41 protein-coding genes, 4 tRNA genes and 1 pseudogene are annotated in these 44,644 nt (G+C 67.9%); 24 read left to right on the forward strand and 22 right to left on the reverse strand.

From position 1 onward, the window contains the following. Positions 1-217 (reverse strand): annotated as a pseudogene (locus NN4_RS45865) (LCP family protein); the annotation flags it as partial. Between the two features lie 191 nt (positions 218-408). Continuing rightward, positions 409-1,551: a tRNA dihydrouridine synthase DusB gene (dusB, locus tag NN4_RS35385; protein ID WP_147140376.1), complete on the reverse strand. Its 1,143-nt coding sequence runs from the start codon at positions 1,549-1,551 to the stop codon at positions 409-411. Between the two features lie 97 nt (positions 1,552-1,648). On the opposite strand from dusB, the gene NN4_RS45380 reads away from it, so the two are divergent. Together NN4_RS45380 and NN4_RS35395 are read left to right on the forward strand one after the other, a co-directional pair. Continuing rightward, on the forward strand, positions 1,649-1,873 hold the full coding sequence (locus tag NN4_RS45380; protein ID WP_186818781.1) for a toxin-antitoxin system HicB family antitoxin: 225 nt from the start codon (positions 1,649-1,651) through the stop codon (positions 1,871-1,873). After that, on the forward strand, positions 1,870-2,238 hold the full coding sequence (locus NN4_RS35395; RefSeq protein WP_147140380.1) for a type II toxin-antitoxin system death-on-curing family toxin: 369 nt from the start codon (positions 1,870-1,872) through the stop codon (positions 2,236-2,238). The genes NN4_RS45380 and NN4_RS35395 overlap by 4 nt, the downstream gene beginning before the upstream one ends. A 10-nt stretch (positions 2,239-2,248) precedes the next feature. On the opposite strand, the gene NN4_RS35400 is transcribed toward NN4_RS35395, so the two are convergent. The 4 genes from NN4_RS35400 to NN4_RS35415 are packed head-to-tail and all read right to left on the reverse strand — an operon-like array spanning position 2,249 to position 5,819. Beyond that, the gene (locus tag NN4_RS35400; protein WP_147140382.1) at positions 2,249-3,127 is read right to left on the reverse strand and encodes an SDR family oxidoreductase; all 879 of its coding nucleotides are present in this window, start codon (positions 3,125-3,127) and stop codon (positions 2,249-2,251) included. 29 nt (positions 3,128-3,156) lie between these two features. After that, positions 3,157-3,591, reverse strand: coding sequence for a type II toxin-antitoxin system Rv0910 family toxin (locus tag NN4_RS35405; RefSeq protein ID WP_147140384.1), 435 nt, complete (start codon positions 3,589-3,591; stop codon positions 3,157-3,159). A 45-nt stretch (positions 3,592-3,636) separates the two neighbouring features. Further along, the gene (locus tag NN4_RS35410; protein ID WP_147140386.1) at positions 3,637-4,836 is read right to left on the reverse strand and encodes a lipid-transfer protein; all 1,200 of its coding nucleotides are present in this window, start codon (positions 4,834-4,836) and stop codon (positions 3,637-3,639) included. After that, complete coding sequence (locus NN4_RS35415) at positions 4,833-5,819, reverse strand: MaoC/PaaZ C-terminal domain-containing protein (protein ID WP_246181260.1); 987 nt, start codon at positions 5,817-5,819, stop codon at positions 4,833-4,835. The genes NN4_RS35410 and NN4_RS35415 overlap by 4 nt, the downstream gene beginning before the upstream one ends. Positions 5,820-5,941: 122 nt before the next feature. On the opposite strand from NN4_RS35415, the gene NN4_RS35420 reads away from it, so the two are divergent. Continuing rightward, on the forward strand, positions 5,942-6,985 hold the full coding sequence (locus NN4_RS35420; protein ID WP_186818782.1) for an AraC family transcriptional regulator: 1,044 nt from the start codon (positions 5,942-5,944) through the stop codon (positions 6,983-6,985). Between the two features lie 127 nt (positions 6,986-7,112). Here NN4_RS35420 and NN4_RS35425 read toward each other — a convergent pair whose 3' ends face one another. From NN4_RS35425 to NN4_RS35445, 5 genes are all read right to left on the reverse strand, one after another. Next, positions 7,113-7,979 (reverse strand): SDR family oxidoreductase, encoded by an 867-nt coding sequence (locus NN4_RS35425; RefSeq protein WP_147140390.1) that lies wholly within the window; start codon positions 7,977-7,979, stop codon positions 7,113-7,115. 150 nt (positions 7,980-8,129) lie between these two features. Continuing rightward, positions 8,130-9,275, reverse strand: coding sequence for an acyl-CoA dehydrogenase family protein (locus NN4_RS35430; RefSeq protein ID WP_147140392.1), 1,146 nt, complete (start codon positions 9,273-9,275; stop codon positions 8,130-8,132). A gap of 454 nt (positions 9,276-9,729) precedes the next feature. Continuing rightward, positions 9,730-10,701 (reverse strand): acyl-ACP desaturase, encoded by a 972-nt coding sequence (locus NN4_RS35435; protein ID WP_107654014.1) that lies wholly within the window; start codon positions 10,699-10,701, stop codon positions 9,730-9,732. A gap of 284 nt (positions 10,702-10,985) precedes the next feature. Next, entirely contained in the window at positions 10,986-11,579 is a 594-nt protein-coding gene (locus tag NN4_RS35440; RefSeq protein ID WP_147140394.1) for a DUF937 domain-containing protein, read from the reverse strand. Positions 11,580-11,741: 162 nt separating this feature from the next. Continuing rightward, a tRNA-Lys gene (locus tag NN4_RS35445) sits at positions 11,742-11,814 on the reverse strand. Between the two features lie 862 nt (positions 11,815-12,676). Here NN4_RS35445 and NN4_RS35450 point away from each other — a divergent pair. From NN4_RS35450 to NN4_RS35475, 7 genes are all read left to right on the forward strand, one after another. Continuing rightward, positions 12,677-13,342, forward strand: coding sequence for a TetR family transcriptional regulator (locus tag NN4_RS35450; RefSeq protein WP_147140395.1), 666 nt, complete (start codon positions 12,677-12,679; stop codon positions 13,340-13,342). A gap of 95 nt (positions 13,343-13,437) precedes the next feature. Next, positions 13,438-13,510: transfer RNA gene (locus NN4_RS35455), tRNA-Glu, on the forward strand. A gap of 28 nt (positions 13,511-13,538) precedes the next feature. Further along, positions 13,539-13,612, forward strand: a tRNA-Asp gene (locus NN4_RS35460). Positions 13,613-13,671: 59 nt separating this feature from the next. Continuing rightward, positions 13,672-13,745, forward strand: a tRNA-Phe gene (locus NN4_RS35465). Between the two features lie 678 nt (positions 13,746-14,423). Further along, on the forward strand, positions 14,424-15,104 hold the full coding sequence (locus tag NN4_RS35470; protein ID WP_147140398.1) for a GAP family protein: 681 nt from the start codon (positions 14,424-14,426) through the stop codon (positions 15,102-15,104). A 113-nt stretch (positions 15,105-15,217) separates the two neighbouring features. Next, positions 15,218-15,385, forward strand: coding sequence for a hypothetical protein (locus NN4_RS45385; protein WP_167768922.1), 168 nt, complete (start codon positions 15,218-15,220; stop codon positions 15,383-15,385). Between the two features lie 277 nt (positions 15,386-15,662). Then, entirely contained in the window at positions 15,663-16,364 is a 702-nt protein-coding gene (locus tag NN4_RS35475) for a polyprenol monophosphomannose synthase (RefSeq protein WP_107654018.1), read from the forward strand. A 72-nt stretch (positions 16,365-16,436) separates the two neighbouring features. Here NN4_RS35475 and NN4_RS35480 read toward each other — a convergent pair whose 3' ends face one another. The 3 genes from NN4_RS35480 to NN4_RS35490 all read right to left on the reverse strand — a co-directional run bounded on the left by NN4_RS35480 (position 16,437) and on the right by NN4_RS35490 (position 20,906). Beyond that, positions 16,437-16,871 (reverse strand): DUF6069 family protein, encoded by a 435-nt coding sequence (locus NN4_RS35480; RefSeq protein ID WP_147140400.1) that lies wholly within the window; start codon positions 16,869-16,871, stop codon positions 16,437-16,439. Between the two features lie 160 nt (positions 16,872-17,031). Continuing rightward, positions 17,032-18,447 carry an HAD-IB family hydrolase gene (locus NN4_RS35485; protein ID WP_186818783.1) on the reverse strand — a complete coding sequence of 472 codons (1,416 nt, stop codon included), beginning with the start codon at positions 18,445-18,447 and terminating at the stop codon, positions 17,032-17,034. Further along, positions 18,444-20,906, reverse strand: a complete 2,463-nt coding sequence (locus NN4_RS35490) for a glycerol-3-phosphate 1-O-acyltransferase (protein ID WP_147140402.1) — start codon at positions 20,904-20,906, stop codon at positions 18,444-18,446. Before NN4_RS35490 ends, NN4_RS35485 begins: the two co-directional genes overlap by 4 nt. Positions 20,907-21,218: 312 nt before the next feature. Between NN4_RS35490 and NN4_RS35495 the strand changes: the two genes are divergently transcribed. Then, a complete protein-coding gene (locus NN4_RS35495) occupies positions 21,219-21,986 on the forward strand; it encodes a DUF2127 domain-containing protein (protein WP_186818784.1) in 768 nt (255 codons plus the stop codon). Between the two features lie 103 nt (positions 21,987-22,089). Next, the gene (locus NN4_RS35500; RefSeq protein ID WP_147140406.1) at positions 22,090-23,406 is read left to right on the forward strand and encodes a salicylate synthase; all 1,317 of its coding nucleotides are present in this window, start codon (positions 22,090-22,092) and stop codon (positions 23,404-23,406) included. 110 nt (positions 23,407-23,516) lie between these two features. Here the strand turns inward: NN4_RS35500 and NN4_RS35505 are convergent, their stop codons facing one another. Beyond that, complete coding sequence (locus NN4_RS35505; protein WP_147140408.1) at positions 23,517-25,130, reverse strand: (2,3-dihydroxybenzoyl)adenylate synthase; 1,614 nt, start codon at positions 25,128-25,130, stop codon at positions 23,517-23,519. Positions 25,131-25,261: 131 nt separating this feature from the next. On the opposite strand from NN4_RS35505, the gene NN4_RS35510 reads away from it, so the two are divergent. After that, positions 25,262-28,783, forward strand: coding sequence for a non-ribosomal peptide synthetase (locus NN4_RS35510; protein WP_147140410.1), 3,522 nt, complete (start codon positions 25,262-25,264; stop codon positions 28,781-28,783). Positions 28,784-28,810: 27 nt separating this feature from the next. Continuing rightward, positions 28,811-29,689: an oxidoreductase gene (locus NN4_RS35515; protein ID WP_147140412.1), complete on the forward strand. Its 879-nt coding sequence runs from the start codon at positions 28,811-28,813 to the stop codon at positions 29,687-29,689. Between the two features lie 12 nt (positions 29,690-29,701). On the opposite strand, the gene NN4_RS35520 is transcribed toward NN4_RS35515, so the two are convergent. Both NN4_RS35520 and NN4_RS45390 read right to left on the reverse strand, forming a co-directional pair. After that, positions 29,702-30,331, reverse strand: a complete 630-nt coding sequence (locus tag NN4_RS35520) for a disulfide bond formation protein B (protein WP_147140414.1) — start codon at positions 30,329-30,331, stop codon at positions 29,702-29,704. Then, a complete protein-coding gene (locus tag NN4_RS45390) occupies positions 30,331-30,495 on the reverse strand; it encodes a DUF5993 family protein (protein ID WP_167768923.1) in 165 nt (54 codons plus the stop codon). The genes NN4_RS35520 and NN4_RS45390 overlap by 1 nt, the downstream gene beginning before the upstream one ends. Before the next feature lie 174 nt (positions 30,496-30,669). On the opposite strand from NN4_RS45390, the gene NN4_RS35525 reads away from it, so the two are divergent. From NN4_RS35525 to NN4_RS35540, 4 genes are all read left to right on the forward strand, one after another. Then, positions 30,670-31,140 (forward strand): carboxymuconolactone decarboxylase family protein, encoded by a 471-nt coding sequence (locus NN4_RS35525; RefSeq protein WP_147140416.1) that lies wholly within the window; start codon positions 30,670-30,672, stop codon positions 31,138-31,140. Between the two features lie 305 nt (positions 31,141-31,445). Next, a complete protein-coding gene (locus NN4_RS35530) occupies positions 31,446-32,537 on the forward strand; it encodes a 3-deoxy-7-phosphoheptulonate synthase (protein WP_147140418.1) in 1,092 nt (363 codons plus the stop codon). Positions 32,538-32,672: 135 nt separating this feature from the next. Beyond that, positions 32,673-33,317, forward strand: coding sequence for a LysE family translocator (locus NN4_RS35535; protein WP_147140420.1), 645 nt, complete (start codon positions 32,673-32,675; stop codon positions 33,315-33,317). Between the two features lie 68 nt (positions 33,318-33,385). Beyond that, positions 33,386-34,093 (forward strand): trimeric intracellular cation channel family protein, encoded by a 708-nt coding sequence (locus NN4_RS35540; protein ID WP_147140422.1) that lies wholly within the window; start codon positions 33,386-33,388, stop codon positions 34,091-34,093. 30 nt (positions 34,094-34,123) lie between these two features. Here NN4_RS35540 and NN4_RS35545 read toward each other — a convergent pair whose 3' ends face one another. From NN4_RS35545 to NN4_RS35555, 3 genes are all read right to left on the reverse strand, one after another. Continuing rightward, positions 34,124-34,672 (reverse strand): dihydrofolate reductase family protein, encoded by a 549-nt coding sequence (locus NN4_RS35545; RefSeq protein ID WP_147140424.1) that lies wholly within the window; start codon positions 34,670-34,672, stop codon positions 34,124-34,126. Positions 34,673-34,739: 67 nt separating this feature from the next. After that, positions 34,740-35,909, reverse strand: a complete 1,170-nt coding sequence (locus NN4_RS35550; RefSeq protein WP_147140426.1) for a pyridoxal phosphate-dependent aminotransferase — start codon at positions 35,907-35,909, stop codon at positions 34,740-34,742. A gap of 235 nt (positions 35,910-36,144) precedes the next feature. Continuing rightward, positions 36,145-37,050 (reverse strand): sigma-70 family RNA polymerase sigma factor, encoded by a 906-nt coding sequence (locus tag NN4_RS35555; protein ID WP_147140428.1) that lies wholly within the window; start codon positions 37,048-37,050, stop codon positions 36,145-36,147. A gap of 107 nt (positions 37,051-37,157) precedes the next feature. Here NN4_RS35555 and NN4_RS35560 point away from each other — a divergent pair, with 107 nt between their 5' ends. From NN4_RS35560 to NN4_RS35580, 5 genes are all read left to right on the forward strand, one after another. Beyond that, positions 37,158-37,760, forward strand: a complete 603-nt coding sequence (locus NN4_RS35560) for a GNAT family N-acetyltransferase (RefSeq protein ID WP_147140430.1) — start codon at positions 37,158-37,160, stop codon at positions 37,758-37,760. A 104-nt stretch (positions 37,761-37,864) separates the two neighbouring features. Further along, a complete protein-coding gene (locus NN4_RS35565; RefSeq protein ID WP_147140431.1) occupies positions 37,865-39,523 on the forward strand; it encodes a DNA repair helicase XPB in 1,659 nt (552 codons plus the stop codon). Between the two features lie 41 nt (positions 39,524-39,564). Continuing rightward, positions 39,565-40,233, forward strand: coding sequence for a DUF3239 domain-containing protein (locus NN4_RS35570; RefSeq protein ID WP_147140433.1), 669 nt, complete (start codon positions 39,565-39,567; stop codon positions 40,231-40,233). A gap of 52 nt (positions 40,234-40,285) precedes the next feature. Beyond that, positions 40,286-40,924 carry a LysE family translocator gene (locus NN4_RS35575; protein ID WP_107654033.1) on the forward strand — a complete coding sequence of 213 codons (639 nt, stop codon included), beginning with the start codon at positions 40,286-40,288 and terminating at the stop codon, positions 40,922-40,924. A gap of 70 nt (positions 40,925-40,994) precedes the next feature. Next, a complete protein-coding gene (locus tag NN4_RS35580; RefSeq protein WP_147140435.1) occupies positions 40,995-42,398 on the forward strand; it encodes a M1 family metallopeptidase in 1,404 nt (467 codons plus the stop codon). Positions 42,399-42,439: 41 nt separating this feature from the next. Here the strand turns inward: NN4_RS35580 and NN4_RS35585 are convergent, their stop codons facing one another. Continuing rightward, positions 42,440-43,261 (reverse strand): hypothetical protein, encoded by an 822-nt coding sequence (locus NN4_RS35585; RefSeq protein ID WP_147140437.1) that lies wholly within the window; start codon positions 43,259-43,261, stop codon positions 42,440-42,442. Positions 43,262-43,562: 301 nt separating this feature from the next. Between NN4_RS35585 and NN4_RS35590 the strand changes: the two genes are divergently transcribed. Next, complete coding sequence (locus NN4_RS35590) at positions 43,563-44,093, forward strand: LppU/SCO3897 family protein (protein WP_167768924.1); 531 nt, start codon at positions 43,563-43,565, stop codon at positions 44,091-44,093. On the opposite strand, the gene NN4_RS35595 is transcribed toward NN4_RS35590, so the two are convergent. Further along, on the reverse strand, positions 44,094-44,644 hold a 551-nt coding region (locus NN4_RS35595; RefSeq protein WP_443093894.1), incomplete at its 5' end, for a WYL domain-containing protein.

The raw sequence follows: 44,644 nt of genomic DNA on the forward strand, positions 1-44,644 counted from the left end.
CTCGGCGGCCACGGCGGCCGGACCGCTCGTTGTCCACCTTCTGCACCAGATCCTGCACGGTCAGCGGGGCGGCGCCCGGGTCTGCCGTTGCGTCGGTATGACGGGATCGCCGGGACGACCGGCCACCGTCTCGCTCGGTGTTGTCCTCCGTGGGATAGCGCTCCCACGGGGCGCGATCTCCGGGCCGTGGCGAACGCCCGTGCCGATCGTCACCCACCAACGAACCTCGCTTTTCGTCTACGTCGCCGCCTCGGGCCGTACTCGACCGGCATGACCGATTCCGCAATGATAACGATTCCGCCACGGCGGGCCACTCGAGTACGAAATCGAATTGGCCACAGTGTCGTTTGGATACCCGATTCGCCGTCGCTTCGCCTGGGTGTCAGCCCTGCCGATGTCGCTCGGTTCTCAGCCGCCGCTGTGCATTACGTCGGCGCCGTGCGGGACCGCCGGGTCCTGTGGGTCGTCGAGCCAACCGTGCGGCAGCGCGACTTTGCCTGGGGAGCCTTGTCTTCCGCGCGGACCCTCAGCGTCCCTGGGGAACGGAGCCGTCGGATCGAGCTGTCCGACAAGGTCTTCCAGCTCTACGAGGCTGGATACCGTCGCGAACGAGCGGCGCAGCTCGGCGCCGACCGGGAAGCCCATCAGATACCAGGCCATGTGCTTGCGCAGGTCGCGCATGGCCTTGTCCTCGCCGACGTGCTCGGACAGCAGGGCGCCGTGCCGGTACAGCACCTCACCGACCCGGCCGAGGTTCGGGGGTTCGGGCAGCTCCTCGCCGCGCAGTGCGGCCTGGAGCTCGGCGAACAGCCACGGGCGGCCGAGGCAGCCACGACCGACCACGACACCGTCGCAGCCGGTTTCGGCCATCATCCGGACCGCGTCGGCGGCGGAGAAGATATCGCCGTTGCCGAGCACCGGAATGGTGGTGACGGCCTCCTTGAGCCGGGCGATGGCGGTCCAGTCGGCCTGCCCGGAGTAACGCTGGGCGGCCGTCCTGGCGTGCAGCGCAACCGCTTGCGCGCCTTCGGCTTCCGCGATGCGTCCCGCGTCGAGGTAGGTCAGGTGTTCGTCGTCGATGCCGATCCGGAACTTCACCGTCACCGGGACGCCCGCCGGTTCGGCGGCCGCCACCATGGCGTGCACGATCCGGCTGAACAGCGCCCGCTTGTACGGCAGCGCGGCGCCGCCGCCGAGCCGGGTGACCTTGGGCACCGGGCAGCCGAAGTTCATGTCGATGTGATCGGCCCAGCCCTCACCGACGATGATCCGCACCGCCTCGGCGAGCGTGGCCGGGTCGACGCCGTAGAGCTGCATCGACCGCGGCGACTCGTCGGCGTCGAACGACATCATCTCCAGGGTCTTCTCATTGCGCTCGACCACCGCCCGCGCCGTGATCATCTCGCAGACATAGATCGAGCTCGGGCTACCGAATTCGCGGCACAGCTTGCGAAACGCCAGATTCGTGATGCCCGCCATCGGCGCGAGCACCACCGCCGGATCGACCGGATACGGCCCGATCCGCAGCGCGCTCGGCACTCCGGTAGTCATCGTCACGCCGTCCAGTCTCTCATTGACCGCGTCGGAGCTGCCGCTTCCCCTCGCCGGAGTGGTGTCAAATTGCAACCATTGCCGGTATGGTGGAGGCATGACCACCAAGCCGACCACACCTGTGACCCTTCGCCTGCCGAATGACGTGCACGCGCGCGTGGCCGCGTTGGCGGAGGCTGCTCACATCAGCCTGAACGCGGCGCTGGTTCAGGCCGCAGAGCTGTGGGCCACCGAGCGTGCGCACGGGCAGATTGTCGCGTACGCGGTGGATGACGTGATGACCCGGCGTAGTGAGCTGCTGGCGCGGTTGCGGGACGCATGATCTACCTGACCACCGAAGATGTGATCAGAATCAACGGACTGCAGCTGGGCGGGAGTCCTGCTGTGCGCGATGTCGGCCTGGTCGCCTCTGCGGTGGCGCGCCCCGCGACGGTCGCATTCGGTGTCGAGGCGTATCCGGCAGTCGATCACAAGGCGGCAGCGCTGTTGCACTCGATCGTATGCAACCACCCGTTTGTGGATGGCAACAAGCGAACTGGCTGGGTGGCGTGCGAAGCATTTCTCCTCGCGAACGGATACCGCACTTCGCTGTCCGACGATGATGCTTTCGACCTGGTGATCAGAACTGCTACGACATGCTCGGACATCGAAGTCGGTGACATCGCAGCAGCTCTGCATGTGCGCTGAGGCCAGTCGATCAACCCAGTGCAGGTAGGCGCGCGGCCAGATCCGCGAGCTGCCACGGTCCGTCGGTTTCGATGGTTCCGGTGGCGGTCCAGCCGGTGAGGGCGGAGATGGCGCCGCCCTGGACGGCGAAGACCTGGCCGGTGATGGGGCATTTCTCCTGGGCGAGGTAGGCGACGACGGGGGCGATGTTCTCGGGGGCGAAGGCATCGAATTCGCCGGCGGGGACCTCTGCGGCGAACATAGCGCCCATGCCGGGGGTGGCGAGGGTGAGGCGGGTGCGGGCGACGGGGGCGATGGCGTTGACGCGCACGCCGTATCGCTCCAGTTCCAGCGCGGCGACCTGGGTGAGTGCGGCGATGCCCGCCTTGGCGGCACCGTAGTTGGCTTGCCCGGGGTTCGGCAGGAAGGTGCCCGAGGCGGAGGCGGTGTTGATCACCGATGCGGCGACCGGCTGTCCCGCTTTCGACTGCGCTTTCCAGTACGCGGCGGCATGGTGCAGTACCGCGAAGTGGCCCTTGAGGTGTACCGCGATCACCGCATCCCACTGCGCCTCGTCCATCGCGGCGATGAACGCGTCGCGCAGGATGCCCGCGTTGTTCACCAGGATGTCCAGTCCACCGAAGGCGGTGATCGACTGCTCGACAAGGGCTTTCGCGCCCGCCCAGTCGGCGATGTTCGCGGTGTCGGCGATCGCGCGCCCGCCCGCCGCGGTGATCTCGTCGACCACCTGCTGAGCCGGTCCGGCGTCGGCGCCGACGCCTTCGTTGTTCCCGCCGAGGTCGTTGACCACGACGGCCGCTCCTTCGGCGGCCAGCAGCAGCGCGTGTGCGCGGCCGATGCCGCGGCCTGCGCCGGTGACAATCGCGACGCGTCCGTCCAGCGAACCCATGTCGTTCCTTTCGAGGTGCGTGAGCGCGGTCAGGCCAGCAGACCGGCGAGGTTGGTGAGGGAGGCGTCGAGTTCCTTGGTGCTGGCGCGTTCGATCGCGCCGCCGATGGCGCCGACCATCATCTGGCTGACGAACTCCGCGTCGATGCCGACCTCGGAAGCGTTGTCGCCCTTGGCCGCAACGGTGAGCGTGAAGGTGATCCGCGCGCCCGCCAGTCCGGTACCGGAGAACTTCGTCGAGTTCGGCGCGTCGTAGTCGTCCACGGTGAAGGTGATGGTGTTCGCCATCCCCATGATGGTGAGCACCTCGGTCATGGTGGCCCCGGTGGACAGCTGGGCGGGCGGCGGCTCCTTCCACTTGGTGTGCACCGTCAGCCATTCCGCGAAGCGGTTCGGGTCGGACAGCACTGCCCACACCTTCTCCTGGGCGGCCGGTAACTCCTTGGAAACCTTGGCTTGCGCCATGGGTGTTCTCCTCACTTCGGTAAAGCGATTGGCGTAGTGCCGAATTCAGCGATCGGCCGGCCGGTACGCGGTGACGATCGCCGCGCCGCCCAGCCCGATGTTGTGGGCCAGCGCGACTTTCGCGTCGCCGACCTGGCGGGCCTGGGCCTCGCCGCGCAATTGCCAAGTCAGCTCGGCACACTGGGCCAGACCGGTGGCGCCGAGCGGATGCCCCTTGGAGATCAGGCCGCCGGACGGGTTGACCACCCACCGCCCGCCGTAGGTGGTGTCCCCGGCGTCGATCAGCTGGTGTCCCTCGCCGGTACCGCACAGGCCGAGCGCCTCGTAGGTGAGCAGTTCGTTGGGGGAGAAGCAGTCGTGCAGCTCGATCACATCGAGGTCGGCGGGGCCGATGCCGGCCTGCTCGTACACCTTTCGCGCGGCCGCGGCGCTCATGTCGACACCGACGAGCGAGCGCGCCGTCTTGGTGGCGAAGGTGGATTCTAGGTCGGTCACCATGGCTTGGCCGACGATCTCCACGGCTCGGTCACCGAGACCGTGCTCGTCCACGAAGCGTTCGCCGGCCAGCACCGCCGCGCCGGAACCGTCGGAGGTCGGCGAGCATTGCAACCGGGTCAGGCCGAGCGGCTCGTAAACCATTTTGGCACTGGTGATCTCGTCGAGTAAGTACACGTCCTGGAACTGCGCGTACGGATTGTCGGCCGAATGCCGGTGGTTCTTCTCCGCGATCTTGGCGAAATGCGCTGGGGTGGAGCCGTATTGCTCCATGTGCTCGACGCCTGCCGCGCCGAACATCCAGGGCGCCACCGGCATCGCGAAGTCCCGCAGCTGGGCCAAGGCCTCGATATGGCGCAGCAGCGGCTGCTCGCGATCGGTGTACCCGGCCTCCAGCGAACCCGATTGCATCTTCTCGAAGCCGAGCGCCAAAGCGCAGTCGGCGAGCCCGCCGCGAATCGCCCTGGCGGCCAGGTACAGCGCCGACGACCCGGTGGAGCAGTTGTTGTTCACGTTGACCACCGGCAGACCGGTCAGCCCGAGCTCGTAGACGGCGCGCTGGCCGCTGGTCGAATCGCCGTACACATAGCCGACATACGCCTCCTGCACCTGCTCGTAGCGGATGCCCGCGTCCGCGAGTGCCTTGCCGCCGGATTCCTTCGCCATGGCCGGGTAGTCCCAGCCTTCGCGGCGGCCCGGCTTCTCGAACTTCGTCATGCCGACACCGATCACGAAAACTCTGTTGGTCATGTTGTTTCCTTGTCGATTGCGGGCTCGAACTCCGCGAGCCCGTCCTGGATGACGAATCGGTCGCTGTCCGATGAGGTTTCGAAGGCGTAGCGGTCCCGCCCGTCCCGGTGGCCGGCCGCCCACGTCGCGGTGGTGATGGTCTGTCCCGGGAATGCGGGGGAACTCAGCCGCACGGCAAGCCTTTTCAGCCGGGTCGGGTCGTCCGGGCTGATCCGGGTGATCAGCGCGTGCGAGACGAACGCGATCGTGCACAGGCCGTGGATGATGATCCCGGGCAGCCCCATCGCCTTGGCGAACTCGTCGACGAGGTGGATCGGCATCGGATCGCCTGCGGCCCGGGCGTATCGGAAGGTCTGATCCGCGTCGAAGGTCTGGTCGGTGACGAAATCCGGCTCGCGGTCCCGCAGGTTCTCCTCGAAGGAGTGCGCCGGGCTCGGCTCGCCGCGGGCGCCGTCGAATCGGCCACCGCGGAAGAATCCGACGAAGTACTGCTCGTTGACGAGGTCGCCGCCGCGCACGCTGTAGGTCTCGATGTGTGAGGTGACGACCACGCCCGAGGATTTGCCCTCGATCCCGACCGGCCGCGCGCGCACCTCCAGCAGCTCGCCGGGCTCGATCGGCCGGTGGAACCGGAAGTCGTGCTTGCCGTGCAGGATCCGCAGCATCAGATCGTCGGGCACCACCGACATCGCCGCGTCGGCCATCATCACGGTGATCGGCACCACGGCGAAAACCGGTGGCGCGTATACCCCGTCGAGATGTTGCCGGATCGGATCGTTGGTCGCTGCGGCGTAGGCGATCGTGCGCGCCCGATCCACCTCGAACCGGTCCCGCGCACCCCAGCTGCCCAGCCGGTCCAGGTTGAAGGTCGTCCCGTCCGGCACCGCCGCCGGTGTGCCGCGCGAGTTCCCGCGCTCCGGCATGCAGACGAGCGCCGCGCCCTGTGTCTCGTCCGGCCGCTCGGCCGTCGCGTCGTTGCCCATAACTCAACGCTAGGAATCGGCTTCGCCGCTCGGGATGACCGCGCGGCGCACGTTCGGTGACCGCCGCGCTCACCGCATCCGGCCTGGTAGGTTCGCCTCGACCAGGGACGCAGGAGGTAGTGGTGACGGCGAGGACGGTGCCGATCGACTTCGTGCGCTCCGCCGTCGCCACCGCCGAGCGCGAAGGTGTCGACATCGGCCAGCTGCTCGGCAGCGTCGGGGTCGCCCCCGAGCTGCTCGCCCAGGATCGCGCGCGGGTGACGGTCGAGCAGATGGCCGCGACCATGCGTCAACTGTGGCGGATCACCGACGACGAACTGTTCGGCCTCGGTCCGGCGCCGGTACCGCGCGGGTCGACCCGGCTGGTCGGCTTCGGCCTGGTCGGCTGCCCCGATCTCGGTGCGGCGATCGCGCGGTTCGGCGAATACCAGCGACTGCTGCCCGGATTGCCGCCGATGGTGGTGACCACGGCCGGCGGGCGCACCCGGTGCACGCTCGATACCAGCGTGCTCGCCGCGGCCGAAGAGCTGCTCACCGTGTTCCTGCTCGCGGCGATCCACCGGATGATCTCCTGGGGCATCGGCCGCCGGGTTCCCTTGCGCCAGGTCGAGTTTCCTTATCCGCGGCCACGCAATGTCGCCGACTACGACCTCGTCTTCGGCGCGCCGCTCGTCTTCGAGGCCGCCACCGCGGCGATCACCTTCGACAGCGAACTACTCGCCGCCCCGCTCACCAAGACTGAGGAAGACCTCATCGACTGGGCCCGCAACGCCCCGATAGACGTGCTGTCCCGGCGCGACTACGGGACCTCGCTCGCCGAGCAGGTGCGCAAGATCCTCGCGCGCGGCCTGCACGGCGGTCGGGCAACGGCAGCCGGCCGGGCGGGTGAACACTGGCCTACCGCGGACGAGGTGGCCAAGCGGCTCGCCATGAGCCCACAGACGGTGCGCCGCAAGCTCGGCGAGGAGGGCACCTCGATCACCCAGATCCGCGAGGACATCCTGCGGGACGCCGCGGTGGCCAGCCTGGTGCGCGGCGACGAGACGGTGGAGGCGCTGTCGGCCCGGCTCGGCTTCTCCGAACCCAGCGCGTTCCGGCGCGCGTTCCGGCGCTGGACCGGGAGCCCGCCCGGTTCCTACCGAGGTGCAGCGTCGGCGGAGAGCTGAATCCAGCCGCGGGAGGCATTGCCGTGCGAGCGATCGGGTGCCACGGCGGGCGAAGTGGAGGTCGGCGGGTCACGGTGAGCGAACTCCTTCGGCCCGGACGCCGAATTCGGCTCGGGGCAGCAACTTCTCACTCTCCGCGCAAACGACGGTGATACTTCTCCCTGATCTCCGGATCGGGCTGGGCGTAAGCCGTTGTCGCCCCGGTGATTCGCGCGACGACGAGCTGCGCCCGATACGGCAGCAACTGCGCGGACTTGATGATCGCGGCCAGCCTGCGCGGCACCGTGACCAACGGCTTGCCCTCGAGCACCGTCCGCACGATCGCCTGCGCGACATCCTCGGGATCCACGGTCGTCATCGGCTCGATCCACCCCGGCATGTTCGCACCGGCGGACAGCTCGGTGCGCACGATGCCCGGCAGCACCGCCGAGACCTGCACGCCGTGCTCCTTCAGTTCCAGATGCAGCGCGGAAGTGAAGCCGACCACCGCGTGCTTGGTCGCACAGTAGGTGGCCAGCCCCGGAAAGCCTTGCGTCCCAGCCAGTGACGCGATGTTGATGAGGTGCCCGCTGCCGCGCGCCAGGAACCGCTGGGTGGCCAGCCGCGACCCGTGGATCACCGCGCGCAGGTTGATGTCGACGATCCGGTCGGTCATCGCCTCGTCCTCGTCCGCGAACAGTCCGGTCGGCATGATGCCCGCGTTGTTGACCAGTACGTCCAGCGGACCGAGCTCCTTTTCGAGGGTGTCCAGGAACGCGGCGAACGATGCGCGGTCGGTCACGTTCAGCGGCAGGCCGATGATCCTGGCCGCCGGGTCGGCGCCGAGCTCCACCGCGGTCTTGTCGACCAGCTCCACATCGATGTCGCCGATCGCGACCGCGGCGCCCGCCCCGAGAAACGCCTCGGCGGTGGCTCGGCCGATCCCGCGCGCTCCGCCGGTGATCGCGACGACCTTGCCGCTGAGCGGAGCGTCGCCATTCGGTGCACTGGTCATGTTCTCGGCCTCCCTGTGGCCCGTGGGGTTCGGCAGGGGCGGCCTGGCCCGTCGATCCCAGCCACCTCGGCGCTGTATCCAGTGTCGACGCTCGGCGAAGGATAGATTGCGGATTCGGCAATCACGATGCGGCGGAGAAATATCGGCCGCTCAGAGCCCGCGCGCGATGATCTCCTTCATGATCTCGTTGGTGCCGCCGTAGATCTTCTGGATCCGCGAATCGGTGAAGATCCGCGCGATCGGATACTCGGCCATGTAGCCGTAGCCGCCGAACAGCTGCAGACAGCGGTCGGCCAGGATGTTCTGCTGCTCGGACAGCCACAGCTTGGCCTTGGCCGCGGTCGGGATGTCCAAATCGCCGGCGACGTGCTTCTCGATGCAGTCGTCGAGGAAGCTCCAGCCGACGGTGACCGCCGTATCGCATTCGGCCAGCGTGAATTTGGTGTTCTGGAACGCGAAGATCGGCTTGCCGAAGGCGCTGCGTTCCTTGGTGTACTCCAGGGTCAGCTCGACCGTCTTCTCCATCGTCGCCATCGCGGTGACGGCGATGATCAGCCGCTCCTGCGCGAGTTGCTGCATCAGCTGGATGAAGCCCATGTTCTCGGCCTCGCCGATGAGGTTCGCGCGCGGCACCCGTACCTCGTCGAAGAACAGCTCGCAGGTGTCCTGCCCGTGCTGGCCGATCTTGTGCAGATTGCGCCCGCGTCGGAAACCTTCCCGGCTCGTCTCCACTGCGATCAGCGACAGACCGCCCGCGCCGCCCGCCTCGTTGGTCTTGGCGACCACCAGCACCAGGTCGGCCAGGAAACCGTTGGAGATGAACGTCTTCGCGCCGTTGACGACGTACTCCTCGCCCTGCACGGTCGCGGTGGTGCGGATCGCCTGCAGGTCCGATCCGGTGCCGGGCTCGGTCATCGCGATCGCCGCGACGATCTCCCCGGAGGCCAGCTTCGGCAGCCAGGTCTTCTTCTGCTCGTCGGTGCCGTAGCCGGCGATGTAGTGCGCGATGATCGTGCTGTGCACCGGTCCGCCGAAGCTGGGGGCCAGCGCGCGCACCTGCTCGATGGCGATGACCGCGTCGTAGCGGAAGTCGCCGCCCCCGCCGCCGTACTCCTCCGGGATGCTGGGGCACAGCAGGCCGAGCTCGCCCGCGCGCAACCACACCTCGCGATCGATGTGTTGCTGCTGGGCCCACCGCTCCTCGTGCGGCGCGCACTCCTTGCCGAAGAAATCGCGCGACAGTTCGGCCAGCGCGTCCATCTCCGCATCCATCCACCGTGAGCGGTGCCTTGCCATGTTCGCCCGTCCCTTCGCGCATCCGACGCCGTCGTCGTGTCCTCACGGTAGAAACCGCCGGAGCGCACGGGTAGGACCGAACCGCCCGAATCCGATGACCGCAGCGCTCTCGTACGGGCGACGGGATAATCACCGATTCGGCGCTTCGACTAGCGGCCCATCAATGGCGTGACGAATGGGTTCGAGTCGAATACAACCTGCGGTCGGCGAACGACGCGACCGAGTTCGAAAATTTCTGGTTCCACCTGGAAGATGGCCGATTCCGGTGGAATCGACGCCGCGCCCTGCGCGGTAAACAGCGACGGCGGCGATGTTTGAAGGTTTATTGCGTCGAAGCGATCTTCGACGCAATAAACCTCAAAACTCGGTAATTGCTGAGGGCGAGGTAGCCGAACATACGCGAGCCGCCGCCCGGACAGTCCGGGCGGCGGCTCGAGGTCTATCGGAAGCGAGCTCAGCTCGCGGTGCTGCTCGCCATCTGGCGTTCGGCCTTGGCGGCCTCGCGGGCGAGCATGCGGTCGCGCTGCTCCTCGAACTTCACCACGTCCTTGCCGAGCTTGTCGAGGTACGCGGCGAGCCGCTCGCGGCAGGCCTCACCGCGACCGGTGAAGTCGGTGCGGTCGAAGATGTTCCACTTCTTGAGCACCGGCTGCACCACCTCTTCCATGTGCTGGCGCAGGTCGTAGATGCCGTGCTTGGCCATCAGTACGCCGTTGCGGCGGAAGTTGGGCATACCGGCGCCGGGCATCTGGAAGTTCTCCAGGATCAGCGTGATGGCCTCGATCGTCTGGTCCGGGGCCAGGTCGAGCGCGGCGCCGCACATGTTGCGGTAGAAGATCATGTGCAGGTTCTCGTCCGCGGCGACGCGCTGGAGCATGCGGTCGGCGATCGGGTCGTCACACACCTTGCCGGTGTTGCGGTGGCTCACTCGGGTGGCCAGCTCCTGGAACGTCACGTACGCGACGGAGTGCAGGAAGCCCGCGTCGGCCTCGGTCGGCGACGCGAAACCGTTGGTCATGTGGATCATCCGCGCCTCTTCGAGGGCGACCGGGTCGACGCCGCGGGTGACCACCAGGTAGTCCCGCATCACGATGCCGTGCCGGTTTTCCTCGGCGGTCCAACGGCCGACCCAGGTGCCCCACGCGCCGTCCTGCGAGAAGTTCTCGGCGATCTCGCGGTGGTAGGAGGGGAGGTTGTCCTCGGTGAGCAGGTTGGTGATCATGGCGGCTTTCGCGACCTCGCCCAACCGGGACTGTTCAGGATCCCAGTCGATGCCCCCGAGTGCGGCGAAATTGCGGCCTTCATCCCACGGGACGTAGTCGTGCGGATGCCATTCCTTTGCCAAGGAGAAGTGCCGGTTGACGTTTTCTGCGGCAACCGGCTCCAACTCCGTAAGAAGCTCGAGTTGAGTCAGATCCCTTGCCATGTATGAACCCTTCAGTCTGTGCGTCCGGTCGTGCAGGTCATCCCCCCAAGGTAGACCGATGCCGTGCGGCCATACCTTACGGCACCGTAGGTGTGATGCGAAACGCATCCGAATGCCTGTTGATGCCCCGTGATACACGTCATACGCCCTCGTTGGCGTTCGGCGACCACTGTCGAGTGTATGGCTTCGGCCCGCAGCGAGGGGATTATCGCCACGGGCCGAGGAGTGTTAGCGCAGCGTGCTGTACTGCACACGCGCGGGTAGATCGTTATAGTTCGCCCCGGTCAGCGTTTCCCGCCGAACAGACCACCGAGTACGTTTCCAAGTGCGCCACCGGCGTTCTTGGCCAGCGCCTCGCCGATCGCGCCGCCGATGCCACCGCTTTTGCTACTGCCGCCGAGCAGACCGCCGAGCAAGTCACCGATCCCGCCGTTGCCGGCCTGCGGCTGGGTCTGCGGCGCGGCGTTTCCGCCGCCGCCGGTCAGCTGCTTGGCCAGGTAGGCGAGCACGATCGGCGCGAGGATGGGCATCAGCTTGGCGATCAGGTCGTTGCCGCCGGTGCCCTCGGTGGCGCCGAGCGCGCTGATCACCGTGTTCTTCTCATCGCCGAAGACGTTCTCGACGATCTTCGAGCCGTCCGCGACGTCGACCTGGTCGATGTCCACCTGGCCCGCGCCCTCGACCAGACCACCGTGGTTGTCCAGTGCGCCGACCAGCGAGGCCGCGCCTTCGGGCTGGGTCGCGTTCGCCTGCAGGCCGCCGAGCAGCGTGGGCAGCGCCGCCTGGACCGCGGTGGTGGCGGTGTTCTCGTCTACGCCGAGCTTCGCGGCGATCTGGGCGATGGGTACCTGAGCGAGCAAATCATCGAAGGAAGTCATCAGCTCCGCCTTGTCGAGGGAAGACCAGGATTGCCCCTGTCGCGCTCACAGTAGGGGAATGCTCAGAGGGAGTGCGGTCTTTCCGATCCCGCGCGCCGGGGGCGCGATGACGGCCGCTGGGAAACGAGAGCGGGCGCCCGGTAGAACCGGGCGCCCGATGAGTGCCCCCAGTAGGGCTCGAACCTACGACCTGCGGATTAAAAGTCCGTAGCTCTACCAACTGAGCTATAGGGGCGCGGTGGGCCAGTGTAGTAGGCGCTGCCGCGATGGCCCAAATGGGGGAGCGGGCGCGTCGCGGGTTCGCCGCTGCCGCGGTGCGCGGGGGTCGGCGGGTGATGGCAATCCGGCGCCGAGACTTGTTGTGGCGCCTGGTAACGCGGGGCGTCTGGCGCACGATCTTGTCGGTAAACATTTGGTACCCAACTTTGTTCATCGCGCCGATAATTGGCTACCATCCAATCATGTTGGCTAGCAATGTCTTTGGATTTGCGGGGGGTGAGGGGTCTGAGCTCGGGTGCGTGCGCCGGTGGGGTGAGCGGGCAGGCGCGCGGCCGAGGATCGGCGGGCCGGTCGGCCGGTCTCCTCGGGTGAACGTTGCTGCGACGCTGTCGAATTGGGGGAACGGGTATGCGCCGAAACTTGGTTGCGAGATGTTTGCTGTAACAGTAAACCGACCCGGTCAGTTACCTGACTCGTCGGTTTGCCGCGTGTCGGATGGAGTTTCCGGGTACGGTGACGACTTGATGAATTCCGAAAGAATCGCCGACTGGTCCGGTGATTCGGAATTCGGCTTATCGTTGATGTGCCCGAACTTGTCGCGACCGGTCCGGCCGATCGCGGCTTCCCTGAACACAACGCCGCAGGAGGCAGATCCGAGACAAAGGAATACCCGGGTGCGCACCCCCTGCGGTGCACCCGGGCAGGAAAACTATACCAGCTGGTGTGTTTCAGGTTTTTCGCAAGTTTTCGTACCGAAAGTTTGAAACTGGGCGAAAACCCGGTTTGAAGTATTGATAAAACTCATAACTTCGCGCCAAGGGCCCGTTCCTTTGGGGGTGGCTGTTTGGCGGCGAGTAGGCTTCGGAGGCGTTTCGAGCATGGCACGGCAGCAAGAGCGGGCCCGCCGGACACGTGCGGCGATTATCAGGTCCGCCGCCGTTGAGTTCGGGAAGAGCGGCTATGCCGCTGCATCGCTCAACCGCATATTGGAAGGGTCGCGTGCCACCAAGGGCGCCATGTACTTCCATTTCGATTCCAAGGAAGATCTCGCGCGCGCCGTACTGGAGACGGCGGTCGAACGCTATCGCGCATCGGCCGAGCGTTGGCTCGGCCGAACGGATCTCGGACCACTGGACATCATGCACGGCATGGTCGACGAGATGGCACTACGGCTCGAACACGACATCATCGTGCAAGCCGAATACCGGTTGATCATCGAACCGGACTTCTATCGAGACGTGCAAAGCGGTGGCGGACGGATCCTCGGGCGCGCCACCCGCGCGCTCACCGTCCGCGCCATCGATCAGGGACAGCTGCGCGCTGACGCGGACGCCGACCGATTCACCCGCACGCTGACCGCAGCCCTGGCCGGCCAGCGATACCTGGTCGACGCGCAAGGCACCGGCATCGACCTGCGCGCTCGCTTCGAGGAAGCGCTCGAGGTCGTCGTCGAGTCCATGGCCACCCCGGAATGGACCGAGAAGTTCCGCAACGACGGCTGGCGCACACGCGCACGGCTCGAAGAGCTCAGTTTGGGCCTTTGACCAGCCGGTTTGGGAAACGAGTCCGGTCTGTCATAAGCTAACCGGGCTCCCAACGGACAGCCGTTGAAGCCGGTTCCGGAGAAATCCGGAGACGAGCCCCCTTCGTCTAGCGGCCTAGGACGCCGCCCTTTCAAGGCGGTAGCGCGGGTTCGAATCCCGTAGGGGGTACGGTCTTCGGACCGTTGGTAGTACGCAAGGCCCTGTGGCGCAGTTGGTTAGCGCGCCGCCCTGTCACGGCGGAGGTCGCGGGTTCGAGTCCCGTCAGGGTCGCAGAAGAGGCGCCGGAGCAATCCGGCGTTTCGCGTATGGCATTCAACTCGGGTGCCTGCGGCCAGGTAGCTCAGTTGGTACGAGCGTCCGCCTGAAAAGCGGAAGGTCGCCGGTTCGATCCCGGCCCTGGCCACTTCACTCGTAGGCGAGCCCTGCACGCGGAATGCGCGTGCGGGGCTCGTTTCGTTCGTGTCTTGTGGGGGTGCAACCCCCACGCCCCGCTCGGCGGGGCTTCGCCCCCCGAACCCCCGGACCGTGGTTGCGTTGGTGGGCAGGTGCGGATTTGGCTGCAACGTGCTCGGTGGGGCTTCGCCCCCGAACCCGCCCACCGTGGTGGCGTTGGTGGGCGGGTGCGGATTTGGCTGCAACGTGCTCGGTGGGGCTTCGCCCCCGAACCCGCCCACCGTGGTTGCGTTGGTGGCGGGTGCGGATTTGGCTACAACGTGCTCGGCGGGATTTCGCCCCCCGAACCCCCGGACCGTGGTTGCGTTGGTGGGCAGCTGCGGAATTGACTGGTACGCGCCGGGTGGGTTCGTCGTCGGCAGCATTATCGGTGGAAGGGCCTCGCCGCCTCGACCATGCGCCAGATCGGGTCCGACCGCCGCCGCGGCGAGCTATCCGGCCGGGCCCAGACCCGCGGGTCGCCTGGGTGTCGTTCTGGATCCTGGCGCTTGTGCTGCGGCTGATGATGTCCGCCATCATGGCCCGGCGGCGCCAGTCGGTGTTCGCGAGTGGGACTTGCGGGCGGCGAAGTGCGAGTAGCGCCTGCGTGATGTCCCGTTCGAGAGGCCGTCCGTAGGCTGGCCGGGTCATGGTGACTCTTTTGCTGGCGCTTGCGGGGTTTGCGGTGCTGGATTCGTTGGATGTGTTGTTGGTGGGGGTTACTACGGCGGTGGTGGCGGACAGTCGGCTGGGGCGGCGGTCGCCGGTGCCGGGTGGGGTGAGTTTTATTGCGGGGGTTTTCGCGGTTACCACGGGGTTTGGGCTCTGTACGGTGCTGGGGTTGAACTTCTTGAGCGAGTTGGTGGCGTTCGAGTTGACGCCTGGGGTGCGGTATTGGGGGGAGTTGGGGTTGGGGGTGGTGTTGATCGCGGTGAGTGCGGTGCCGGTGGTTCGGCAGCGGGGGACGCCGGCGTGGGCGGGGGTGTTGCGGCGGCGGCCGTGGTTGTTCGGATTCGTCGGGGTGGCAATCGGTCTCGTGCAGGCGCCTACGGCGGTTCCGTATCTGGCTGGACTAGCGATGATCTCGGCGCAGGATCCGTTGCCGAGTTTCTGGCCGGTGCTCGTGGTCGCCTACTGTGCGCTTGCTTTGTTGCCGCCGCTACTGGTGTTGTTGCTTTCGCTCAGGAGAACAAGTCGAGCCAGGCGGGTCTACCGCACGATCGTGCGTGTGCTCACTCGGTACGCCCCGCCGGCATTACGGGTCCTATTCGTGACGTTCGGCGCAATTCTGCTCGTCGACGCGCTGGTCAACTTCCGTCAGCTCGCGTGAGTGGCACATGGCTGCGGCAAAACGCGAGTAGTTCGCACCATGGTGTGCCACGCGCGCCAATCGTGATCTTGGAAAAGCAGTGTGGGGGCGGCTGACGGTGGAATGCTGGAGGCATGGCTGAGCGCTGGTATTACTGCTTGAAGCACAAGCGGGCCGAGAAAGGTCGGCAATGCTGGTTCCAGGATCGGATGGGGCCGTATCCGGACCAGGCGACCGCGGAGCGGGCATTGGAGATCGTGAAGGCGCGCAATGCGCAGGCGGATGCCGCGGACTCCGATTGACGCGACGGTGACCGGGCGCTTTCTCGCATGTGCTGAGTGGCAACCGATTTCGTTCGAACCGGGGTAACTCGGCGGGTACCGGCTGACTATCGCGCGTCGCCGATGCCGCTCCGGCGCCTGCTGAGCCGGGCCTGAGGCCCGGAGAGGCGAGGGAGCCCTGTTCAGGTCCATCAAGTACGGTTTCTCAGAACTCAGACGAATGCTCGGTGGTCCTGACGTGGGCTGCGGGCTGGACCAGGATCAGCAGGGAGGGCGACCCTTGAGGGTTACCGTTGTTGTGCCGACCTACAACGAGCGGGAAAATCTGCCGGTTGCGGTGGCGCGGCTCACCGCGCTGCCGGTGCCCGACCTGCACGTGCTCGTGGTCGACGACAGTTCACCGGACGGCACCGGTGAGGTCGCCGACAAGCTGGCCGCGGAGCTGCCGAACGTGGTCGGCGTGCTGCACCGCACCGAGAAGGACGGTCTGGGCCGGGCCTACATCGCCGGGATCACCCGGGCGCTGGACGAAGGCGCCGACGTGGTGATCCAGATGGACGCCGACCTGTCGCACCCGGCCGAGGTGATTCCGGCCATGCTGGAGCGGCTGACGACCACCGACGCCGGCGTGGTGCTCGGCTCGCGCTACGTGCCGGGCGGGTCCACGGCCGAGGAATGGAAGTGGCACCGCAAGGCGCTGTCGGCGTGGGCCAACTTCTACGTGAACCTGATCCTGCGGCTGCATGTGAAGGACGCCACCGCCGGGTTCAAGGCGTGGAAGGCGGACACGTTGCGCGCCATCGACGTCGCGTCGATCCGCAGCAACGGGTATTCGTTCCAGGTCGAGATGAACTACCGGACGGTCAAGCGGGGCATCGAGATCGCCGAGGTGCCGATCCGCTTCGAGGAGCGCACCCTGGGCGCCTCCAAGATGAGCCTGAAGGTGCAGCTGGAGTCGGCGCTGATGCCGTGGAAGCTGCTCTTCGGCAAGTCGGTCTGAGCACACCACCGAACAACCACACAGGGCCCTATCTCCGCAATGGAGATGGGGCCCTGTGTGGTTCGTGGCGGATCAAGCGGTCAGTCCGCGACGCAGCGCCTCCAGTCCGACGATGATGACCGGTGCGAGCACCAGGTGCATGACCGACAATGCGACGGTGGTCGCTGCGTCCAGCCCGGCGGTGACGGTCAGTCCGATGGTCGCCACGGCGAGCACGCTGCCGACTACCTGAGCCACCCGCAGCACGCCGACCCAGCGGTAGGAAAGCAGCGCGGCCAGAGTCATGCCGATGAGCAGCGGCACCGCAGACGACATGATCACCGTGCCGCCGCCGATGTAGGTGGTGACGCCCTTGTCGACCACCTCGAACGAGCCGCCCGCCGCCTTGCCGATCAGCCAGACGACGAGGTTGACGGCGACCGCGACGACGACGCTGCCGAGGACGGCGACCGGACGGTTGACCGCCGGGATGCGCAGGGTGGGGGCGATGGTTTGCGTGGTGGTCATGATGTTCTCCTCATCCGAAGCTGTGTGCTTGGTACTGAGAACAATGGTGGAACCTGAACAATTGTTTAGGTCAAGCTGAGAGTTGAGTGGCCTGGATCACAGGCGAAAATGCGCCGCAGTGGAATGCAGGGCAGCGCAACGGGGTTCGCGCGAGCGCCGGTCAGCCCGCGTCGGGCTCCGGCCAGTTCAGCAACGTGTCCAGGTACAGCTGCCGGACCGCCGCGACCTCGTCGTCCATGTCGTTCGGATCCCAGCCGCTGACGTCGATGGGGTCGAGGATCGCGACGTCCACCGTGCCGGGGCGCGCGACCATCGAGTTGCGCCAGCAGATTTCGCCCGCATTGCGGATGACGATCGGGATGATCGGCACCCCGGCCTGGATGGCGATGTGGAACGCACCTTTCTTGAACGGCCCGACATCCGGTGTGTACGAACGGGTTCCCTCGGGGGCGACGGCGATCGACAGTCCGCCACGCAAGGTGTCGACGACCGGCGCGAGCGCGGCCTTGGCCTTGTCGGTGCTGGAGCGATCGATGAAGGTGACGCCGACGAAGCGCATCAGCGGGCCGAAGACCGGGTTGCGGGTCAACTCCTTTTTGCCGATTCCGGTGACGCCGCCGTTGAGCACCTCGGGAACGATGATGATGTCGAACTGGCTCTGGTGGTTGAACAGGAACACCGCGGGCCGGGGCGCGCGGGCATTGGCGGCTCCGGTCACCCGCAGGTGCACGCCTGCGATGCTCAGGGTGTTTCCCGCGGCGTGCTCGAGCAGCGCGTCGGCCATCTGCCGACGGTCCCTGGTGGGCGACTTGGCCGCGACACCGTAGAACGCGCCGCCGAGCAGTCCGGCGAAACCCGCTGTGGTGCGCACGTAGTCGGCGGGGCGCGGGCCTTGCCGAGGCCGGAAGTGCAGCGTCGGCCAATCATGTTCCGCGGCAACAGCGGTCAGCTGCTCATCGGGGTTCACCGCCGTCGGATGACCGACCAGCGAGAGCAGCGGCAGATCGGCGGCGTTGGCGGTGTAGGCGTAGCTGCGCGCGAGATCCACGTTGTCGGCGGCGAACTCGCGGACGGCTTCGGCCTTGCCGTTGCGCCACAGCGTCTTGCCGTCGACGTAACCGGTGAGTACGCCGTCCTGGGTCGCCATCGGAGTGGACAGCACCTGCTCGATGCCGAGCGCGGCCGCCGTGGGGACGACCTGGAAGCGGGTCAGCGAGCTCGCCAGCACGACGGTGTGCCCGGCCGCCTGATGGGTCCGGATCAGTTGCCATGCTTCGTGATACAGGTGGCCGTAAACGGTGCGCCGGAACAGCCGCTCGCCCAGCGCGGCCAGTTCGTCCTCCGGTTTGCCCGCCAGCGCCGCGGTGAGCTGGTGCAGGTAGCGCCCGTACTCACCGTCGGTGGTGCCGTTGCGGATCCCGCCGAGCAGGACGGCCTCGACACTGCGGCGGCGAAACAGCCTCGGCCGTCTGAACCCGCTGACGACGGTCCCGCCGAAGTCGAAGATCGCGGCCACCTCGGGACCCTGCGGACCGGTTCGGATCGCCTCGGTCGCGGCGTGCAGCTCACTGTTCACCGAGTCTCCCGGTTGGACGGATCGAGCGCGGCCGCCTGCGAGATGCGTGCGCCGATGGTGCGCAGCCGATCCGCGAATTCCACTCGGCGCTCGGTCAATTCCGCTCTGCGCTTGGCCGAGTCGTTCGACACCGGTTCGAGCAGACCGTAGTTGTCGGCGAGTTTCAGTGCGCTGGTGAACAATTCAGTGGAGACAGATTCCGGGCTGTGCAGCCGCTGCTGCAGCATCATCTGCTTGCCGACCGCGACGCATTCGGCGATGAACTGCTTGCGATCGAGCTCGATCTCGGGGTCACGGTCGGCCAGTCGCTCGGCCACCACCAACTGCGCGTCGAAGAACGAGCGGAGCACGCGGTGCGCCATCATGAAGCCGGAGTCGGTGAGCTTGGCCATCACCTCGGAGCCGAGCGTGTTGTCGCGGGTGTGGCTGCGCCACTGCGGATCCAGCAGCAGCATCTCCGCCGTGATCTGCTCGGCGAACTCGGCCCGCTCGGGGAAGAAGAACTCGAACTTCAACAGGTCGCGCAGCCGGAACGCCTCGTCCCAGCCGGTGCTCAGCTGGTCGGCGCCGTCGCTGTCCAGCGCGGCCAGGATGGACAGTTCGAGAATGGCGCGGTGCACGAACCAGTGCACCGCGCTGTTGCGGTAGAACGCGGCCTCGAGGTGTGCGCCGGCCTCGATCGAGTACACCGGCTCCAACCCGCCGCGGTAGACCGTCACCACTTTCGCCAGCGAAAGCTGTTCCAGCACAACGGCCAGACCCTGATCGTCCTGCAAGGTGTCCAGCTCGCCGTGCGGCAGCTCGCGCTTGCGGATGTAGCCGAGCACCGGAGCCAGCACCGTGCGCACCTCACCGAGGGTGAGCGCGCGCTCGTGCACACCGAGCAGTGCGAGGGTGACCAGCGCGTTCACCGTCACCGGCGTGACCGCGTTGATCCCGACGGCGATCTCGAACGCCAACCGCTGCACGGCCTTACGCTCCAGCTCGGCGACCTCGGGTGCGTCCGGCTCGCCCTGACCGGTCTCGGTGAGTCCGGCGGGCGCGGGCTCGGTGCGATGCAGCGGGATGGTCAACGGTGGTGTGACGAGCGGGTCACCATGTGCCGCGAGCCGGTCCCGCGCCGAAAGCGGTGCGCCGAACCGCACATACACGTGTCCGGCCGAATGCTGCTGGCTCCGGATATAACGCGCGAGCCAGGCGAGACCCTCGGGCTTCTTGCGGCCGCCGACCTGTTCGGTGGCGATGGCGCCGAGTTCGTTGAGCCGCTCGTAGGTGATCGACACCGGAACCAGCATGACGTCCTCGACCCGGTCGGCACGCACCGCCGCCGCAAGGTAATTCAGCAGTCCGTAGCGCGGCGGGCGCAGCTTGCCGGTGCGGGTGCGGCCGCCTTCGAAGTACCACTCCAGGTTGAATCGCTTGGCCAGCAGGAAGGCGAAGTACTCCTCGACGACCGCCTTGTACACCTCGTCGTCGCCGAAACTTCGCCGGATGAACACGGTTCCGGTGCGCCGGGCGATCGGCCCCATCGGCCAGAAGCTGAGGTTGGCCCCGCCGATCACATGGTTGGGCGGGAAGTCGTTGCGGGCCAGCACATCACCGAGCACGAACGCGTCGACGTAGGAGCGATGCGAGGGCAGGAACACCAGCGGGTAGCGGCGGTTGAGATCGCGCAGCGCGGCCAGCCCCGAATCGTCGGAGTCCACCTTCCAGGTCGACGCGTGGATCGGCCGCATCGCCTGGGTGAACAGGTCGGAGACCAATCTGCTTTGCGCGGCGACGAGTTCGTTCAACGCCTTCTCCGCGCGGCGATACACCTCGTGCGGGGCCGCGCCGATCTGGTCGGCGATGAGCTCGAGCCTGCGCACGAAGTCGGGGGAGTCCATGATTTCCTCGGCTACCAGCCGGGGCACCTTGTACCGGTCGCCGATGATGGTGCGTTCGGCGCGCTCCAGCGCCACCACCGCGGCGCGCACGATGGCGCGGGCGAACGGCTCGCCCGTGCCCTTGGTGACGAGCGCGGCGGCCTCCGGGTGGTTCGTGCGCAGTTCGCTGAGCAGCGCGGGCTGCCCGGTCAGCACCACATGCCGGTTCGATTGGCCGACCAGCTTGCGCTGTGCGAGCCGGTTCGGCTTGCGCGGGTTGGTCAGCAGCGCCATGTCCGCGAAGGTGATCCGCCGGACGCCGTCGCGTTCCGGCGGCAGCCAGAGCACGCGCACCGGCACCACCAGCGGATCATCGTGCCTGCCGACCAGTCGGGTAGCGATGGCGCCCGCGTCCAGATCCAACTGGGTGATCGGGGCATCGGTGCCGAATTCCTTGGCGATACCGCCCTCGGCCAACCAGGTGCCGATGAGTTCGCGCTCCACCCCGGATGCCGCGTCCACCAGCGCCACCACCGAACCCGGTGCCGTCGCTCGCCCGATGTCCGCGGGCGCTCCGCCACGGTGCTCGATCATGCTCTGGTTCCCTCCTGTTTCGCCTCCCCGAGCATTCAAGCCAGACTCACGTGCCATGGCGGTTGCGTCGGCGACCGGCGGTCAGGAGTTGGGTCGGCTTCGCCCGTACCCGGTGAGTTACCCATGTTCTCGCGTGATCAGGTGTAGTGCTGGGAGGACCAGCGCTTGATGCGCTGGACTGGATCATAAGGTGCCGGGGCAGGACAGAGGCGTCAGTTATTGCTTTTCTGCGGCATTGCTCAGGCACTCGGACTGCGAGGCGAACGCGCGGCCAGGGTCCGGCGTTATGCGCGTCAGCCGAATTACGCTGCGCTGATGGATTGGGCCTTACGCGCGTGCGGGTGGCACGGTCACTACACCTATGCGCCGGACGAGGTGGAGCTGGCCGAACGGCTGCGGGTCGACACCGTTGCCGGGGTGGCGTGGCGCTGTCTGCGGTGCGGGACCTTCGTGCCGGGTGCGCCGGTGGGGTCGGGGCCTGCCGATCATGCGCCCGAGGTGCCGCGTGGGCGGCTGCTGCGAGATCGCTGGCTGATGCGGGCCTTGGCGATCGAGCGGTTGCTGCGCGGGCTGCTGCTCGTGGTCGCCGCGCTGGGGGTGTTGAAGTTCCGGTCATCGCGGGAGACCATGCGGGCCGCGTTCGATCAGGATCTGCCGCTGCTGCGGCCGTTCGCCGATCAGATCGGCTGGGATATCGATCGGTCCAAGATCGTGCATCTGATCGATGAGGCGTTCTCCTTGTCGAATACGACACTGTTGTGGGTGGCGGTCGGCATCTTCGTCTATGCGACCTTGCAGGGCATCGAGGCGCTCGGGCTGTGGCTGGTGAAACGGTGGGGCGAGTACTTCGCCGTCGTCGCGACGAGTCTGTTTCTGCCGCTGGAGATCTATGAATTGACCGAGAAGGTGACCGCGCTGCGGGTCGGCGCGCTCCTGGTCAATATCGCCGCGGTGGTGTGGCTGCTGTACTCCAAGCGGTTGTTCGGGCTGCGCGGTGGCGCGGCCGCGTACCACGCGGAACACGGTGCGGAGAGTTTGCTGAGCGTCGAGCGTTCCGCGTTGGCTGTGCCCGCGAAATGACCGCGCCGCAATCGATCGTTGTGTCCGCGAGCACAGTACGAGCGTAATCAGGTAATGCTAACCTTACCTCTAAAGATGGGCCAGCTAGAGCTTTGGAGGATCGTTGTCGACCACGGACGAACGCTTGCGGGTTGAGTATGTGACCGATCCGGCGGCAGCGATGTCCCGGCTGGCGGGGGCCGATCGGTTCGGCGAGTACGTGATGTACGAGCGACCGGGCGAGTGGGTGTTCGCGGCCGATCCGATCGGCGGTATCGAGCTGGACGTCGAGGAACTGCGGGTCACCTGGGCGGGGCAGACCACCGCCACCCGGTGGGAGGGCCGCCCGGCCGGCGTCATCGATCGGGCACTCGGCTTGCTGCCGCTCGACGGACGCAACGCCTACGGCTGGATCGGATTCGAGTTCTGCGCGTGGGCGTTCGACGCGACGCAGTATCTGGACCCGCGGACCACGCTGGTGCAGTTGATGATTCCGCGCATCGAGGTCCGGATCGGCGAGTTCGGCATCCGGGTCTCCGGTGCCACTCCGGCGGAGACCGGCGACATCCACGACCTGATCACCGAATCGCAGGAAACCGAACTGCCGCAGCCGCATCCGACGGATGTCCGGCTGGACCCGACGGCTTACGCGGACCGCGTGGCCAAAGCTGTCGGTGAGATCGAGGCGAACCGCTACCAGAAGGTCATCCTGTCGCGGAAAGTCGATCTGCCGTTCGTGGTGGATATCCCCGCGACCTATCGGCTCGGTCGCGCGCACAACACGCCCGCGCGTTCGTTCCTGCTGCGGCTCGGTGGGCTCGAAGCGGCCGGGTTCAGCCCGGAGCTCGTCGCATCCGTCGACGAGAATCGTCTGGTGACCACCGAACCGGTCGCGGGCACCCGTGCCTTCGGGCGTGGCACGGAGACCGATATGGCGGCGCGGGCCGACCTGCTCACCGACCCCAAAGAGATCGTGGAGCACGCGATTTCGGTGCAGACCTCCTTCGCGGAGATGGCCTCGGTGTCCGATCCGGGTACCACCGCCGTCTCCGACTTCATGGCGGTGCGCGAGCGCGGCAGCGTGCAGCACCTGTCCTCCACGGTGTGCGGCAGGCTGGCCGCCGACCGGTCCAGTTGGGAAGCGCTCGAGGTGCTGTTCCCCTCGGTCACCGCCTCCGGGATCCCCAAGCACGCGGGCATCGACTCGGTGTTCCGGCTCGATCACGACCCGCGCGGGTTGTATTCCGGTGCGGTGGTGACGGTTTCGCCGAACGGCGCACTGGAGGCGACCCTGGTGCTGCGGGCGATCTATCAGACCACCGAAGGTGCCTGGCTGCGCGCGGGCGCCGGCATCGTCGCGCAGTCCAAGCCGGAGCGAGAATTCGAGGAGACCTGCGAGAAGCTCGGCAGCATCGCGCCTTACGTGGTGCGGGCGCAGTAGCGAACGCCTCCGGGCAGTACCGTCGTCGGGTAGCGCATCGAAAGGTGCGCTGCCTGTTGTGTTTTCCGGAATGCCACCTGCACCGGCGAGCTGCTGTTTCGACGGCCTCATCAGCTTTCGGCGGCGCGCAGTGCCTTCTTGTCGATCTTGCCGACTGCCGTGATCGGCAGCTGAGCCGAGCGGCGCAACACGTCGGGCAGCTTGTACGTCGCCAAGCCGCGCGCGGCGAGGAAGGTCTTGATCTCGGCCAGCGTCGGCATCTCGCCGTCGACCACCAGTACGGCGCAGACCTTTTCACCGAGGGCCGGATCGGGCAGCCCGACGGCGGCGGCATGCCGGACGGCCGGGTGGGTGAGCAGGTGCTCCTCGAGCTCGTCGCACGAGATGTTCTCGCCGCCGCGGTTGATGACATCTTTGATCCGGCCGGAGACCACCAGGTGGCCGCTGGGCAACCGGCGCACCAGGTCGCCGCTGCGGTAGTAACCGTCGGGGGTGAAGGCGCGGGCGTTGTGCTCGGGCGCGCGGTAGTAACCGCGAATGGTGTACGGGCCCTTGGTGAGCAGTTCACCCTCCGCGCCCGGTGTCACATCGTTGCCTGCCGCGTCGACGATCCGGATCTCGTCGGCGGGCGACAGCGGCCGCCCCTGTGTGGTGTGCAACAGCTCGTCGGCGTCATCGAGCCTGGTGAAGTTGAGTAGTCCCTCCGCCATGCCGAACACCTGCTGCAGGGTGGCACCGAGTGCGGGGGTCACCTCGCGGGCGTTGACCTCGGCGAGCCTGGCACCGCCGACCTGGAGCAGTCGTAGCGAGCTCAGGTCGGCCGCCTCCCATTCGATTGCGGCACACCACAGCTGAGCCAGCGGCGGCACCACGGCGGTCACCGTGACGCCGTAGCGTTCGATGGTCGCGAACGCGCTCTCCGGACTGGGATCGGTGACGAAGGCGACCGCGCCGCCGACGCTCACCGTGCCGAGGATGCCCGGGCAGGCCAACGGGAAGTTGTGCGCCGCGGGCAGAGCCGCGAGATAGACGTCGTCCTCGGTGAGCGCGCACACCTCGGCGCTTGCCGTGGCGTTGTAGGCGTAGTCGTCGTGCGTGCGCGCGATCAGCTTCGGCAGGCCCGTGGTGCCGCCGGAGACCAGCATCAACGCGATATCGCCCGGATCGATCTCCGGCAGCGAACCGCCCTCGCGCGGTACCGAATTCAGGTCCACGCCGAACCCGGTCTCGCCGAGCACCAGCACGTGCCGCAGCGAGGGCACCGACGCGCGCACGGCGGCGGCCAACTCCCGGTAGTCGAAATCGCCGAGCTGATCGACGACGATGTACGCGACGGCCTCGGAAAGCGCTGCCAGGTGCTCGATTTCGGCCCGCCGGTGCGCGGGCAGCGTGAGTACCGGAATGATGCCGGCGCGCAGCAAGCCGAACAGCACGGTCAGGAACTCCGGCATATTCGGCAGCTGCACCACCACCCGGTCGCCGGGTGCGATGCCCAGCGCCAGCAGCCCGTGCGCCATCCGGTCGGCCTCGGCGTCCAGCCAGGCATAACTGCGCGTGGCCTCGGCATCGAGCAGCGCGGGCCGATGCGGATGCCGCCGCGCCGTCTCCCGCAACAGGTCGCCCAGCGCGCGCCCGCGCCAGTACCCGGCCGCTCGATACGCCGCGCCCGCCGCCGTGGGGAAGGGCACATAACCATCGCGATGCGGGGTGGATGTCGAAGTCACGGTCTGCCTCACAGGTCGCTCACGCCGATCCCGGCGAATGTAGGTAAGGCAACCCTATCTCAATGCGATACGCTCGATCGAGCAGTCTCGATCCGCCGGACACGGCGGCGACCAAGGAGTGACAGCGCCAGATGGAGCCAGCACAGCGACCGGGGGACAGGGCGGAACGTAAGGACAGCGCAGCCAGGGGGCCGGTGATCGCACGCGCCGACATCCGCGCCGCCCTCGCCGAGCATCTCGGCGTGCCCGCCGAGGCGATCGACGACGACGCCGACCTCATCCAGCTCGGCCTGGACTCCATCCGCACCATGAAGCTGGCCGGTGGTTGGCGCAAACGCGGCGCCGAGATCAACTTCGCCCAGCTCGCCGCCGCACCGTCGGTCGCGCAATGGGCGCAGCTGCTCGGGGCCGACGAGGAGATTGCCGCGACACCCGAGGTCGCCGAAACGTCGGATGTCGTCGCGGCAGCCGACGACGAATTCGCCCCCTTCCCGCTGGCGACGATGCAGCATGCCTACTGGATCGGCCGCTCGGACGAGCAGGATCTCGGGGGTGTCGCCGCCCACCTGTACGTCGAATTCGACGGCACCGCAGTTGATCCCGTGCGGCTCGAGCGCGCCGTCGGTGATCTCGTTGCCGCGCATCCGATGCTGCGCACCAGGTTTCTGCCGGACGGCACGCAGCAGACCATGGCGGCGGCCGGGTGTCCGGTCTTCGCGGTGGTCGATCTGCGCGAACTCTCCGGCGACGCGGCAGAGGCGGAACTGGCTCGTCTGCGCGACACCAAAACACATCAGCGGCTAACGATCGAGGACGGCCAGGTGCTGGATGTGACGCTGAGCCTGCTCGCCGACGACCGGACCCGGCTGCACCTCGATGTCGACATGCTGGCCGGTGACGCGATGAGCTACCGGGTGCTGATCGCCGACCTCGCCGAGCTGTACCACGGCGCGATGTTGCCGCCGCAGGGCTACAGCTATCGGCGCTACCGCACCGAGCGCACTACGGACACCGCCGCGTGGGAGCGGGATCGGCAGTGGTGGCAGCAGCGGCTGCCCGAACTGCCGGGCGCGCCCGAGCTGCCGACGATTCCGGTCAGTGAACGCACCGACCCGCACCGCACCGTCCGCTACGACCATTGGCTCGCACCGGAGGCGAAGCAGCGCCTGCTCGCCGCCGCCCATGCCCGCGGCATCACCCCGGCGATGGCGTTGGCCGCGGTGTTCGCCGAGACCATCGGCGGCTGGTCGGCGCAGAGCCGGTTCCTGCTGAATGTGCCGCTGTTCCATCGGGAACCGGTGCATCCGGAGGTGGATCGCGTGATCGGCGATTTCACCTCGTCGATCATGCTCGAGGTGGACGTCAGCGCGGACGTGACGGTCACAGAGCGGGCCAAGGCCTTACAGCGCGCCATGCACGAAAGCGGCGCGCACACCGCGTATTCGGGCCTGGAGGTGTTGCGGGATCTAGGGCGTCAGCGCGGCGAGCCGGTGCTCGCGCCCATCGTCTACACCAGCGCACTGAACCTGGGCGAGTTGTTCGCCGAGTCGGTGACCGACACCTTCGGCGAGCCGGTCTGGATCATCTCGCAGGGCCCGCAGGTCTTGCTGGACGCCCAGGTCACCGAGGTACGCGGCGGACTCCTGCTCAACTGGGATGTACGGGAGTCGGCCTTTCCCGCGGGAATGATCGACGCCATGTTCGCCAGCTACACCGACGCCATCGGCAGGCTCGCGGGCTCGGCCGGTTGGGATGCCGAAGCCGCTGTGCGCCTGCCGGTCGCGCAGGCTTCGGTGCGCGCCGCAGTGAACGCGACGGACGGACCGGTCAGCGGGCGCGCACTGCACGAGGGTTTCTTCCAGCACGCCATCGCCACCCCCGATGCTCCCGCGGTGCTGTGGGGTGCCGACGGCGGCTGGACTTATCGCGAACTGGCCGCCCAGGCGCTCGCCGTGGCAGGAGCCTTGCGAGACAACGGAGTTCGGCAGGGTCAGACAGTCGCGGTACAGCTGCCCAAGGGGCCCGACCAGATTCTGGCCGTGCTCGGCGTGCTGGCCGCAGGCGCCTGCTACCTCCCGATCGGATTCGACCAGCCGGTCGGGCGGCGCGCGGAGATCCTGCGCACCGGCGACGTGGTCGCGGCGCTCACTGTCGACGGCGCGGATCTCGGCCGCACCGAGATCACCTGCTTGCCACTGTCCACGGCACGCAATCATCCGAACCCACTGCCCGAACCGGTGATTCCCGAGACGGACGCGATCGCCTACGTGCTGTTCACCTCCGGCTCCACCGGCGTGCCGAAGGGGGTCGACGTGCCGCACAGCGCCGCGATGAACACCATCGACGCGGTGAACAGCTGGTTCGAGGTGAGCGCGCACGATCGGGTACTCGGGCTCTCCGCCCTGGAATTCGATGCCTCGGTCTACGACATGTTCGGCATGTTCTCGGTGGGCGGCGCCGTGGTCGCATTGGATGCCGAGCAGCGCGCGGAAGCCACCATCTGGGTGGAACTGCTTCGGCACCATCGGGTTTCGATCCTCAACTGTGTGCCCAGCATGCTGGACATGATCCTGGACGTCGGCGGCGACCAGCTCGGCGATTCGCTGCGCGCGGTAACCCTGGGCGGCGACTGGGTCGGCGCCGACCTGGCCCGCAGGCTGGCCCGCCAGGTGCCCGGCTGCCGCTTCGCCGGCCTCGGCGGTGCCACCGAAACCGCCATCCACAACACCATTTGCGAGGTGACCGACCCGCCCGCGCACTGGACGACGGTGCCCTTCGGGGTGCCGCTGCGCAATGTGCGCTGCCGGGTCGTCAACGCGGCGGGTCGCGACTGCCCCGACTGGGTGCCCGGCGAATTCTGGGTCGGCGGTGCGAATGTCGCGGCGGGCTACCGCAACGACCCGGTGCGGACCGCCGAACGTTTCGTCCTGCACAACGACATCCGCTGGTACCGAACCGGCGACCTGGCCCGGTACTGGCCGGACGGCACCATCGAGTTCCTCGGCCGCGCCGACCATCAGGTGCAGATCCGCGGCTACCGGGTGGAACTCGGTGAGGTGGAGAGCGGACTGCGCAGCGCCCCCGGCGTCCGGCACGCGGTGGCCGCCGTGGTGGGCGGCGCGGCACCGAAGCTCGTCGCCGCCGTCGCCGGCGCGACCGGCGCCGTCGACGAGATCGTCGCGGCGGTCTCGGACCTGCTGCCCGGCTACATGATTCCGTCCAGGATCGAGCTCCTCGATCGAATGCCGTTGACCGACAACGGGAAACTGGATCGCCGCGCCGTGCTCGCCCTGCTCGAACCGGCAGGCGCCGAAGCGCGGGACGCCGCGCCGAGCGGTCCGCTGGAAGCGGCGCTGGCCGCGATCGTCGCGGAAGTACTCGGCCTGGACCGGATCGGCGTGCACGACGACTTCTTCGCGGCGGGCGGCGATTCGGTGCTGGCGACCACGGCTATCGCGCGGGTGCGCGAATGGCTCGATGTGGACCACGCGCTGGTGGCCGACCTGCTGATCGGCCGCACCGTCGCCGACCTTGCCCAGCGGCTCACGGCCAGGGAAACCGACCTCGGCACCCCCGACCGATTACACGGCGTCGCCGAGCTATATCTGGAGGTTGCCGCGTTGAGCGACGACGAGGTGCTTGCTCGGGCCTGACCCGGTAGCCGGTTTAGACTCGCCGGTATGAGCAGGTGGGATACCTCGTCGATGCCCGATCAGACCGGTCGCAGGTTCATCGTGACCGGCGCGAACAGCGGGCTGGGGGCGGCCACGGTCCGCGCGCTGGCCGGGGCCGGTGCGCAGGTGGTGCTCGCCTGCCGGAACGTGGACAAGGGGGAGCAGGTGGCCGCGCCGTTCGGCGACCGCGCGGTGGTGCGCAAGCTGGACCTCGCGGATCTGGCGTCGGTGCGGGAGTTCGCCGCGGCGGCGGAACCGGCCGATGTGCTGATCAACAACGCCGGCGTGATGGCGCTGCCGGAGCTGCGGACCGCCGACGGCTTCGAAATGCAGGTTGGCACAAACCATCTCGGGCACTTCGCGTTGACCGGGCTGCTGCTGGACAAGATCTCGGAGCGGATCGTCACCGTCGCCAGCGGCGCGCACACCATCGGCAAGATCGATCTGGACGACCTCAACTGGGAGCGGCGCAAATACCAGCGCTGGGCCGCGTACGGGCAGGCGAAGCTGGCCAACCTGATGTTCGCCTATGAGCTGCAGCGCAAGCTGACCGCGGCGGGTTCGTCGAAGATCTCCGTCGCCGCCCATCCCGGGTACGCCTCGACCGAGTTGCAGTCGCACACCGAGTCGATCCTGGACGCGGTGATGTGGCTCGGCAACCTGGTGCTCGCGCAGAACGCCGAAATGGGTGCGCTGCCAACGCTGTACGCCGCCACCACGGAGGTCGAACCGGGCGGTTACTACGGTCCGACCGGCCTGCGTGGTTTGCGTGGCTACCCCGGTGTCTCCGGTTCGTCCAGGGCGTCGCGGGACACCGATGTCGCCCGCGGACTGTGGGAACTGTCGGAGCAGCTGACCGGCGTCACCTACGACTTCGCGAAGTGAACGCCCGCCGCGTCAGCTGAGGATGTGCAGGTCGTAGAACAGCTGGTAGCGACTCGGATCGTCGGGCAGGAACCAGTGGAACCCCTCCAGCGCGAAGACCGCGACAAGGTTGATCGCCAGCACGACGCCGAGGAACCACAGCGCGATCAGTCCGATCAGTCGATGTGGGGTCGCCGGGATGGTCCGCGCCGCGGTGCCGTGGGAAAACGACAGCAGCGCACCGACGGTCGCGATCGCGGCGACGAAAAGGATCAGGGCCCAGACGTACAGGTGCAGACCCAGCACCGGCGCACCGTAGCCGGGGTCGCCGGGCAAGATGTGCAGCATGGTCTGCCGCCAGGACGTGAATCCGCCTGCGACACAGCCGACGATGGCCAGGCCCCAGCCCATCGCGTAGTCGCGGGCGGGGATCGCTCCGGTCATACCCTTGCGGACGATGAACGCAGCCCCCAGCGCGGCGAGCGCCATGAACATGCGCTGCACCATGCACAGTGGGCACGGATAGTCCCAGCTGCCGAACTGCACGCCGAGCCCGCCGCAGATCACGCCGGTCCAGCCCACCACGAAGATCACGGAGAGCCAGTACTGGAGTTGTCCTGCAACGGTTTCCGTCCTCCGGGCGGGCACGGCCTCGGTGGCCATCAGTAGTTCAACCCGAGGCCGAGTCCGCCGGTGATGTGATGCGCCATCAGCAGCAGCGTGGCGACCAGCAGTACCCACCAGGCGCCGAGCACCATCCGCCGGGAGCGCTGCCCGCACAGGATGACCAGGACCGCGAGCAGGCCGCCGAAGATGAGCGTATCCATAGCTGACGAACATTACTCCGGTCTGGGGACGTCGCTCGTGGACACGCCGCGCTCTGAGCTGCGACGATCGATCGAAATCGGGAGTGGCCCAAGTCACGTGCGCCGCCGAGTCACACTCCGCCGACCCGTGTCGTCCTCTCTGTACAGACGCAGGACAACGACGGAAGGCACCCCATGGAACCCCGCTTCAACCTCTACGCCAACACCATCGCCGCGAGCTTCGCCAAGCGACTCAACATGGCGTCCAAGGTCATCAACGACTCCGGCCTGCCCGCCGCCACCTACGAGCTGGTGAAGATCCGCGCCAGCCAGATCAACGGTTGCGGCTACTGCACCGACATGCACACCAAGGACGCCACACACGCCGGTGAAACCTCCGTGCGACTCAACCTGGTCGCCGCTTGGCACGAGTCCACTGTGTTCACCGAGGCCGAGCGGGCCGCGCTCGCGCTCACCGAGGAAGCCACCCGGATCGGCGACGGCCGCGCTGTCAGCGACGCGGTGTGGCAGGAGGTGCGCAAGCACTACGACGACGACCAGATCGCCGCGCTGATCGCCGCCATCGCGATGATCAACGCCTGGAACCGGATGAACGTGATCGCCCGCACCCCGGCCGGCGACTACGTGCCCGGTCAGTGGGGCTGAGCTGGTGCCACTGCCGCCGCGCGCCGAACGTCGGGCCGGTGCCCGACCCGACGTTCGGCGGGCAGCGCGATATGGGCGGTCGGCGGGCACTGTGCGATACGGCACGGTCCCCGCTCCCCTCGGTACCTGCCTGGTACAGTCCCTGACGTGCAGCGCGTGTATTTCTGGTTTAGCAAGCCGGCCCTGGGTGGGCAGGTCTGCGGCCTTCAGCTGCGCTGACAACATTCCACCCCGAGCCGGATTATGGACCGGCTCGACGGGGTTTCACGTCCGTGGGGTCGGCCGAAGAAAAGGAACCCACGACCATGACTACCGCTGCCGACATCGATGCGCGGCATTCTGATCTCGACGACCAACGCACCCTGAGCGTGAGCCCGCTGCGCTCGCCCGCCGAGGTACGCAATGTGCACCCGATCACCGACGGACTCGCGAACACGGTCCGCCGCGGCCGCGCCGCCACCGTGGATGTGCTCAACGGTGTGGACGACCGCCTGATGGTGATCGTCGGACCGTGCTCGGTGCACGACCCGGTCGCCGCCCTCGACTACGCGCGCCGCCTGGCCGCCAAGGCCGCCCAGCTGGACGACCGGCTGCATGTGGTGATGCGGGTGTACTTCGAGAAGCCGCGCACCACCCTGGGCTGGAAGGGGCTGATCAACGATCCGCACCTGGACGGCTCCTTCGACGTCAACACCGGCCTCGGTTTCGGTCGCAAGCTGCTCGCCGACATCAGTGCGCTCGGCCTGCCGGTGGCCTGTGAGTTCCTCGATCCGATCACCCCGCAGTACATCGCGGACCTGGTCTCCTACGGCGCGATCGGCGCCCGCACCGCGGCCAGCCAGGTGCACCGCCAGCTGAGCAGCGCGCTGTCCATGCCGGTCGGCATCAAGAACGGCACCGACGGCGACGTGCAGGTGGCGGTCGACGGTGTCCGCGCCGCCGCGGCCAGCCACGTGTTCCCCGGCACCGACCTGGACGGGCGCGCCGCGCTCATCCGCACCACCGGCAACCCCGACTGCCACGTCATCCTGCGCGGCGGCACCTCCGGCACCAACTACGACGCGGCGTCCGTCGCCGAGGCGTGCATGCTGCTGGAGAAGGCCGGGCTGCCGCAGCGACTGGTGGTCGACGCCAGCCACGGCAACAGCAACAAGGACCACAACAAGCAGGTCGACGTGGTCACCGATATCGCGGCCCGGCTGGCCGTCGGCGAACCCGGCGTGGTCGGCGTGATGCTGGAGAGCTTCCTCGTGGCAGGCCGGCAGGACCTGACCCTCGGCCACGCCGACGAGCTCACCTACGGCCAGTCGATCACCGACGCCTGCCTCGATTGGGACACCACCGCCCGCCAGCTCGACCGGCTCGCCGACGCGATCCAGCAGCGCCGTAACCTCTGACCGCCGTGCTGTTTTCAGCTTCCCGCCCGGAGATCGCGGCGGGAAGCTGACAGTCACAGCCCGCCGCCGATCACCGGGCCAGCAACCTCGAAGTGGACCGAGACGCGTCGGCATCGGTGGGTGACGATCGACTGTGTGATCGAAATGGCGGCGGTGTTCGGGGTAGCGGTGGTGGCGTTGGGGTTGGTGCTGACGCCGGGGCCGAACATGATGTATCTGGTTTCTCGGACGGTGTCGCAGGGGCGGCGCGCCGGGTTGGTGTCGCTGGGCGGTGTCGCGGCGGGGTTCGGGGTGTATCTGGTCGCGGCCGCGGTGGGGATCACTGCGGTGTTCGCGGTGGTGCCCGGATTGTATCTCGCGGTGAAGCTGGCCGGTGCGGCTTATCTGCTGTGGTTGGCCTGGCAGGCGTTGCGGCCGGGCGGGACTTCGGTATTCGCACCCTCGGCGTTGGCTCCGGATCCGGCGCGGCGGTTGTTCACGATGGGGTTCGTCACCAACCTGCTGAATCCGAAGATCGCGATCATGTACATGGCGCTGATCCCGCAGTTCGTGTCGCCCGATCAGGGGCAGGTCTGGTTACAGAGCCTGTGCCTCGGACTGGTGCAGATCGCGGTGGCGTTGACGGTGAACGGGCTGATCGTGCTCGGCGCGGGCAGCATCTCAACCTTCCTCACTGGCCGCCCGCTCTGGCTCCGCACCCAGCGGTACGTCATGGGCACCATGCTCGGCACCATCGCGGTCCTCGTCGCCACCGATCGCGCCCGTCCCGTTCCGGCCTGACGCTGCGTCTCGTCTCATCCGCGCCTGTCGGTGCGGTGTGTGTGGCGGGATATGACACGGTGAGCGGCATGGTGGATTTCGGTGCGGGGGTGTCGGCCGCTCACTTCGGGCTCTCGGTCGACGCGGTGCAGCATATCGGCGAGTTGTTCGGGGTTTTCGCGTTCGCGAGTTCGGGTGCGCTGCTGGCCGTGCGGCGCGATTTCGACATCTTCGGCATCCTGGTGCTCGCGTGCGCCACCGCGCTCGGCGGCGGCATCATCCGGGATCTGCTGATCGGCCGCACACCGCCCGCCGCGTTCGTCGACCTCAGCTATCTGTACACGGCGATGCTGGCCGCGGCGGTGATCTTCTTCTGGCATCCGTCGCGGCGGCTGACCCGCGGCCCGCTCGAGGTCGCCGACGCCTTCGGGCTCGGCTTGTTCTGCGTGACCGGGACGGTCATCGCCTACTCACGCGGCCTCGGCGCCCCCTCGGCGGCGCTGCTCGGCCTGGTCACCGCGATCGGCGGCGGCGTGATCCGGGATCTGCTCGGCGGGCAGACGCCGAATGTGCTTCGGCCGGACCAGATCTACGCGGTGCCCGCCCTGATCGGGGCCGCCGCCACCGCGACACTGCTGCACTTCGGCGTCTATCAGGCGTGGACCGGGGCGCTGGCCGCGCTCGGCGCCATCGCCTTCCGTTTGCTCGCGCTGCGCTTCGGATGGCATGCGCCGCAAGCCCGTCGGTATCCGCGCACCCGGCCACCAGCCGATCCGACGCTGCCGCACCCGTCCTGATCGGAATGCAGGACGGGTGCCGCACGACGGCTAGCGCGACAACCGGTAGCGCAGCTCCGCCCACTGCCCGTTGTGCGTAACCTCGACGAGTTTCATTCGCGCGGAAAGGATTCGGCGCGGCAGCACCGGCGCACCCGCGCCCAAGGTCACCGGCGCGATACCCGCGATGATCTCGTCGAGCAGCCCGGCGTCGGCGAACTGACCGGCCAGGTCGCCACCGCCGAGGACCCAGATATTCTGCTCGCCTGCGGCTTCCGCCATTTCCTTGTGCACCGACTCGACCGAGCCGGACACGAAACGCAGGTTGGCGCCCGGGATGGCAGGCAGTGTGCGATGGGTGAAGACCCAGCACGGGCGGTCGCCGTAGTTCTTCGCCCAGTTCTCCGGCGGGTCGTTGACCACGATCCACTCGTAGGTGGTCGCGCCCATGCACATCGCACCGACGTTGCCGAGAAACTCGGTGATGTTGTGCTCTGCGGCGCCGTCGGCGTCGTCGATTTGAAACAGCCAGTCGAGCGAGTTGTGCTCGTCGGCGATGTAGCCGTCGAGGCTGGTCGCGGTGAAGTATTGGGTTGCCATGCGTCATACCCTGTCAGCGAACCTCGACAGGGTGTGTCAGGTTTTCCGGCGGATCTCCGCGCGCGGTTCAGCCGGCCGTGCGGAGGCGGCGCACGCCTTCGTCGAGCGTCTCGTCGCGTTTGCAGAAGGTGAAGCGCACCAGATGACTCCATGCTGCGGCATCGTCGGCGAAAACACTGACCGGAACCGCGGCGACACCGAGCCGCTTGGGCAGCTCGCGGCAGAAGGCGAGACCGTCGGACGCGCCGAGGGCCGTGATGTCGCCGCACACGAAATAACCACCCGCACTGGACTTCACCCCGAACCCGGTGTCGGCGAGCGCCGCGGAGAGGCGAAGACGCCGGTCGGACAATGTGTCCCGCAGTCCGGCGACCCACTCCAGCTCGTGGTTCAGTGCGTGCGCGACCGCGGGCTGGAACGGCCCGCCCGCGACGAAGGTCATGAACTGCTTGGCGGCGAGCACACCGTCGATCAGCCCCGCCGGGCCACACGCCCACCCGGTCTTCCAGCCGGTGACGTTGAAAGTCTTTGCCGCACTGGACACCACGATGGTGCGCTCGGCCATGCCGGGCAGCGTGGCCAGGCTGATGTGCTCGACGCCGTCGTACACGAGATGTTCGTAGACCTCATCGGTGAGCACCAGAATGTCGTGCTCGCAGGCGATTTCGGCGATCGCCTGGAGATCGGCGCGGCCGAGCACGGTGCCGGTCGGGTTGTGCGGGGAGTTGACGATCAGCATCCGGGTCGCCGGGGTGATCGCGGCACGCAGGCTGTCCAGGTCGAGCACGAACCGATCACCGTCGGCGACCAGTCGTGCGGTGCGTCGTTGCGCGCCCGCCAAAGCGACTGCGGCGGCGTAGGAGTCGTAGTACGGCTCGATCAACACGACCTCCGACCCCGGCTCCACCAAGCCGAGCACGGCGGCGCTGATCGCCTCGGTCGCCCCGACGGTCACCAGCACCTGGGTGTCGGGATCGTACTGGGTGCCGTAGCGGCGGGCCCGGTCGTCGGCGATCGCCCGCCGCAGCACCGGCATCCCGCGCCCCGGCGGGTACTGGTTGAGACCGTCGGCGATGGCCTGCCTGGCGACCTCGAGCATGCCGGCGGGCCCGTCGGTGTCGGGAAAACCCTGGCCCAGGTTGACCGCGTCGTACCGGACGGCGAGCTCGGTCATCTCGGCGAAGATGGTGGCGGCGAACGGGCGCAGTCGAGCAACGGTGGCGGGTTGCGAAGGCATGTTCGGAGACTAGCCCAGCATTCGTGGTGTGAATCCGGCCACATCGGGGGTCGACGGATCCGTACCCGGTCTGCTACGGCGGGTCGGTCACGACCTGGTCGCGCGGCCGATCCCAGGCCATGGATCGCCGCCGGTTACCGGCCTGAGCGGCTCTGGTGCTGGTTCGGTGACTGCTCCCATCCCGGTCGACACCGTGATGGCGGGCCGCCGGGCCCGGCGCTGCGGAGCGGTGGGCTCAACCCAATCGAATGCCGGTGAGCTTGGCCGGGTTCGCGAGATCGTAAGTGCCCCAAACCAGTCCGTCGCACACCGTGAAGCCCATGACCCGAGCGGGATGCCCGTTCCCCGCGGCGACCACCAACCCCAGTTGTCCATTGACCGAAGCGAATTCGTAGTCGTACGCCGGTTCCACGTCGGTGCCGTCCAGTCCGTACTTGCGCACCAGCCCAAGGTAGAACCGCGCGATTCGATCCGCGCCGCGCAGGATGTTCACCGCAGTCGACGTGGTCCCGTCGGCGTCGCCGATCACCACCGAATCCGGGTGCAGCGCAGCGGTTACCGCGCCGACATCACCGGAACGCAGCGCCGTCAGGAACCGCTGCACCGCGACCTCGTGCTCGGCATCGGGCACCGGCGGCGGTGTCTGCGCCACGGCCTTGCGCGCCCGCACCGCGAGCTGCCTGGCCGCGTCGGGGGATACCTCGAGAATCTCGGCGATCTCGTCGAACGGCACCGAAAGCCCGTCGTGCAGCACGAAAGCCACCCGCTGCGGCGGGGTCAGGCTGTCCAGCACCACCATGGCCGCGAGGCGGTATTCCTGCTTGCGCACCACCGTCTCCAACGGGTCCGGCGTGCTCGACGGCGTGCGGCCGGTCACCACCGGCTCCGGCAGCCATTGCCCCACATAGCTTTCCCGGCGCACCGCGGCGCTGCGCAGCCGGTCCAGGCAGATGCGGCTCACCACCGTCGTGAGCCAGGCGCGGGGGTCGTCGATCTCGGATTGCCGGGCGCCGGCCAGGCGCAGCCAGCTCTCCTGCACCGCGTCTTCGGCGTCGCCGACGCTGCCCGTCAGCCGATACGCGACCGAGAGCAGATGCGCTCGATGTGATTCGAACAGTCCAGCAAGCAGAGCGGCAACCATCAGGGGGATTCTACGAGCTCCCCGCGGTGCGATTTACCGCGGCGCCGCCGACCGAACACGCGGTAAACCCGATGATCCCACCGGGCGATTCGTGACAACATGACTCGATGGACGCACAAGCGCTGTCGAACGGAACCGTCTGGCTCTCCATCCCCACCGAGGCGGACATCGACGTCATCACCGAGTGCTGTCAGGACCCGTCCATCGGCGAGTGGGTGACCATCCCGGTGCCCTATACCCGCGACAATGCCCAGACCTTCATCGATGACATCGTCCGCCCCGGCTGGGCGGGCCACAGCCCGACATGGGCGCTGCGCCTGTACGAGAGCGGCCCCGTCGTCGGCATGATCGGCCTCGGTGAACGCGACGAGTCGTCCGCCGAGATCGGCTACTGGCTGGCCCCAGGCGTGCGGTCCCGCGGCCTGATGACCCAGGCCGTGAACCTGGTCTGCGACTACGGCTTCCGCCCCGCAGGCCTGGCCTTGCAGCGCATCAGCTGGCGCGCCTTCGTCGGCAACTACGCCTCCGCCGCGGTCGCCCGGCGGGCCGGCTTCCACTACGAGGGCCTGTCCCGCCAAGGCAGCCTGCAGCGTGGCCGCCGCCGCGATCACTGGCTGGCCGCCCGCCTGCCCACCGACCCGCCGGGCCCCGCCCTCGACTGGCCGGCGGAGTTCCACCGCACCCTCGAACAGACCCCTCGACCGCACTGAGCCTGCCCGCGCCGAGTCCGCGATTGTCGTGGTCAGGGACCCGGCCGTGCCGGGCTGTCGGAGGTCTCAGGGAGAATGGTCCGGAATCGACGCGAGGAGGGGCTGTGACGGACGGTCCGCTGATTGTGCAGAGCGACAAGACGCTGCTGTTGGAGGTCGACCACGAGTTGGCCGACGCGGCGCGGCAGGCCATCGCGCCGTTCGCCGAGTTGGAGCGGGCGCCCGAGCATGTGCACACCTACCGGGTGACCCCGTTGGCGCTGTGGAACGCGCGGGCGGCGGGGCACGACGCCGAGCAGGTGGTGGACGCGCTGGTCAGCTTCTCCCGGTACGCGGTGCCGCAACCGTTGCTGGTGGACATCGTGGACACGATGGCGCGCTACGGGCGATTGCAGCTGGTCAAGCATCCGGCGCACGGGCTGGTGCTGGTCAGCCTGGATCGGGCGGTGCTGGAGGAGGTGCTGCGGCACAAGAAGCTGGCGCCGATGTTCGGGGCCCGCCTCGACGACGACACGGTGATCGTGCACGGCTCCGAGCGCGGCCGGATCAAGCAGATGCTGCTGAAGATCGGCTGGCCCGCCGAGGACCTGGCCGGGTACGTCGACGGCGAGGCGCACCCGATCGAACTGGACTACTCCGACGACAAGTGGCACCTGCGCGACTACCAGGAAATGGCCGCCGACTCGTTCTGGGCGGGCGGGTCCGGTGTGGTGGTGCTGCCGTGTGGCGCGGGCAAGACGATGGTCGGCGCCGCGGCGATGGCCAAGGCCAAGGCGACCACGCTCATCCTGGTCACCAACACCGTCGCGGGCAGGCAGTGGCGCCGCGAGCTGCTGGCGCGCACCTCGCTGACCGAGGAGGAGATCGGCGAATACTCCGGCGAGCGCAAGGAGATCCGCCCGGTCACCATCGCGACCTACCAGGTGATCACCCGCCGCACCAAGGGCGAGTACAAGCATCTCGAGCTGTTCGACAGCCGCGACTGGGGCCTGGTCATCTACGACGAGGTGCATCTGCTGCCCGCGCCGGTCTTCCGGATGACCGCCGACCTGCAGTCGCGCCGCCGCCTCGGCCTCACCGCGACGCTGGTCCGCGAGGACGGCCGCGAGGGCGACGTGTTCTCGCTGATCGGCCCGAAGCGCTACGACGCGCCGTGGAAGGACATCGAGGCGCAGGGCTGGATCGCCCCGGCCGAGTGCATCGAGGTGCGGGTGACGCTCACCGACGCCGAGCGGATGTCCTACGCGACCGCCGAGCCGGAGGAGCGCTACAAGCTGTGCTCCACCGCGCGCACGAAAATCCCCGTGGTGCAGTCCATCCTGGCCAAGCACGCCGACGCGCCGACCCTGGTGATCGGCGCCTACCTCGATCAGCTGGACGAGCTCGGCGCGGCGCTCAACGCGCCGGTGATCCAGGGCTCGACGAAAACCAAAGAGCGCGAAGAGCTCTTCGAGGCGTTCCGGCAGGGCGAGATCCCGGTGCTGGTGGTGAGCAAGGTGGCCAACTTCTCCATCGATCTGCCGGAAGCGTCGGTCGCGGTACAGGTTTCGGGCACCTTCGGCTCCCGGCAGGAGGAGGCCCAGCGCCTCGGCAGGCTGCTGCGGCCGAAACACGATGGCGGCCAAGCCCATTTCTACTCGGTGGTGGCCCGGGACACCCTCGATGCCGAATACGCCGCGCACCGCCAGCGTTTTCTGGCCGAACAGGGGTATGCCTACCGCATCATGGACGCCGACGACCTGCTCGGTCCGGCCATCGGATAAGCGGAGGCTTTTCCTCCGCAAACTGTGCTAGGAATAGGGACGTGCGACGCTTCGAATTTCCGGTGGACCGCAAGCATGCCCATGCGGTCAACGAAGTCTTCGCCGACCAGCGGCGACTACGGATCATGGCGCTGGCCGCCGCGGTCGTCGCTACGGCGTGCGCCGCGTATCTGATCTGGCTGGACCACCCGTGGGCCTATCTGCTGGCGGTCGCCTTCGTGCTCGGCGCGGTGGTGGCGCTGTGGGTGGCCTTCTGGACCGCGCGGCACGCCAGCATCGACAAGCTGTACACCGACGGTGAGCTCGTGCCCGCGGTGGTCTCGGAGACCTATCCGTCGAGCGTGGTGCTGCTCGCCCTGGTCGATGTGGCCAAGCCGGGCGCCGCCGACTCTCGCTACGCGCTGGTGATCCGCCGGGTCCGCGCGCTGCCCGGCCATGCGGCGGAGGCGGGGGAGCGGGTGCCCGCGGTCGCGGTGCGCACCGATCGCGCGCCGCGGCAGGTGGGTGAGCGCTGGCAGTCGGTCAGCGCCATGCCGATCGCCTGGGGCACCACCGACGCGGAGGTCATCGAACGCGCCCGCGCCGCGATCAGTGACATCGAATGGCGTTTGCTCACCGACAATCTCGCGCTCACCGACAAGGTGCGGCGCGCGCCCGCCAAGCGGCTGCTGCTGGATCCGGACCAGTTGCCGGGCGATCTCGGCTCCTGAGTCCGCCGGCGATCTACCCTTTTCGGGTTGCGCACCCGCTTAGACTCCGTAAATGGTTCCAATGTCCAACCTGCTGGCGTTTCTCGCGGCGGCGACCATCCTCATCATCGTCCCCGGACCCGGTGTGCTGTTCACCATCGGGCGAGCGCTCACGCTCGGCAGGCGCGCGGCGCTGCTCTCGGTGGCCGGGCACTGCATCGGTGTCTTCTTCGTGCTGCTGCTGGTCGCGGTGGGGCTCGGCACCTTGCTCATGGCCTCGTCGCTGGCGCTCACCGTGATCAAGTTCGCGGGCGCGCTGTACCTGATGTACCTGGGAGTCCAGGCGTTCCGTGAGCGCAAGTCGCTGCGTGCCGCGCTGGGTACCACGATCGAGTCCGTGCCGGATGCGAAGGTGCTGCGGCAGAGCATCATCGTCGGGCTGACCAACCCCAAGGCGATCGTGTTCTTCGCGGCGATCCTGCCGCATTTCGCCGAGCCCGCCGCCGGCTCGCTGCCGCTGCAGTTCCTGATCCTCGGCTCCGTCTTCCTGGCGGTGGCCGTGGTGTCCGACAGTGCCTGGGCCCTGCTCGCGGCCTCGGCCCGGACCTGGTTCGCCCGCTCGCCGCGCCGGCTCGAAGCGGTCGGTGGGGCAGGCGGAATGATGATCGTCGGCCTCGGCGCGTCGGTGGCGCTCAGCGGCAGCACGGACTGAACCGGCTACCATCCATCGGGGTCGGTACAGCCGTACCGAAAGGTGGGGGGCGAAAAGGGGTGGTTGTCGAATGAGGTTGTCCGGCTGGATAAGCGCCGCGGTCGTGGGCGCACTGGTCACCGCCGCGGTGCCCGCTGCCGCCGAACCGCCGCCCGACCCGATCACCGGGTCGTCCGGGCTCGGCGACCCGTACTACCCCGAGGACGGTAACGGCGGCTACGACGTCCGCCACTACGACGTCACCATCGACTACGACCCGCCGAGCCACCAGCTCACCGGGTCGGCCCGCATCGACGCCGTGTCGACCCAGGCGCTGCGCGCGTTCAACCTCGACTTCGCCGGGCCGGACGTGCGGGTGGTGTCGGTGAACAATCTCCCCGCCGCGTTCCACCGCAACGGCGCGCACGAACTCACCGTCACGCCCCTGCTGCCGCTGCTGCCCGGACTGCCTTTCACGGTGACCGTGGACTACGCCGGTCCCGCCGTGAACACCGAGGGCGAGGGCTGGACGTTCGCGCCGAGCGGCGGCGCCTTCGCGGCAGGCGAGCCGCATTCGGCCACCACCTGGTACCCGCTCAACGACACCCCGCTGGACAAGGCCACTTTCGCGCTGCACGCCACCGTTCCGGCGGAATGGGAGGTCGTCTCCAATGGCCTGCGCACCCAGGACGTGGTGCAGGGCGAGCGGCGGACCGTCAGCTGGGAGGCGCGCCAGCCGGTGCTCGGCTACCTGACCACCGTGGCGATCGACAAGTTCAGTTTCCTGGATCAGCAGCGCGCCGACGGCACCCCGCTGATCAGCGCCTTCGCCCCGGGGGCCGAACGCAACCGGGAGACCGAGCAGCGCCTGCCGGAGATCCTCGACTTCATCGAAAGCCTCTACGGCCCTTACCCGTTCGACTCGTCGGGCGGCATCTACGTCGACGCCGACATCATGTTCTCGCTGGAGACCCAGACCCGCCCGATCTACGCGCCGTGGACGGACCTGCCGACCGTGGTGCACGAGCTCGCGCACCAGTGGTGGGGCGATTCGGTGTCGGTGCGCCAGTGGTCCGATATCTGCCTGAACGAATGCTTCGCCAGTTACACCGCCGACTACCTGTGGCCGGAGCACAAGGAAGGCAAGAACGTCGACCAGCAGTACCGCGAGACCATTCAGAAGTTCCTGGGCAACAGTGAGTTCTGGCAGATATCGCTGGGAAATCCCGGTGCCGGAACGGAATTCACCTCCGTCTACTACCGCGGTCCGCTGTTCCTGCACGCGCTGCGCAAGCAGCTCGGTGACGACGTGTTCTTCGCGGCGGTGCGAGAGTTCAACGCGCGCCACGTGTATGGGAATGCGTCCATGCCCGAGTTCCGCACGTTCGTCCAGTCGAAGTCGCCTACGGACCTGACCGGGTTCTTCGACGCCTGGCTCGACCAGACGGCGCCGCCACCGGAGGAGTACCTCTTCCCCGGCGGACTGCGCGGCTGAGCCGGGAGCAAGGGGAACCCTCGGTCGGCCAGTGGATTTCGTTACTCGCCGTCGACGCGCTCCCGCGCCCGCTCGACCCACCGCTCCACCCGATCGAGCTGTCGCTGCGCCGAACGCAACTGGTCCTGGGCCGTGCGTTCGGTCGTGCGACAGAACTGCCGCTCCTGCTCCGCCCGGGCGAGCTCTTCCTTCAACTCGGTGATCCGAGCGTCGATGTCACCCAGTTGATCGGCAGCCCGCTCGACCTCCTCGTGCGCTGAATCCCTTGCCGCACGGGCGGATTCGAGGGCCTCCAGCGCGTCGTCCAGTTCCTGGCGGGGATTGTCCTCGGCCGGTTCCTCGGCGGCGGGCTCGGGTGCTTCGTCGTCGACCGCGACCAAGCCGGGACCGGCGGGGCCGAATCCCTCGTAGGTCGCCGCGGTCGCCAACGTTCCTGAATGCACCTGTTCGGCGACGTCCGGGTCGGCGAGCGCCGCGGTCAAGGTCTGGCCGATCTCGCGCAGCACGCCCTCGTTCACCGGGTGTCCGTGCTGCTCGGCCAGTGCTCCCGCCTTCTTCGCCAGCGCGTTGACCGCCTGCTGCCGCTGTCCGGTGAGGCTGCGCAGCTCGTCGCCGGAGAGTTTCCGCTGCGCCGAGCGCAGTGCCGCGCCCAGCTGTAGCAGCGCCTCGACGTCCGCGGGCGCCTCGCGGGCCAGCAGGTTCACCGTCCACGCGGTGACCGTGGGTCTACGCAATTTGCCGATGGCGGTCGCGAGCTCCTTGTCGCCCGCCTCCTTGGCCTGTTTGACCTGAGCCGTGCGGGCAGCGACGAACTCACTCGGAGCGAGTCCGTACAAGTCGCGGGCAACGTCGTCCAGCGTCATACTGGCCAAGCGTAACGACTCGGTCTGTCGAAGCGAAAGAACCCACGTATTGGACGAACGTCCACGTTACGGGTGATACGCGAAAGGCGTTGCTAGTGAACTTCTTTGGATTGCAAGTGCTCGGCAGTCTGCTCCCGAGGATCCTCGGGTACGCGTTGCTCGGCATGTCCTACATGTTTTAGGCCCGTCGCATCCCGTCCGCCGATATCACCCCAGGAGCTGATGCGGCCGTACTCGGCGTCCGGGTATCCTCACCGCGTTCGCGAGCGGCGTGAATGTGTTCGGTGAGAGAGGTTTTCAGGTGAAGTTTCCAGGAGCGAGGCTGCTGGCACGCGTGGTGCTTGCCCTCGTAGCGGTGGCGGCGGTGGTCGTCACGGTGGTCGGTTGTTCGGCGGCCAAGGATGCCAGCAAGTCCGACACGGCCAAGGCCAACGTCGGTGACTGCATCAATGTCACCAAGAGTTCGTCGACCGACGCCAAGACCGAGCCGGTGGACTGCTCGTCGGAGAAGGCGGTCTACAAGATCGCGCAGACCTTCGACAAGAAGACCGAGTGCCCGACGGACTACACCTCTTATGAGGAGACCCTCGCGGGCGGCACCACCGCGTTCCTGTGCCTGGCGCCCAACTTCAAGCAGGGCAGCTGCTACAACGAGAGCCCGGCCACCGGTTACAAGCACGTGGACTGCACGACCCCCGAGGCGAGCTTCAAGGTGGTGAAGCGGATCGACGGCGAAGCCGACGAGCTGCTGTGCGGGGCCGACGCGGACAGCTTCCGCCTGATCTCGGAGACCCCGAAGATCACCTTCTGCCTGGCCAAGCCCAAGGCCTGATCATTCGAGCAGGGCGACCGACGCGATCCGGTGCAGCGTGAAGTGCCGGACCGCGCCGGTCACCGGGTCGAGCGCGTCGAGCTGGCCGTTGCCGACCTTGAGCGGTTCCACCACACGCTGCGTCGCCACGCCGGAGGCGTCGACGTAGCCGATGTTCACCGACCGCCGCACCCGCGCCGCCAATTGCAGCAGCGCCAGGGTCGCCGCGGTATTGGTGCGGGTGCCGTCCATCCGCACCGACTGTCCGGAGCGGGCGCTGGTGGCGCGATCGGCCGCGCGCAGCTCGGTGACGAGTAGTTCCAGCTGTTCGGTGCTCGGCGGCGTCGGCCGCCACGGCGGCCTGGCATTGGGCCGCGCCGAGATCCGGGCGCCCCGCTGGCGCAGATCCACGATGATGCCGGAGGAATCCTCGCCCGCAGGCGCGAAACCGGCCGCGCGCAGCTGCTCGAGCACCTCGCCGAGCGGCGCTTGGGCGATCGCCACCGTCGGTGCGATGGCCCGCAGCGCCAGCGCCCCGGCCACCGGCGCGGCCAGCACCTGAGCCAGCAGCG

The organism is Nocardia ninae NBRC 108245, from assembly GCF_007990755.1.
Classification (GTDB): Bacteria; Actinomycetota; Actinomycetes; order Mycobacteriales; family Mycobacteriaceae; genus Nocardia; species Nocardia ninae.

Coding starts and splice junctions, on each gene's coding strand:
- NN4_RS35490 (WP_147140402.1), bottom strand. CDS start 20,906: ATGATCGAGCACCGTGGCGGAGCGCCCGCGGACATCGGGCGAGCGACG.
- NN4_RS35530 (WP_147140418.1), top strand. CDS start 31,446: ATGACTACCGCTGCCGACATCGATGCGCGGCATTCTGATCTCGACGAC.
- NN4_RS35575 (WP_107654033.1), top strand. CDS start 40,286: ATGGTTCCAATGTCCAACCTGCTGGCGTTTCTCGCGGCGGCGACCATC.
- NN4_RS35585 (WP_147140437.1), bottom strand. CDS start 43,261: ATGACGCTGGACGACGTTGCCCGCGACTTGTACGGACTCGCTCCGAGT.
- NN4_RS45390 (WP_167768923.1), bottom strand. CDS start 30,495: ATGGATACGCTCATCTTCGGCGGCCTGCTCGCGGTCCTGGTCATCCTG.
- NN4_RS35540 (WP_147140422.1), top strand. CDS start 33,386: ATGGTGGATTTCGGTGCGGGGGTGTCGGCCGCTCACTTCGGGCTCTCG.
- NN4_RS35415 (WP_246181260.1), bottom strand. CDS start 5,819: ATGGGCAACGACGCGACGGCCGAGCGGCCGGACGAGACACAGGGCGCG.
- NN4_RS35435 (WP_107654014.1), bottom strand. CDS start 10,701: ATGGCAAGGGATCTGACTCAACTCGAGCTTCTTACGGAGTTGGAGCCG.
- NN4_RS35550 (WP_147140426.1), bottom strand. CDS start 35,909: ATGCCTTCGCAACCCGCCACCGTTGCTCGACTGCGCCCGTTCGCCGCC.
- NN4_RS35510 (WP_147140410.1), top strand. CDS start 25,262: ATGGAGCCAGCACAGCGACCGGGGGACAGGGCGGAACGTAAGGACAGC.
- NN4_RS35430 (WP_147140392.1), bottom strand. CDS start 9,275: ATGGCAAGGCACCGCTCACGGTGGATGGATGCGGAGATGGACGCGCTG.
- NN4_RS35520 (WP_147140414.1), bottom strand. CDS start 30,331: ATGGCCACCGAGGCCGTGCCCGCCCGGAGGACGGAAACCGTTGCAGGA.
- NN4_RS35525 (WP_147140416.1), top strand. CDS start 30,670: ATGGAACCCCGCTTCAACCTCTACGCCAACACCATCGCCGCGAGCTTC.
- NN4_RS35410 (WP_147140386.1), bottom strand. CDS start 4,836: ATGACCAACAGAGTTTTCGTGATCGGTGTCGGCATGACGAAGTTCGAG.
- NN4_RS35400 (WP_147140382.1), bottom strand. CDS start 3,127: ATGGGTTCGCTGGACGGACGCGTCGCGATTGTCACCGGCGCAGGCCGC.
- NN4_RS35450 (WP_147140395.1), top strand. CDS start 12,677: ATGGCACGGCAGCAAGAGCGGGCCCGCCGGACACGTGCGGCGATTATC.
- NN4_RS35480 (WP_147140400.1), bottom strand. CDS start 16,871: ATGACCACCACGCAAACCATCGCCCCCACCCTGCGCATCCCGGCGGTC.
- NN4_RS45380 (WP_186818781.1), top strand. CDS start 1,649: ATGACCACCAAGCCGACCACACCTGTGACCCTTCGCCTGCCGAATGAC.
- NN4_RS35405 (WP_147140384.1), bottom strand. CDS start 3,591: ATGGCGCAAGCCAAGGTTTCCAAGGAGTTACCGGCCGCCCAGGAGAAG.
- NN4_RS35470 (WP_147140398.1), top strand. CDS start 14,424: ATGGTGACTCTTTTGCTGGCGCTTGCGGGGTTTGCGGTGCTGGATTCG.
- NN4_RS35440 (WP_147140394.1), bottom strand. CDS start 11,579: ATGACTTCCTTCGATGATTTGCTCGCTCAGGTACCCATCGCCCAGATC.
- NN4_RS35560 (WP_147140430.1), top strand. CDS start 37,158: ATGGACGCACAAGCGCTGTCGAACGGAACCGTCTGGCTCTCCATCCCC.
- NN4_RS35555 (WP_147140428.1), bottom strand. CDS start 37,050: ATGGTTGCCGCTCTGCTTGCTGGACTGTTCGAATCACATCGAGCGCAT.
- NN4_RS35580 (WP_147140435.1), top strand. CDS start 40,995: ATGAGGTTGTCCGGCTGGATAAGCGCCGCGGTCGTGGGCGCACTGGTC.
- NN4_RS45385 (WP_167768922.1), top strand. CDS start 15,218: ATGGCTGAGCGCTGGTATTACTGCTTGAAGCACAAGCGGGCCGAGAAA.
- NN4_RS35515 (WP_147140412.1), top strand. CDS start 28,811: ATGAGCAGGTGGGATACCTCGTCGATGCCCGATCAGACCGGTCGCAGG.
- NN4_RS35395 (WP_147140380.1), top strand. CDS start 1,870: ATGATCTACCTGACCACCGAAGATGTGATCAGAATCAACGGACTGCAG.
- dusB (WP_147140376.1), bottom strand. CDS start 1,551: ATGACTACCGGAGTGCCGAGCGCGCTGCGGATCGGGCCGTATCCGGTC.
- NN4_RS35425 (WP_147140390.1), bottom strand. CDS start 7,979: ATGACCAGTGCACCGAATGGCGACGCTCCGCTCAGCGGCAAGGTCGTC.
- NN4_RS35545 (WP_147140424.1), bottom strand. CDS start 34,672: ATGGCAACCCAATACTTCACCGCGACCAGCCTCGACGGCTACATCGCC.